The organism is Serratia sp. G204Y, assembly GCF_051172435.1.
In the GTDB taxonomy this organism is placed as follows: Bacteria; Pseudomonadota; Gammaproteobacteria; order Enterobacterales; family Enterobacteriaceae; genus Serratia; species Serratia sarumanii.
This window is the reverse complement of sequence record NZ_JBPIZA010000001.1, coordinates 1-55,954: the sequence shown is the minus strand read 5'-3', so window position 1 is coordinate 55,954 and position 55,954 is coordinate 1. Positions and strand designations below refer to the sequence as shown.

The window sequence follows — 55,954 nt, the reverse complement described above, 5'->3', positions numbered from 1 at the left end:
GTTAGGCGCCGCGCTCGGCATGAGCGGCGCCATCTTCCAGTCGATTATCCGCAACCCGCTCGGCAGCCCGGACGTGATTGGCTTTAACATGGGGGCTTACACCGGCGCGCTGATCGCCATCACCCTGTTCAACGGCGGCTATTACTACATCGCCGGCGGCGCGCTGGCCGGCGGCATTCTCGCCGCGCTGGCCATCTACCTGCTGGCCTGGCGGCAAGGCATCGCCGGCTTCCGGCTGATCATCGTCGGCATCGCCATCAGCGCGGTATTGGTCTCCACCAATACCTGGCTGATCATCACCGCCTCGCTGGAGCGCGCCATGGACGCCGCCATGTGGCAGGCCGGTTCGCTCAACGGCATGACCTGGCAGAAAGCCCAACCCGCCACGGCGTTCATCGTGCTGGCGGCCGCGGCCGCGCTGCTGATGGGCAAACGGCTGCAGCTGCTGGAAATGGGCGACGACACGGCGCGCGCGCTGGGCGTGAACGCCGAAGGCAGCCGGCTGTGGCTGATGCTGTTCGGCGTCACCCTCACCGCCGCCGTCACCGCCACCGCCGGGCCGATTTCCTTCATCGCGCTGGCGGCGCCGCAGATCGCCCGCCGCCTGGCCGGCCAATCCTCGGTCACCCTGACGTCCTCGGCGCTGATGGGCGCGGCGCTGCTGCTCGGCGCCGACGTAGTGTCCCAACATCTTTTCGCACCGATCCAACTGCCGGTCGGGGTCGTGACCGTCTGCATCGGCGGCCTGTACCTGATTTGGCTGCTCATCCGTGAGGCCCGCAGATAATGAAGAATGACAATGCCATGAGCCACCGCCTGCACGCCTCGCATCTGAAGCTGGGCTACGACAATAAAATCATCGCTGACGATCTGAGCGTGGCGATCCCCGACGGCGCCTTCACGGTGATCGTCGGGCCGAACGCCTGCGGCAAATCGACGCTGTTGCGCGCCCTGTGCCGCCTGCTGAAACCCAGCGCCGGCGAGGTGATGCTGGACGGCAAAAACATCAGCAACTTCGCCACCAAGGCGCTGGCGCGCGAGCTTGGGCTGCTGCCGCAAACCTCGATCGCACCGGACAGCATTACCGTGGCGGATCTGGTGTCGCGCGGCCGCTACCCGCACCAGAGCCTGCTGAAACAGTGGACGCAGGCCGACAAACAGGCGGTGGAAGCCGCCATGGCGGCCACCAACGTCAGCCAGCTGGCGGACCGCAGCGTCGACGAGCTGTCCGGCGGGCAGCGCCAGCGCGTCTGGGTGGCGATGGCGTTGGCGCAGCAAACGCCGCTGCTGCTGCTGGATGAACCGACCACCTATCTGGACATCGCGCATCAGATCGAGCTGCTGGATCTGTTCCGCCAGCTCAACCGCGAGCACGGCCAAACCCTCATCGCGGTGCTGCACGATCTCAACCACGCCTGCCGCTATGCCGATCACATCATCGCTATGCGCGACGGCAAGATCGTGGCGGAGGGGAAACCGGCGGAGATCATCACCGCCGAGCTGGTGGAACGGGTATTCGGCATGCCGTGCATGATCATCGACGATCCGCTGTCCCACACGCCGCTGGTGATCCCGCGCGGCCGCTACCACTGCGACACGCCGCAGGCATGAAAAAGGCCGGGTTAACCCGGCCTTCGTTTATCCATGACTAGGGAGCCAACAGCGCCCGCAATCCGTCGAGCAAACCGCCGCGCCAGCAGACGGCATCATGCCCACCGGCGAACACGCGATAATCGACCCGATGCCCCGCCTCCACCAGCGCCCGATGCATTTGGCGATTGACCTGATGAATATCCCTCTCCCCTTCACCGGCTTCCTGAAAGACGCGCAGCGGCGTCGCGGCGCACAAGCCCCGCCGCACCTGTTCAGTCAACCAGCCGACGTCGGCGTCATACTCCACAGCCGGGTTAATCATCGCTTCAATGTGCGGCCACCAGAAAGAACCCGACTGGGTCAATACACAGCCGAAACGCTGCGGCCAATGCAACCCGGCATACAACGCCGCCAACCCGCCGTAACTCTGCCCCGCCACCACCGTGCGCTGCGGATCGTCGCTGTAAGGCGCACGCGCCGCCACCTGCGGCAGCAGCTCCTCTTGCACCGCCCGCCAGAAAGCCGCATTGCAGGCCAATTCTTCCGCACGCCGCGCCATGTCTATCACGTCGATAAACAGATAAAGCGCCGACGGCAGCCTTCCGTTAAGCGTCTCGGCGTCCAGTGCGGAAAAAATCGGTATGCCATGCAGCCAAAATTGCCCGTCCAGCAGTACGACTAACGGGCGGTCTTCCCCTGCGCCGGTGGCGTACAGCCAGATGTTGCGTCGGTTAGCCAATCGTTCGCTGTGCCAAAAGAAGTGCTGCAAACGCCCAGACGCGGCGGGCAATGCTTGCCCGGCGTCCAACGCCCGCCACGCTGATTGATCCGGCGCCGCCGGCAAATGTATCGCAGACAACGGGAAGCCGCGGCTGCTGCAGTGTGGCGCCACCGGATTGAGCGGATCATGGCGCATCAACGGAAACAACGAACACCACCACTGACGCTGCTGCTGCCGACGCTGAGCCGCATCGCCGGTAAAAGCGGGCGGCAGTTGCGCCGTCTCAATGGGTATAAAACTGTAACTGCCTCGCCAATCTTCGCGAACAGTGAACTGCCACCACCAAATATCGCTACCCGGCCGGCGTTCCAGACTCTGTGGCGAAGGGCTGTGATGGTCGGTCACGCAGTTGATATCGACATACACCTTTTTAATCGGCGAGCGCCGTTCATCGCCCCACGGGTCGCGCCAGAAAAAGGTAACGCGCACCTGCGCTGCGGGCAGCGATTCGACGAGCGGCGTTCCCAACTCCGCGACCTGACGCCACCAATCTTCTCCGCCGAGATCGGGCCTTTGCAGCAGGTTGAGCACCAGGCCATCGGCATGAAGCGAATGCATTTTTCCTTTTTCCCCTGTTCACCGCACCCGGCGTTTTTTGTTTTCTTGAATAATGCAAATGGTATTGAGAATCATTTGTATTTTCAATAAAATGTAACCAATTATAAATCAACGCGCCTGAGGTCAACAAGGCCACTTCGAAGCGTGGCTCTGCAAAACGGTAAGCGATTCGTCCACCGTTCATTTATGGCAAGGAACTGCGCAGCCCTTCTCGGCGGCGCCAAATGAAAAAAGACAGCAATAGCTTGATATAAAATTGTTTTTTAAGGGATGAAAAATGTCAGAACACCCCCAAAATACCGCCAATCAACCTCTGCGTCACCCAGCCGCCAAGCTCTTGCTGACCTCAGCCATGCTGCTGGCGCCGGGCGTACAGGCCGGAACCGACAACGTTGAGCGTGATATCACCGTCGTCGCCGGCGCACAGGAAAACGTCACCGCGCCGCTGCAGGGCATCGTCGCCAAAGAAAGCGCGGCGGGAACCAAAAGCGCCGCGCCGTTGGTAAAAACGCCGCAGGCCATCACCGTCGTCACGCGCGATCAAATGGATCAGCAGGATGCGGCTTCCGTCGCTCAGGCGCTGCGATACTCCAGCGGCGTCGTGGCGGAATACCGCGGCACCTCTAACCGCAGCGACGAAGTGATCGTACGCGGCTTTCGTTACGCCCCAAAATATCTGGACGGCCTGAGCTATCAAAGCGGCCAGATCGACCCCTGGCTGCTTGAACGCGTTGAGGTGGTGCGCGGCCCGGCTTCTGTGCTGTACGGCCAGGCCAACCCGGGTGGGCTGGTGGCGATGACCAGCAAGCGGCCCGTCGCCCAGGCTATTCGCAAACTGCAATTGAGCGCGGGCAACCTGCATCAAGGAGAGGCCGCTTTCGACTTCGGCGGCGCATTGGACGAAGATGCCAAACTGCTGTATCGCCTTAACGGCATCGCCGGCACCAAAGAGACCGGCATCAAAGATCACAAGGAAAAACGCTTCGCCATCGCACCGGCGCTGACCTATATCGCCAATGAAGACACGACGTTCACCCTGTTGACCAGCTATCAAAAGGAACCGGAGAACGGCTACCGCAACTTCCTGCCGACCTCCGGCGTGGCGATCAAAAGCAGCGCCGGCTATCTGCCGTATGATTTCAACGTCAGCGATCCCGGTTTCAATCAGGCTCGCCGCGAACAAACCTCGTTCGGCTATATCTTCGAGCACTATATTAACGACGTTTTCTCTTTCCAGCAGAACATGCGTTACACCACGGTGGATGAACGTTACAAATATCTGGTGTTCATGTCGCAAGCCAAAAACAGCACGCTGCTGCAGCGCCGTCCGCAAAAAGATATCGTCAAATCCCATGAGCTGGGGTTGGATAACCAACTGAAAGCGCAATTCAGCACCGGCGACGTCGAGCACAGCGTGTTGACCGGCCTTGACTACAAGTGGAGCAAGGTCAATACCCAAAACTGGCGCGGCGACAGCGCGGGCTATTTCCTCGACTGGACTCGGCCGGTTTACGGCATGCCGGTCAACGAAAGCGCATTGCCGAAGGTCACCGATAACCGCAAGGTGCTGGACCAACTCGGCGTTTATCTGCAGGATCAGATGAGCTACGGCGGTTGGAATTTGTTGTTGTCGCTGCGCAACGACTGGACCGAGCTGCGCACTCAGGACATGTTGAGATCCAGCGACAGTCAGCAAAACGACACCAAGCTGACTGGCCGCAGCGGCCTGCTGTACGCCTTTGACAACGGCATTGCCCCGTACATCAGCTACAGCACATCGTTTGAACCCAACCTCGATACCGGCGCGCCGGGCACCGATCCGTTCAAGCCCACCACCGGTGAACAAACCGAAATCGGCGTGAAATTCCAGCCGAAGAACAGCAACACGCTGCTGACGCTGGCGTTGTTCGATCTGACGCAGAAAAACGTCAGCTCCACCAACCCGGTAACCAAATACAAGGAGCAGATCGGCAAAGTGCGCTCCAAGGGGCTGGAAGCCGAAGTGCATTCACAGCTCACCCCGGCCATCGCGCTCATGGCGGCCTACACCTATACCGACATCGTTACCAAAGAAACCTATGTCGACAATCAGCGCGGCAAGACGCTGGTGATGGTGCCGACGCACGCCGCCTCCGCCTGGGGAACCTACAGCTTCCTGCAAGGGCCGCTGAAAGGCTTCTCCACCGGCGCTGGGGTACGCTACAACGGCGCCAGCCAAGGCGATGCGACCAACACCTACAAAGTGCCGGCCTTTACGCTGTATGACTGGATGGCGCGCTACGAATTGGCAGAAGTGGCTCCGAGCCTGGCAGGCGCCGCGCTGCAGGTTAACGTCAACAACCTGACCGACAAGCATTACGTTTCGTCCTGCGGCGGCGTGGACGCCTGTTTCTACGGCAGCGGCCGCACCGTCACCGCCACGGTCAGCTACAGCTGGTAAAACCTTTGGGCGCCGCATTGCCGCGGCGCCCTGCTTTATTTCTCCAGCGACACCTGCTTGAAGATGTGTTTGCCGAACGGGTCAATCTCGTAGCCTTTCACTTCCTTGCGCACCGGTTCGAAGATGGTCGAGTGCGCGATCATCAGCGCCGGCATCTGATCGTGCATCATCACCTGCGCCTGCTGGTACATCGCCACCCGCTTGGCGTGATCGTTCTCTTCGCGCGCCTGCAGGATCAGCTGGTCGAACGGTTTATAGCACCATTTCGCCGAGTTCGAACCGCCGAGCGAAGCGCAGGTGAACAGCGGCCCGAAGAAGTTGTCCGGATCGCCGTTGGCGGTGGTCCAGCCCATCAGCGCGGTCTGATGCTCGCCGTTTTTAATCCGCTGCAAATATTCGCCCCACTCGAAGGTGACGATTTTGGCGCGTACGCCGATCTTGGCCCAGTCGGCCTGGATCATCTCCGCCATGCGCTTGGCGTTGGGATTGTAGGGCCGCTGCACCGGCATCGCCCACAGATCGATGTCGAACCCCTGCCCCAGCCCGGCCTCCTGCAACAGCTGCTTCGCCCGCTCCGGCGAATACGGGTAATCTTCAAGCTGCGCGTTGCTGCCCCACTGGGTCGGCGGCAGCAGATTCTTGGCCGGCTGGCCGGCGCCGTGGAACACCGCCTCGATGATCGCCGGCTTGTTGACCGCCAGCGCCAACGCCTGGCGCACCTTGACGTTATCCAACGGTTTCTTCTGGGTGTTGAACGCCAGGAAGCCGATATTCAAGCCGGATTTTTCCATCACCTGAAGGTTGCCGTCCTGCCGCATGCGCGCCAGATCCGCCGGATTGGGGAACGGCATCACCTGACACTCGTTCTTTTGCAGCTTGGCGTAACGCACCGTCGCATCCGGCGTGATCGAAAACACCAGCCGGTCGATCTTCGGTTTGCCTTCCCAGTAACGATCGAACGCCTTGTAGAGGATTTTCGCGTCTTTCTGATACTGCACCAGTTGGAACGGCCCGGTGCCGATCGGATCGTTGTCCACCCGCTGCGGCGTACCGGCCTTCAGCATCGCGTCGGCATATTCCGCCGAAAAAATGGTGGCGAAGTACATGCCCAGATCGGCGACGAACGGCGCCTCGGCGCGGGAGAGCTCAAAGCGCACGGTGTTGTCGTCCACCTTGACGATCCGGTCGATCAGCGTGCCGAACTCCATCGACTCGAAGTTGGTGTAGGCGCCGTTGGAGACCTTGTGATACGGGTTGTTGGCGTCCTTTTGCCGCATAAACGAGAAGATGACGTCATCGGCGTTGAAATCGCGGGTGGGCGTGAAATATTTATTGCTCTGGAATGCCACGCCCTTGCGCAGGTGGAAGGTATAGCGCTTGCCGTCCTCGCTCACCTCCCAGCTTTCCGCCAGGCTGGGTTGCAGCTCGACGGTGCCGGGTTTGAAGTCCACCAGCCGGTTGTAGATCGCCGCCGAACTGGCGTCCACCGTGGTGCCGGAGGTGAACAGCTGCGGGTTGAAGCCTTCCGGCGAGCCTTCGGAACAGTAGACCAGCGTATTGGCCCGCGCGCCGCCGGCAATCGCCAACGCCAGCAGCCCGATCGTTATTGCTTTTCTTTTCATTGCGCTATCCCCAGTGGTGAAAAAACAGCCCAACGGTTAGCAATAAATCATGCGGTTAGCGATGTAAAGGACAAATTCCGCGCATAAAAACGGGCAGGCGCGCATGCGGCCTGCCCGGTGAAACGGCGCGAGGATGATGAAATTAAATCATCTGGCTGAAGTTCATCTGCGCCATCAGCTTATAGTTGTCGGCGTAGTCGACCGGAATGGCCACCACCACCGGCCCCTGGATCGCCATCGCCTTGCGCAGCATCGGCCGCAGATCGTCCACCGACTGCACGGCGAAACCGACCGCGCCGCAGGATTCCGCGTAGGCTTTGAAGTCGATCGGCCCAAACTCCACGCCGGATTTGCGCTGGTATTTGTTCACTTCCTGCATCTCCACCATGTTGTAGGCGTTATCGACCCAGATGACGTGCACGATGTTGTTTTTCAGCCGCACCGCGGTCTCCAGCTCCATGCTCGACTGCATGAACCCGCCGTCGCCGGAGATAGACACCACTTTATCGCCAGGGCGCACCAGCGCCGCGCCGATGGCCCACGGCAACGCCACCCCCATGGTTTGCTGGCCGTTGGAGATCAACAGCTGACGGGCGCGGAAGCTGTACAGGTAGCGGGCGATCCAGATATGGAAGCTGCCCATGTCCACGCACAGGGTTACGTCGTCGCTGACGATGTCCTGCAGCTCCTTGACGATGCGCAGCGGGTGGATCGGCATGCCGCCGCGGCGCGCGGCGCGCTCCGCCAGTTCCGTGCGTTGGCGGCCGAGATCGGTGAGGATCAGCTCCACCTCCGGCGGCACGCAGACCGCCTCAGTGAACGTTTCGGTCATCATGTTCAGCGTGGCGCTGATGTTGCCCACCAGCTCGACGTCCGGCCGATAGCAGGTGTCGATATCCGCCGGCAGCACGTCGATGTGCACCAGTTTCAGCCGCCCGTGGCTGTTCCACATGCAGGGATCGTATTCGATCGGATCATAGCCGACGCTGACCACCAGATCGGCCTTCTGCAACAGCTGATCGGCCGGCTGGTTGTTGAACAGGCCGACGCGGCCGGCGAAACGGGCGAAGTGGTTGACGTCAATCACCCCCGCCGCCTGATAGGTGCCGACCACCGGCATATGGGTGCGGTACAGCAGATGGCGCACCGCTTCGCTGTTCTCCGGCCGGCTGGCCTGCAGGCCGAGCAGCAATACCGGGCATTTGGCCTGGCGGATCAGTTTCACCGCCGCCTGAATGTCGTCCGCCGCGGCGGCCCCCATGCGCGGCAAGCGGCAGCCGGCCAGCACCGGCGCGCTGACCGGTTCATTGACGATATCCATCGGCAGGCTGACGAACGATGCCCCCGGCCGGCCGAACTCGGCGCGGCGAAAGGCGTTGGCGATCACCTCGGAAATTGCCGAACCGGCATGCACTTCGGCGCAATACTTGGTCACCGGCCGGAACATGCTGACGGTATCCATGCTCTGGTGCGTCTGTTTCAGGCTGTCGGCGCGCTTCACCGCCCCGCCGAAGGCCACCACCGCGTCCCCTTCCGAAGTGGCGGTGGCCAGCCCGGTGATCAGGTTGGAGCTGCCCGGCCCGGAGGTGACCAGCGCCACCCCGGCCTTGCCGGTCAAGCGGCCGACCGCCGCCGCCATAAAGGCCGCGTTGGCCTCATGCCGCACCACCACCGTTTCAATCGATGGCGCGTCCTCCAGCGAGTCGAACACCCGGTCGATCTTGGCGCCCGGAATGCCGAAAACGTGTTTGACGCCCTGCGCTTCCAGGTTTTTCACCACCAAATCGGCGCCGCATTGCCAGTCATTGCCTGTTTTTTCCTGTGCCATGGTTCCACCTCCTAAGAAAACGATCGCCGGGGTTAGCCCTCGGCGGAACGAATCGCGCGATCCAAATCCTCTGGGCAGAGGTTGGCGCGCAAGAAATCCGCATCATGCGGTAACTGAAGATTGAGACGCGTGATGACGCCGAACTGCAGACGGCCATGATCGAGCTGGTAGTCCAGCACGTGGCCGCCGCCGCTGCGGTCGTCGGTAACGAAGTGTTCGTGATAGCCGGCCACGCCGATGCCCTGCATGTAATCCGGCGAGCGGAAACCAACCAGCGTGCCGCGCCGCTGATGGAACGAGAAGGTCGGCTGCTCTTCTATCGCCTCCAGCATCGGGCGGTAGGGCCGCTCCTGGCGCGGCACGGTGCGGGTTTCCACGTGGCTGAACTCGCCGTCGACCCGCACCGCGCAAAACAGGTTCGGCGAGGCGACCTGCTCGTCGATGCACTGGTGCAGCTGCGCCTTGGTGATCGGCCGGTCGAATTGCTGGCTGACGCTGGGCTGGAAAAAGGTGACGACGGCGAAGGGGGTTTGCTGTTGCAGGCCGGCCGGCCGGGCGCTGCCGTCGGCGCGCAGCTGGTGTATTTCCTGGTCGAAAGCGATCAGTTCGCCGTCCAGGTGATTGAAGGTGCCGAGGCCGAAATCGCCGTGCTTGAGCAGCTCGGCAATGGTGGTTTCACCCTCGTAGACCCCGTCGATGAGCGCGCTCATCAGCGAGATTTGATAGATTTCGCCCTCACCGGCGATGATCGACTGCCTGGCAAAACCCTGCGCCAAATGGCGCGCACAGGCACACCCGTGTTTTTCGTTCATGACTGACTCCTCCACCAGCGCGAAACCGCGGTTCCGCGCGTTCAAAAGACCCACCGACGGTGAGCCAAGATGCCCCCCAAGGCGCGTTCATCAGTTGGAACGATTCAGCCTGAGGCGACAAAAAAACCGGCACGGCTGGCCGGCCGATAACCAGGCATCAGATCAGAATGAGATAAAGTAAAGGCTTACTAATCATTAAGACTGAACCGGTTATCAAATTGAACGGTTAATCTGGTGTTGGAGCGACAATCAACTCCGCAGGCGGCTCACGCGGCCTGGGAAAAACATCTGCTATTTGGTGCTAAGCGCCGCGAGGTTTATGCGTTTTCTCTCTATGCGGCCGGGATGGGACGGCGCCGAAGCCCGTCGTCAACCCGCAGCCAGAGTAGCCGCCGCGCCGCCGGCAGAGAAGCGGGTATTCATAAGAAACGCTTTTGCATATAATGCAAAAATGAATGACGCCCGCTATGTAGAACATCTGCCAATTTTTCTCGACGTCGCCCGCCTGGGCAGCTTTTCCGCCGCTGCGCGCCGGCTGGGCATGGTGCCCTCCTCGCTGGTGCGCCACATCGATGCCCTGGAAAGCGCGCTCGGCGCCGCGCTGTTCGTGCGCTCCACCCGTGGCCTGCTGCTGACCGACGCCGGCGAGCTGCTGCTGACGCGCGCCGCCGCGCTGATGACGGACATCACCGGCCTTCGCGCCGAGCTGAGCGCGCTGAACGAAACGCCGCAGGGCACGCTGCGCATCAGCTGCCTGCCAACCTTCGGCAAAACCTATGTGCTGCCGCTGCTGCCGACGCTGGCGGAACGCTACCCGCAGCTGTCGGTCGACCTCGATCTGACCGAACGCCAGACCGATCCGACGCAGGAGCGGCTCGACGCCGCCCTCCGCATCGGCGAACAGAAGGACAGCGCGCTGTATGCCAGCCGCATCGCCACCCAACGCTGGGTGATGTGCGCCAGCCCCGCCTACGTCGCCCGCTATGGCCTGCCGGCCGATCTGGAAGCGCTGCCGCAGCATCGGCTGATCGCCCGCTACCACAAGCAGCAGCCGGCCTGCTGGGCGCAGATCCTCGACGCGGCGCTGATGAACCGCTGCACCATGGCGCTGCGCTGCGACGACTTCACCGCGCAGCGCCAGGCCGCGCTGCTCGGGCTCGGCATCGCCTTTCTGCCCAACTGGGTGGTGGGGCCTGACGTGCAGCACGGGCAACTGGTGCAGATGCTCGAAGATCCGCGCCATGAGCAGCAAGGCATCTATCTGCTGCGCCCGATGGCGAAGGTGTCCGCCCGGCTGGCGGCCTTCACCGCCCTGCTGCAGCAAACCCTCGGTCAGCCGCCCAACTGGGGGTAAAGCGGCGTTACCCGGCCGCGCAGCGCCGGGTTGTCACTCTCGTCTTTCAGTTCGACGCCGGTCAGCCGGCGCTGGAACGCCTGCTCCAGCAGCCAGGCCAATTTGAACGCCGCCTGCGGGTAATCCAGCCCCTCGGGGCGCACGTTGGAGATGCAATTGCGCTCGGCGTCCGTTCTGCGCGCGTTCGGCCCCCAGGTCATATAGACACCCAGGCTGTCCGGCGACGACAGCCCCGGCCGTTCGCCGATCAGCACCGCCACCGCCCGGGCCTGCAGGCATTCGCCGATCTCATCCCCCAGCGCCACCCGCGCCTGATGCGCCAGCACCACCGGCGCAACGGTCAGCCCCAGCGTATCGAGATAGGGCCGCAGCGCCTGCAGCAGCGGCAGCGCCTGGCGGTGCACCGCCTTGGAGGAGAGGCCGTCCGCCACTATCAGCAGCAGATCGACGCGGCGCGATGGCGAACCGAGCAGCAGGCTGCGGCTATCCGACGCCAACCGCCGCCCCAGATCCGGCCGGCGCAGATAGGCGGCGCGGTCGGCGGCCTGGCTGTGCACCGCCAGCGTGGGCCAACCGGCATCGTGCAGATCCGCCGCCAGCCGCTCGCTGTCGAAAGGCTGATGCACCGCGTCGCGCGCCTGGGCATGAGCCAGGCCGAAGCGCAGCAGTTCGTCAGTCGGCAGGCTGGCGCCGGTGCGCCCCAGCGCGATGCGCGCATCGGTAAAGGCGCGCAGCGCGTCCCAGCTGTTGGCGTGAACCGGTTTGCTCATGTGCGTTCTCCCTGCAGCGCCAGCAACAGCGGATGATTGGCGGCAGCATCGCGCAGCCGCCCGCGTTCGTCGGTGATGTTCATCGCCGCCAACCAGGCGGCGAACTCTGGCGCGTGCTTCAGCCCCAGCAGCTCGCGGATATAGAGCGCGTCATGGAACGACGTGCTTTGGTAGTTGAGCATGATGTCGTCCGCGCCCGGCACGCCGATCAGGAACGTCAACCCGGCGGCGGCCAACAGCGTCAGCAGCGTGTCCATGTCGTCCTGATCGGCTTCGGCATGGTTGGTGTAGCAGACGTCGCAGCCCAGCGGCAGCCCGAGCAGCTTGCCGCAGAAGTGGTCCTCCAGCCCGGCGCGGATAATTTGCTTGCCGTCATACAGGTATTCGGGGCCGATAAACCCTACCACGGTGTTGATCAGCAGCGGCGAGAAATGGCGCGCCACCGCATAGGCGCGCGCCTCGCAGGTTTGCTGATCGACGCCGTGATGGGCGTTGGCCGACAGGCAGCTGCCCTGCCCGGTTTCGAAATACATCACGTTGTCGCCCAGCGTGCCGCGCCTGAGGCTCAGCGCCGCCTGCTGCGCCTCCGCCAGCAGCGCCAGATTAATGCCGAAGCCGCGATTGGCCGCTTCGGTACCGGCGATCGACTGAAACACCAGATCCACCGGCGCGCCGCGCTCTATCAGCCGCAGCGTGTTGGTCACGTGGGTCAGCACGCAGGATTGGGTGGGAATGGCAAAGCGCTGGATCACGTCGTCCAGCATGTAGTTGAGCTTTTCCAGCAGCGGCAGGCTGTCGCTGGCCGGATTGATGCCGACCACCGCGTCGCCGCTGCCGTACAACAGGCCGTCCAGCATGCTGGCGGCGATGCCCTGCAGGCTGTCGGTCGGGTGATTGGGCTGCAGCCGCACGCTGAGGTGGCCCGGCAGGCCAATCGTATTGCGAAAGCGCGTCACCACCCGGCACTTCTTGGCCACCAAAATCAGATCCTGATTGCGCATGATCTTGCTCACCGCCGCCGCCATCTCCGGCGTGATGCCGGCCGCCACCTGCGCCAGCATGGCGCTGTCCGCTTGCTCGCTCAACAGCCAGTCGCGAAAATCGCCGACCGTGAGGTGCGAGATGGGCTCGAAGGCGGCGGCATCGTGGCCGTCGATAATCAGGCGCGTCACCTCGTCCTGTTCGTACGGCACCAGCGCCTGCTGCAGGAACGTCTTGAGCGGCAAGTCCGCCAGCGCGATGCGCGCCGCCATGCGCTCTTCGGCGCTGTGCGCCGCCACCTCCGCCAGATAATCGCCGGAACGCGCCGGCGAAGCCTTCGCCATCAGTTGACGCAGATCGCCGAAGCGATAGCCGCGTTGGCCCACCGTTGCCTGATACATAGCCCCCTCCCTTGCCCCGAGTGACGAGATAAAAGCCCTGCACCAAGTGTAGTCAGTGAGAGAAGAAAATTAATTTGCCTGCGATCGCCGTCATCGCGCTTCCCGCCATTTCACCCGCCGCCGCTTCGGGTTACAGTAGCCGCGAAAACAGGAGGGGTGATGGATCCGCAACGGCAAATTATCGACTGGCTGCAACAAGATGACGCGCGCATGGCCGCCCTGCGCACCGTGCGCCGGCTCGGCCTGAATGACTGGTGCCTCGGCGCCGGCTTCGTACGCAATCTGGTGTGGGATCGGCGCCACGGCTATGTGGAGCCCACGCCGCTCAACGATATCGACGTGATCCACTTCGATGCGGAGCGTGCGGACGCCGAGCGCGATCGCATGCTGGAGGCGCGGCTGCAGCAATGGCTGCCGCAGCCGTGGTCGGTCAAGAATCAGGCGCGCATGCATCTGCGCGGCGGCCGGGCGCCTTACCGCAACAGCGAAGAGGCCATCAGCTTCTGGACCGAAGTGGAAACGGCGATCGGCGCGCGCCTGAACGCCGACGACAGCCTCACGCTGGTGGCTCCCTTCGGGCTCGCGGCGCTGTTCGGCGACACCATCACCTTCAACGTGAAAAACGGCGATCGCGCTGCCTATGCCCAGCGCGTGCTCGACAAAGGCTGGCTGCAGCGCTGGCCGCGCCTGCGGCAGGTAAAGATTTAGCCGCCGCTGCCGATACCCTGAACAGCGATATACCGACTCAGGGAGAGCATCCATGTCGACCAGCATCACCATGATCGTACCGATCAAAAATACCGTTCCCGGCGTCAGCAACGTCTTCAGCGCGCCGGGCCATCAGGGCGAATTGCTGATGGCCAAACCGGTCAACAACCAGCCGGAAGGCGGCAAGGCGAAGAAAAGCGAAGGCGCCAACGGCAATGACGAACCGGCAAATCTCAACGAAAGCCGCGCCTCGGCGCGCATCAAGGCGCTGAACCGGCAGATTCAGGCTCTGCAGCAAAAGCTGGTGGAGCTGAAGGACTCCAGCGCCGATCCCAAAGAGATCGAGAAGCAGAAACAGCTGATCGAAGCGCAGATCAAGATGCTGCAGGCCGAGATCGCGCGCATCCAGAAAGAAGAAATGGAAAAGCAGCAGCAGGAGCAAATGGAAAAAGCCGCGGCGCAAGCCGGCGACGGCGTAAACCGCCCGACGCCGCTCAACGCGGTGGACGTCTATATCTGAGTCAATATTCCGCGTTTTCCTGCCGGCGCTGGTGCAGCAGCGCCGCCTGCTGACGCGCGACCTGCCAGATGGCCTCCGCCGCCGGCGTCAGCGAGCGATTTTTACGCCGCACCAGCATCAGCGCGCGATTGATCTCCGGCACCAGCCGCCGCACCCGGAGCCGCCCCCCTTCCGGCAGCGGCAGCGCCAACGCCGGGAAGATGCTGATGCCAATCCCTTCCGCCACCATCGGGAACAGCGTGGCCGGATGGCCGATTTCCTGCACCACCTGCGCCTCGACGCCCTGCTGCCTCAGCGCGCTGTCGATCAACGGCCGGCTGCCCGACGCGTAATCCTGCAACACCAGGCGGCAGCCGTTTAACGCCGACCAACGCACCTCTTGCTGCGCAGCAAACGGGTGGTCGTCGCGGCACAGCAGCAGGAACGGTTCATGCAGCACCGCTTCGCACTCCAGATCCACCGCCTGCACCGGATCGACCACGATGCCGAAATCCACCTCGGCGTTGCGCACGCTGTGCAGTACCTGCTGCTGCGCCTGATCGCGCAGCATGATGCGGATCTCCGGGTATTCGCGTTCGCCGGCGGCGATGCACTGCGGCATCAGATGGGCGGAAATGGTCTGGCTGGTCGCCACCCGCACCGTGCCGCTGCGCTGTACGCCAAAGCTGCGCGCATCCAGCAACGCGGCCTGCAGTTCGTCCAGCAGCCTTTCGACCCGGTTGGCCAGCCGCAGGCCGGCGTCGGTCAACACCACTTCACGCGTAGTGCGATCCAGCAGGCGCACGCCGACCTCCGCCTCCAGCTCTTTCACGCTGTGGCTGACCGCCGATTGCGTCAGGCCGATCGCCTCGCCGGCGCGGCTGAAGCTGCCGTGGCGGGTGACAGCGACGAACACCCGCAGCTGTTTGAGTGAGTAATTCATGTGTTTTATTCATATATAAATTAAATAAATCAATTTAATTATTATATGCTCACGCGGGAGAATAGCCCCATCGATTTTCTACCCGAGCGTATCGCCATGAGATTCCTGCCCGATCGTTTTACCCTGACGCTGATCGCCACCGTGCTGCTGGCTTCTTTCCTGCCGGCGCGCGGCGAGTTCGTCGGCTGGCTCAACGTCCTGACCATCGCCGCCATCGCCCTGCTGTTCTTCATGCACGGCGCCAAGCTGTCGCGCGAGGCCATCCTGGCCGGCAGCAATAACTGGCGGCTGCATCTGTGGGTGATGTTCAGCACCTTCATCATTTTTCCGGCGCTGGGGATGCTGTTCGCCTGGTGGGCGCCGATCGACGTCAGCCCCGAGCTGTACGCCGGTTTCATCTACCTGTGCATTCTGCCCGCCACCGTGCAGTCGGCCATCGCCTTCACCTCGCTGGCGGGCGGCAACGTGGCGGCGGCGGTGTGCAGCGCCTCCGCCTCCAGCCTGCTGGGGATCTTCGTGTCGCCGCTGCTGGTCGGCCTGCTGATGAACGTGCACGGCGATACCGGCAGCCTGCGGCAGGTGGGCTCGATCGTGCTGCAGCTGCTGGTGCCGTTCGTCGCCGGCCACCTGCTGCGGCCGCTGATCGGCGGCTGGATCGAGCGTCATCGCCCGCTGATCGGCAAAACCGACCAGACCTCGATTCTGCTGGTGGTGTACGCCGCCTTCAGCGAGGCGGTCACACACGGCATCTGGCATCAGGTGGGGATCGGTTCGCTGGCGTTTATCGTCGGCGGCAGCATCGTGCTGCTGACGATCGTGCTGGTGGTGAACACCTATATGGCGCGCTGGCTGGGATTCAGCAAGGCGGACGAGATCACCATCGTGTTCTGCGGTTCGAAGAAAAGCCTGGCAAACGGCATTCCGATGGCCAATATCCTGTTCCCGGCGGCGACGGTGGGGATCATGGTGCTGCCGCTGATGGTGTTCCATCAGGTGCAGCTGATGACCTGTGCGGTGCTGGCGAAAAGGTATCAGCGCAAGCAGCGGGCGCAACAGGCGGTACCCAACGCCAACGCGCAGGCGTCGCGCGGGTAAAAAAAGACGGGCCGGGGCCCGTCAGTTCAACTTTTCTTCAGCGGCTTGACCAGGTGGTCAAGCCCTTCGATTTTAATCGCCAGCGTCATCTCCATCAGCATGCCGAGCTTGCCTTTGGGGAATTCGCCCTTGCGGGCGAACCACAGCAGGTACTCTTCGGGCAGATCGATCAGCACCCGCCCCTGGTACTTGCCGAACGGCATCACGGTATTGGCGATCTCCAGCAGGTTTTCCTTTTCCATCAGTCACCCAGCAGGCGGATCATCTCCGCTTCGTCGATCACGGCGATACCCAGCTCCTGCGCCTTCGCCAGCTTGGAACCGGCCGCTTCGCCGGCGATCACCAAATCGGTTTTCTTCGACACGCTGCCGCTGACCTTGGCGCCCAGCGCCGTCAGGCGATCTTTGGCCTCGTCGCGCGACAGCTGGCTCAGCGAGCCGGTCAGCACCACGGTTTTGCCGGCGAACGGGCTGTCTATCTCTTCGGCGACCACCACCACCGGTGCCGGCCAGTGAATGCCGATCTCGGCGCCCACCAGCTCGTTGATCACCTGCTGATTGAGCGCTTCATCAAGGAAATTGCGGGTGTGTTTGGCCACCACTTCGCCGACGTCCGGCACCTCTTTCAGCGCCTCGATATCGGCGGCGAACAGCTTCTCGAGCGATCCGAAATGCGCCGCCAGATTGGCGGCGGTCGCTTCGCCGACCTCGCGAATGCCCAGCGCATACAGGAAACGGGCGAAGGTGGTCTGCTTGGATTTCTCCAGCGCATTGACCAGATTCTGCGCCGATTTCGGCCCCATGCGATCCAGGCCGGTCAGAATGCCGGCGGACAAGCGGAACAGATCGGCCGGATTCTTCACGTACTCTTTGTCCACCAGCTGCTCGATGATCTTGTCGCCCATGCCTTCAACGTCCAGCGCGCGGCGGGAAACGAAGTGCTTCAACGCCTCTTTGCGCTGCGCGCCGCAGATAAGACCACCGGTGCAGCGCGCTACCGCCTCGCCTTCCACGCGCTCAACGTCGGAGCCGCACACCGGGCAGTGCAGCGGGAACACCACTTCGCGCGCATCCTGTGGCCGGCGGTCTTCCAGCACCCCCACCACCTGCGGGATCACGTCGCCGGCGCGGCGCACGATCACCGTATCGCCGATGCGCAGCCCCAAACGCTCAATTTCATCGGCGTTGTGCAAGGTGGCGTTGCTGACGGTCACCCCGGCCACCAGCACCGGCTCAAGGCGCGCCACCGGCGTAATCGCGCCGGTGCGGCCAACCTGAAACTCCACTTCGCGCACTACGGTGATCTGCTCCTGCGCCGGGAATTTGAACGCCGTCGCCCAGCGCGGCGCACGCGCCACGAAGCCCAGCGTTTCCTGCAGATCGATGTCGTCAATCTTGATCACCACGCCGTCGATGTCGAAACCGAGCTGCGCGCGGTCCTGCTCGACCTGGCGATAAAACGCCAGCACTTCCTCGCTGCCGGTGCGGCGCTGGGCGCGATCGCTGACTGGCAGGCCCCAGGCCTTGAACTGCATCAGGCGCTCAAAGTGGCTGCGCGGCAGTTCGCCGCCTTCCAGCAGGCCGACGCCGTAGCAGAAGAAGGTCAGCGGGCGTTTGGCGGTAATGCGCGGATCGAGCTGGCGCAGCGAGCCGGCGGCGGCGTTGCGCGGGTTGGCGAACACCTTGCCGTCTTTGCGCCGGGCTTCTTCGTTCATCTGTTCAAAACCAGCCTGCGGCATGAACACTTCCCCGCGCACTTCCAGCCGGCGCGGGATGTTGTCGCCGGTCAGGCGCAGCGGAATGGCGCGAATGGTGCGCACGTTGGAGGTGATGTTTTCGCCGGTGGTGCCGTCGCCGCGCGTCGCCGCGCGCACCAGCTCACCGTCTTCGTACAGCAGGCTGACCGCCAGGCCGTCCAGCTTCAGCTCGCAGCAGAAGGTCAGCGGATCGCTGCTTTTGAGCCTGTCCTGCACGCGCTTGTAAAACGCCAGGAAGCTTTCTTCGTCGAACACGTTGTCCAGCGACAGCATCGGCACTTCGTGGCGCACCTGGTCAAACGCCGCCAGCGGCGCGGCGCCCACGCGCTGGGTCGGCGAATCGGCGGTGATCAACGCCGGATGCGCGCTCTCCAGCTCGCGCAGTTCGCGCATCAGGCGGTCATATTCCGCATCCGGCACTTCCGGCGCATCCAGCACATGATACTGGTATTCATGATGGCGCAATGTGGCTCGTAGTTGATTGATTTGTTGGATTATCGATTCCATGGCTCACCATCAAAGATAAAAAACCCCCGGCTAGCGGGGGCTTTGTTGTTACGGATGTTCTGTGCGCGCGGCAACCCGGTCAGGCGTTGTTTTCCAACACTTCACGGATGCGCGCTTTGTAGGTTTCCAGCTTCTGCGGCGTCATCATGCGGCGCTCGTCGTCCAGCACCACGCCGCCCACGTCGTCGGCGATGCGCTGTGCCGACTGCAGCATCAGCTTGAAGTTCTGATTGGCGTCGCCGTAAGACGGCACCATCATGAACATCGACACGCCCGGCGTGGAGAAGTCGGACATCATGTCAGGATCGAACGATCCCGGCTTGACCATGTTCGCCAGGCTGAACAGCACCGGGCCGCTGCCGGCCGGGCTGATATGGCGGTGGAAGATACCCATTTCGCCAAACTGGAAGCCGGCCTGCAACACGCTCTGCAGCAGCACTTCGCCGCCGATCACGCCGCCCTGGTGGGCCGCGACGTGCAGCACCAGCACGGTCTCTTTCAGTTTAGCCTGAATTGGCGCAGCCGCCGGCTGCGGTGCAGGTTCCGGCGCAGGCTTCACTTCCGGCGCTGGCTGCACAGAGGCCGGCTCGGCGTGGAATGCCGGTTCCGCCACCTGCGGCACCTCATGTTCATGCGGCAGATCGTCGACGCGCGGCTCACGGCGCGCGGCCGGTTGCGGTTGCTGCGGTTCGGCCGGTTCTTCGTCCGGCGCGTAGTTGTTCAGCAGGATGTCATCATACTCCGGCCGCTGAGACAGCGGAGGCGGCGTCTGATGGGCAGCCGGCTGAACGGCGCGGGGCGCCGGCGCAGCCGCCGGAGCGGGCTTCGGCGCGGCCACGGGTTCTTCGCGTGCGGCATCGAAATGGCCGAATGACGGCTCGTCTTGCGGGTGAGCGGCGCGTACGCGCACCTCACCGACGCCTTCTTCAAGATCGTCGATCGGAGTTTGTTCACGTTCCTTTTGGGAACGTTTGGCTGGGCGATCGCGGAAGAGCGCTGACCGTTCTTTGCGACTGGTCCACAGACCGTGCAATAACAGCGCTATTATGGCGATCGCGCCAACAACGATTAATATCAGACGCAAATCCTGCATCATTGCTATCTCTGTTGTTCCAATACATTGCCACCGCGGCAAACATTCACTCTTTAACTCTATTTGCCCGCGCACACAAGTGCAAGTCCGTGCTGAACTTTATGCCAATAAAGATGATTATACTGCCTTTTTCTGCTGGTTTTTCAGCCAACCCTACCCTAGCCAGTGGAAAATCATCCCTATATGATAATGATGCCTGTTCAGACAACGAGATAACTTAAGATATGTCCTATACGCAGCCCCCTTCCCGTTCGACCAGCGGCATTCACTATTTCGCCGAGGGTTGGCGCCTGATTTCGCGCCCGGGGATTAAACGCTATGTGGTCCTGCCGTTGCTGGTCAACGTGCTGCTGATGGGTTCCGCTTTCTGGTGGCTGTTCAGCCAACTCGGCGACTGGATCCCGGCGATGATGAGCCACGTTCCCGACTGGCTGCAATGGTTGAGCTACCTGCTGTGGCCGCTGGCGGTCATTTCGGTGCTGTTGGTGTTCAGCTATCTGTTCAGCACCATCACCAACCTGATCGCCGCGCCGTTCTGCGGCCTGCTGGCCGAGCAGCTCGAAGGCCGCCTGACCGGCAAACCGCTGCCGGACACCGGCCTGCTCGGCATCGCCAAAGATTTGCCGCGCATCATGGCGCGCGAATGGCGCAAGTTGATGTATTACCTGCCACGCGCGCTGCTGCTGCTGGCGCTGTACTTCGTGCCCGGCATCGGCCAGACGGTGGCGCCGGTGCTGTGGTTCCTGTTCAGCGCCTGGATGCTGGCGATCCAGTATTGTGACTATCCGTTCGACAACCACAAGGTGAGCTTTGCCGACATGCGCCGCGCCTTGCGCCAGCACAAACCCGCTAACCTGCAGTTCGGCGCGCTGGTCAGCCTGTTCACCATGATCCCGATCCTCAACCTGGTGATCCTGCCGGTCGCCGTCTGCGGCGCCACCGCCATGTGGGTCGATCGCTACCGCTCACAGTTCGTCCGATAACCGCCGCTTTTTACCGCCGATAGCGCGGGAATTTTCGACAGGGCGCGCATTTCGCGCCCTTATCATTGTGCTTAAAACTTATTTCCTAATAACATATAGATATACCAATTCTTTACTTCCCTGCCGGTACTGTTAGCGTATGCTTTCGATGTTCCCCACATTTTCATAGAGTTAAAGGACGGGCTATGAGCAAGATATATGAAGACAACTCATTAACAATCGGCCATACGCCGCTGGTTCGTCTGAACCGTATCGGCAACGGACGCATTCTGGCCAAGGTTGAATCACGCAACCCGAGCTTCAGCGTCAAATGCCGCATCGGTGCCAATATGATTTGGGATGCGGAACAACGCGGCGTGTTGACCGCCGGCAAAGAGCTGGTGGAGCCGACCAGCGGCAACACCGGCATCGCGCTGGCCTTCGTTGCCGCCGCACGCGGTTACAAGCTGACGCTGACCATGCCGGAAACCATGAGCATCGAGCGCCGCAAGCTGCTCAAGGCGCTGGGTGCCAATCTGGTACTGACCGAAGGGGCGAAAGGCATGAAAGGCGCCATCGCCAAAGCGGAAGAGATCGTCGCCACCGACCCGAATCGTTACCTGATCCTGCAACAGTTCAGCAACCCGGCCAACCCGGCGATCCATGAAAAAACCACCGGCCCGGAAATCTGGGAAGACACCGACGGCGACGTCGACGTATTCATCTCCGGCGTCGGCACCGGCGGCACGCTGACCGGCGTCAGCCGCTACATCAAGAACACCAAAGGCAAGGCCATCACCACCGTGGCGGTCGAGCCGACCGACTCGCCGGTCATCAGCCAGGCGCTGGCCGGTGAAGAGCTGAAACCGGGCCCGCACAAGATCCAGGGCATCGGCGCCGGCTTCATTCCGGGCAACCTCGATCTGGATCTGGTGGATCGCGTCGAGAAAGTCTCCAACGACGAGGCCATCAGCATGGCGCGCCGCCTGATGGACGAAGAAGGCATCCTGGCGGGCATTTCCTCAGGCGCAGCGGTCGCGGCGGCGGTGAAACTGGCCGAAGAACCGGCGTTCGCCGACAAGACCATCGTGGTGATCCTGCCCTCTTCCGGCGAACGTTACCTGAGCACCGCGCTGTTCGCCGATCTGTTCACCGAGCAGGAATTGCAGCAGTAATTCCGCCACTGCACAAATCGCTAAAAAAGCACCCTGCGGGGTGCTTTTTTGTGGACTGGATCAAACTTTATAGCAGTCCAAGATTGCTTTTGCCCGCCGGCTTTAGTATTTAACGGTGCATTATTTCGATGCGCAAAATTAATCCCCCCTGAGCCCGGTCAAGGCTGAATCGATTTACTCATCTGTCGCCGACGCGGCGAATCGGGCATAATGGGGAGCGGATTGGAACGACGTCTAAAGCCGAGTTTTTTGATCTGAAGTGCCTAACGCGTCGTTTTCTGTTGCATCAACGTTCGCCCCTGTCCATAGTCAGGCGCTATAACCAGACAAGCTAAAGTCAGGCCCCTGGGCTAAACTTTAGCTCCACAACATTAATCCAATAAGTTGGGGAAACATCAATGTTCCAGCAAGAAGTTACTATTACCGCTCCGAATGGTCTGCATACTCGCCCTGCCGCTCAGTTCGTTAAAGAAGCCAAAGGCTTCGCGTCTGACATCACCGTGACCTCCAACGGCAAAAGCGCCAGCGCTAAAAGCCTGTTCAAACTGCAAACTCTGGGGCTGACTCAAGGGACCGTAGTGACAATCTCCGCTGAAGGTGAAGACGAGCAGAAAGCCGTTGAGCACTTGGTAAAACTGATGGCAGAGCTTGAGTAATCGGCCCGTCTTTTTAGTTAACACCAGTCAAGAGTAAGGTAGGGTTATGATTTCAGGCATTTTAGTATCACCGGGCATCGCTTTTGGTAAGGCTCTCTTGCTGAAAGAAGACGACATCGTCATCAACCGGAAGAAAATCTCTGCTGATCAAGTAGAGCAGGAAGTCTCGCGTTTTCTGGCCGGCCGCGCGAAAGCGTCCGAACAGCTGGAAGCGATCAAGACCAAAGCTGGCGAAACCTTCGGCGAAGAGAAGGAAGCTATCTTCGAAGGCCACATCATGTTGCTGGAAGACGAAGAGCTTGAGCAGGAAATCATAGCCCTAATCAAAGACGATCTGGCCTCCGCAGACGCCGCCGCCTACACCGTGATCGAAGGTCAGGCGAAAGCGCTGGAAGAGCTGGACGACGAGTACCTGAAAGAACGCGCCGCCGACGTGCGCGACATCGGCAAGCGCCTGCTGCAGAACATTCTGGGCATGCCGATCGTCGATCTGGGCTCCATTCAGGACGAAGTGATCCTGGTGGCCACCGATCTGACCCCGTCCGAGACCGCGCAGCTGAACCTGGACAAAGTACTGGGCTTCATTACCGATCTCGGCGGCCGGACTTCCCACACCTCTATCATGGCGCGCTCCCTGGAGCTGCCGGCGATCGTCGGTACCAGCGACGTGACCAAGCAGGTGAAAAACGACGACTACCTGATTCTGGATGCGGTTAACAACCAGATTTACGTTAACCCGACCGCTGACGTTATCGATCAGCTGAAAGCCGCCCAGAACCAATACATCACCGAGAAAAACGATCTGGCCAAGCTGAAGGACCTGCCGGCGATTACGCTGGACGGCCATCAGGTTGAAGTCTGCGCCAACATCGGCACCGTGCGCGACGTCGCGGGTGCAGAGCGCAACGGCGCGGAAGGCGTCGGCCTGTATCGTACCGAGTTCCTGTTCATGGACCGCGACTCGCTGCCGACCGAAGACGAGCAGTTCCAGGCTTATAAAGCCGTGGCGGAAGCCATGGGCTCGCAGGCCGTGATCGTCCGTACCATGGACATCGGCGGCGACAAAGACCTGCCGTACATGAACCTGCCGAAGGAAGAGAACCCGTTCCTCGGCTGGCGCGCCATCCGCATCGCGATGGACCGCCGTGAAATCCTGCACGCCCAGCTGCGCGCCATCCTGCGCGCCTCGGCGTTCGGCAAACTGCGCATCATGTTCCCGATGATCATCTCCGTGGAAGAAGTGCGCGATCTGAAAGGCGAAATCGAGACGCTGAAAGCGCAGCTGCGCGAAGAAGGCAAGGCGTTTGACGAGAGCATCGAAGTGGGCGTGATGGTGGAAACACCGGCTGCGGCGGTCATCGCTCACCACCTGGCGAAAGAAGTCGACTTCTTTAGTATTGGGACAAACGATCTAACCCAGTATACTCTGGCGGTAGATCGCGGCAACGAGCTGATTTCTCATCTCTATAACCCGATGTCCCCATCAGTGCTAGGCCTGATCAAACAGGTTATTGATGCATCTCACGCGGAAGGCAAGTGGACCGGCATGTGCGGCGAACTGGCTGGCGATGAGCGTGCTACACTGTTGTTATTGGGCATGGGGCTGGATGAGTTCAGCATGAGTGCGATTTCAATCCCGCGCATCAAGAAAATTATTCGTAACACGAATTTCGAAGATGTGAAGGCGTTGGCAGCGCAGGCCTTGGCACAGCCAACGGCACAAGACCTGATGAATTGCGTCAATAAATTCATCGAAGAAAAAACGCTCTGCTAAACTTCCACGACACTGGAACGCCGCCCAATTTAATGCTTAGGAGAAGATCATGGGTTTGTTCGATAAACTGAAATCTCTGGTTTCTGATGACAAGAAAGACACGGGCACTATCGAGATCGTCGCTCCCCTTTCTGGCGAAATCGTCAATATCGAAGATGTGCCGGACGTAGTGTTCGCTGAAAAAATCGTTGGCGACGGTATCGCCATCAAACCGGCCGGCAACAAAATGGTTGCTCCGGTTGACGGCACCATCGGCAAGATTTTCGAAACCAACCATGCATTCTCTATCGAATCCGACAGCGGCATTGAGCTGTTCGTCCACTTCGGCATCGATACCGTAGAACTGAAAGGCGAAGGCTTCAAACGCATCGCCGAAGAAGGCCAGCGCGTCAAGAAAGGTGACGTCGTTATCGAGTTCAACCTGCCACTGCTGGAAGAGAAAGCCAAGTCTACCCTGACGCCGGTCGTTATCTCCAACATGGACGAGATCAAAGAGCTGATCAAACTGTCCGGCAGCGTGACCGTTGGCGAAACCCCGATTATCCGCATCAAGAAGTAAGCGCGGATGAGCAAGAAAAACGGCGCCCTCGGCGCCGTTTTTTTATCCCCTTCGTCGTATCCCGATTTCGCTACGTTATGACGGCCAGCGCGGGATGCGCAGGGTAATGACAAGCCCCTCTTTATCGCCGTTGCGCGCCTCAACCTGGCCGCCGTGCGCCAGCACCACTTTGCGGGTAATCGCCAGCCCCAGGCCGTAGCCCTTGCCCGACAGCGCCGACTTCACGCGCACGAACGGATCGAAGATGCTCGACAGCTTCGCCTCCTCGACCCCCGGCCCCTGATCGCTGACCGCGATCTGAAACTGGTTATCGACGCGCGTGAGCGCCACCGTCACCCGCTGGCCGTGGCTGGAAAAGCGCAGCGCATTACGCACGATGTTGTCCACCGCTCGCCGCATCAGCTCCGCATTGCCCTTGACGGTGTACTCCACGTCCGACTCGGCCTGCAGCACGATATCCACGCCGGGCACCTGCGCCTCGTAGCGCGCATCGCTCACCACCGCATCCACCAGGCCGTACAGATCGAAATACTCCTCGTCCGGCAGGCTGCTGTGTTCGGTACGCGACAGCGCCAGCAGCTCGCCGATCATTTTGTCCAGCCGCCCCGATTCGTGTTCGATGCGCTTGAGCGAGGTTTCAACGTTGCCGGCATTCTGCCGCGCCAGGCCGATCGCCAGCTGCAGGCGCGCCAGCGGCGAACGCAGCTCGTGCGAAACGTCGTGCAACAGCTGCTCGCGGGCGCTGACCAGCAGTTCCAGCCGCTCGGCCATGGTGTCGAAATCGCGCGCCACGTCGGACAGCTCGTCATGGCGGCGCCGCATCTTCGGGAACAGCCGCACCGACAGATCGCCCTGCGCCACCCGATCCAGACCGCCGCGCAGCTGACGCATCGGCCGGGTCAGGTTCCAGGCCAGCACGGCGCTGAACAGCAAACCGCCCAGCCCGCCGACCCACAGCATCGGCGCAGGAATGTTGAAGAAGTGGGAACGCCGCTCCGGCCGATACTCTTCCCGCAGCCCGCGCACGTTATAACTCAGCCAGTATCCCTGCCCTTCCCCGGTCTGCACCCAGGCAGAGATCTCTTTCGGCATCCGCCGCCCTTCAAACGCCGGTTCTTCCGGCGCGGGCGGCGGCGGTTGGGTCATCGGCGTCACCGACAGCAAACGCCTGTCGTCCTCGGGCCAGTCGCGCATCAGGGCTTCCAGCGCCGACATGCCACCGCTGCGCAACTGGGTGGCGGCCGAGGCCAGCTGCAGGCCGATCACCCGCCGCGCCATGGCGTTCTCCGGCGGCACATAGCGATCGCCATAGAGAGAAAACGCCACCCACAGCGCCTGCGTCATGATGAGGAAAGTCAGCCAAAAGCCGAGCAAAATTTTCCAGAACAGTCTTCCGCGCATATCAGGTTACCGAATGCGATAGCCGATGCTGCGCACCGTCTCGATAATGAGCTTACTGCCAGCCAACGCGCTCAGCTTCTGGCGGATATTGCTGATGTGCACGTCCACGCTGCGGTCATAGGCCTCGCGCGGGCGCCCCAGCCCCTTCTCGGACAGTTCGTCCTTCGACACCACGCGATCCGGCGCGCGCAGCAACAGCTCCAGCAGATTGAATTCCGAAGCGGTCAAATCAAACGCCTTGCCGCGCCATTCGCTGCTACGGGTTGAAGGGTTCAGCGTCAGCTCGCCGAAGCTGATGGCGGCCTCGTCGTCCGCCTCTTGCGGCCGCTCTTCGAAACGGCGCAGCACCGCGCGCAGACGCGCCACCAGTTCGCGCGGGTAGCACGGCTTGGGCATGTAATCGTCGGCGCCCATCTCCAGACCAATCACCCGATCGATGTTGTCGCCTTTGGCGGTCAGCATGATGATTGGCAACCGGCTCTTTTTACGCACGTCGCGCAGCACGTCGATGCCGCTCATGTCCGGCAGCATGATATCGAGGATCATCGCGGTATAGTCGCCCGACAGCGCGCCCTCTACTCCCGCCTTGCCGGTCAGCACCAGCGTGGCGTCGAAGCCTTCGCCCGTCAGGTATTCGCTCAGCATGGTGCCGAGCTCCAGGTCATCGTCGACCAGTAAAATTTTCATGCCTTGCTCCTTCACCGATTTTCGTTATTTTCCCGCCAATTCCGCCGGCCCGCAGCCGGTTTTACTCAATCCTTACACATCGCCGTTCGCGTCTCGCCACCGTTAGTGTGGCTGCTGTCGCGCGATTTCTCTACTTCAGTCAGGGCATTGGCATGCAGACAGGCGCCAGCCGCCATGCTGGCGGGGCGGCTATGCCGTCGGTCAAAAGGGAAGTGAGAGGGGGTTTCCCGGCGGAACGCGCCGCCGGGAGGGCACATTCAGTCGAACACGCCGGTGGAGAGGTAACGGTCACCGCGATCGCAGACGATCGCCACCACGACGCTGCCGGGATGGGCCGCCGCGACGCGCAGGGCGCCGGCCACCGCGCCGCCGGAGCTGACGCCGCAGAAGATGCCTTCACGCTGCGCCAGCTGGCGCATGGTCTGCTCGGCATCGCGCTGCTCGATATCCAGCACCTGATCCACCAGCTCCGGGCGGAAAATGCCCGGCAGGTAAGCGGGCGCCCAACGGCGAATGCCGGGAATGCTGCTGCCTTCCGCCGGCTGCAGGCCGATGATCTGCACCTGCGGATTCTGGCTCTTCAGGTAACCGCCCACGCCGGTAATGGTACCGGTGGTGCCCATGCTGGAAACGAAGTGCGTGATGCGCCCTTCGGTCTGGCGCCAGATCTCCGGGCCGGTGGTGGTGAAGTGGGCGTAGGGGTTGTCGAGGTTGTTGAACTGGTCCAGCACCTTGCCCTGCCCCTGGCGCTGCATCTCCAGCGCCAGATCGCGCGCCCCTTCCATTCCCTGCTCACGGCTGACCAGGATCAGCTCGGCGCCGTAGGCGCGCATCGCCGCCTGCCGCTCCAGGCTCATATTCTCCGGCATCAGCAGCTTCAGCGTATAGCCTTTGAACGCGGCGATCATCGCCAGCGCAATGCCGGTGTTGCCGCTGGTGGCCTCGATCAGCACGTCGCCGGGCTTGATCTCGCCGCGCAGCTCCGCCTGCTGGATCATCGCCAACGCAGCGCGATCCTTCACCGAGCCCGCCGGGTTATTGCCTTCCAGTTTGACCCATACCTCGCTGCCCGCCTGGGCGGCCAGCCGTTGCAGTTGTACCAGCGGGGTATTCCCGATGCATTGTTCGAGCGTTGTCACGATCTTTGCCTGTGTGTTGGTGTGCGTAAAGTAAAAAGGCAACCCGGGGGTTGCCTTGAATAAAAGGGCAGCTAAAACCTATCAGGCGCTTTTGGCTAACGCAACAGGTTGCAGCAGTTGATCGCCGGCATACAGCCGCGCATTGAGGCTGCCGACGTAATAACGGCCGCCGCGCACCGGGGTTGGGTTGCCTTCCGGCAACACCACGCCGATCGGCTCCTGATGCCAGCCGATTGGCTGCACCGTCAACTGCCAGAAGTGGCCACGCGGGCTGACTTCCAGCACCTGCACCGGCAGCGGGCAGCGCTCGCTGCTTTCGGTCGCCACTTCCATTTCCCACGGGCGCAGGAACAGATCGACGCTGCCCTGGTGCATCGGCTGGAACGACAGCGGCCACTGGTGCGCGCCGACGAACAGCTGGGAGCCGCGGATCTCGCCGTTCAGGCGGTTCACTTCCCCCATGAACTCCAGCACGAAGCGGCTGGCCGGTTCGCGCATGATCTCTTCCGGCGAGCCTACCTGTTCGATATTGCCCTGGCTCATCACCACGATGCGGTCGGCCACTTCCATCGCCTCTTCCTGATCGTGGGTGACGAACACGCTGGTGAACTTCAGCTCTTCGTGCAGCTGACGCAGCCAGCGGCGCAGCTCTTTGCGCACCTGCGCATCCAGCGCGCCGAACGGTTCGTCCAGCAGCAGAATTTGCGGTTCCACCGCCAGGGCGCGCGCCAACGCCACGCGCTGTTTCTGGCCGCCGGACAGCTGCGACGGATAGCGGTTGGCCAGGTGGGCCAGCTGCACCATTTCCAGCAGCTGGGTGACTTTCTGTTTGATCGCCGCAGCGTTCGGGCGCTCGCGACGCGGCAGCACGGTCAGGCCGAAGGCGATGTTGTCGAACACCATCATGTGGCGGAACAGCGCATAGTGCTGAAATACGAAGCCCACGCGCCTGTCGCGCGCGTGCATGTGGCTGACGTCGGTGCCGTGGAAGCCCAGCTTGCCGCCGCTCTGGCTTTCCAGCCCGGCGATAATGCGCAGCAGCGTGGTCTTGCCGGAACCGGACGGCCCGAGCAGCGCCACCATCTCACCGGAAGCAATATCGAGCGAGATATCGTTCAATACCTTGGTGCGACCGAAGTACTTGTTGATGCCGTTAATCTCAATGCTCATGATTTTCCTCCCGCTCGAGACGCGCATTTTGACGTTCCAGACGCCACTGCAGCGCGCTCTTCAAAAATAGGGTAACGATCGCCATCAGGGTCAACAGGGCGGCGGCGGTAAAGGAGCCGACGGTGTTGTAATCCTGCTGCAACAGCTCGACCTGCAGCGGCAAGCTGTAGGTTTCGCCGCGAATCGAACCGGACACCACCGACACCGCGCCGAACTCGCCGATGGCGCGCGCGTTGGTCAGCACCACGCCATACAGCAGCGCCCAGCGAATGTTGGGCAGCGTCACGCGGCGGAACATTTGCCAGCCGGACGCCCCCAGCAGAATGGCGGCCTCGTCTTCCTGGCTGCCCTGGCTGAGCATCATCGGCACCAGCTCGCGCACCACGAAGGGGCAGGTGACGAAAATGGTCACCAGCACCATGCCCGGCCAGGAGAACATGATCTGGATGTTATGCGCATCCAGCCAGCCGCCCAGCAGGCCGTTGCTGCCATAAAACAGCAGGTAAATCAGCCCCGCCACCACCGGTGAAACGGCGAACGGGATATCGATCAGCGTCAGCAGCAGCTGGCGGCCGGGGAAAGTGAAGCGCGTCACCAGCCACGCCAGCAACGTGCCGAACACCAGGTTGAACGGCACGGTGATCAGCGCGATCAACACCGTCAGCCAAATGGCGTGCAGCATGTCCGGATCGAGCAAGTTGCTCCACATCGCGCCGAATCCTTTGGAAAAGGCCTCGGCGAAAATCGATATCATCGGCACCACCAGCAGCAGCACCGAGAACAGCGCGCCGATGGCGATCAGCGTCCACTTGCCCCAGTTGACGCGCGGGCGCTCGGCGCCGTTGAAGGCGGAAACATCAGCCATCAGTGCCCTCCTCCCAAGCGTCTGCCGAAGCGGCTTTGCAAGACGTTAATGCTGAACAGCAGCAGCAGCGACGCCGCCAGGATCACCGAGGCGATGGCGCTGGCCGCCGGATAATCGAACTCCTGTAAACGCACAAAAATCATCAGCGAGGTGACTTCCGTCTTCCAGGCGATATTGCCGGCGATGAAAATCACCGCGCCAAACTCGCCCAGGCTGCGGGTAAAGGAGATGGCGGTGCCGGCCAACAATGCCGGCGCCACCTCGGGCAGCACCACGCGGCGGAAGCTCTGCCAGCGCGTGGCGCCCAGCGTCTCGGCCGCCTCTTCGTATTCCGGCCCCAGCTCTTCCAGAACCGGCTGCACGGTGCGCACCACAAACGGCAGGCTGGTGAACGCCATCGCTACCGCGATCCCAAGCCAGGTAAAGGTGACCTTGATGTCGAAGTGCGCCAGCCACTGACCGTACCAGCCGGTGGTGGAAAACAGGCCGGCCAGCGTCAGGCCGGCCACCGCGGTCGGCAGCGCGAACGGCAGATCGATCAGGCCGTCCAGCAGCGAACGGCCGGGAAAACGGTAGCGCGTCAGGATCCAGGCCATCAGCATGCCGAACACCGCATTGAACAGGCTGGCGACGCCGGCCGCCAGCAGCGTCACTTTATACGCCGCCACCACCTGCGGGTTGGAAATCACTTCCCAGTATTGCGCCAGGCTCATCTGCGCCAGTTGCATCACCAGCGCGGTGAGCGGCAGCAGCAGGATCAAACAGGTATAAAACAGGCTGCTGCCGAGGCTGAGGCCAAATCCGGGCAGCACCCGCTTACTGGACGACAACGCCAACATTTACTTGCGCCCTGCCGCTAACAGCTGATCCAGCTCGCCGCCGGTGGCGAAGTGGGTTTTCATCACCTGCGGCCAGCCGCCGAATTGATCTTCCACGCGGAACAGTTGGGTGTCCGGGAATTGCCCCTTCGCCGCCGCCATCGCTTTCTGGTCATACACGCGATAGTAGAAACTGGTGATCACCTGCTGCGCCGCCGGGCTGTAGAGATAGTTCAGATAGGCTTTAGCCGCCTGTTCGGTGCCGTTGCGCTCGACGTTTTTGTCGATCCAGGCCACCGGGAACTCCGCCAGAATATCGACCGGCGGCACGATCACTTCGTACTTGTCTTCACCGTATTGCTTGCGGATGTTGTTCACTTCGGACTCGAAGCTGATCAGCACGTCGCCCAAGCCGCGCTCAACGAAGGTGGTGGTCGCGCCGCGGCCGCCGGTATCGAACACCAGCACGTTTTTCAGGAATCGGGTCATGAAGGCGCGGGTCTTGGCCGCGTCGTTGCCGTCGGCCTGGCTGGCGGCGCCCCAGGCGGCCAGATAGGTGTAACGGCCGTTGCCGGATGTTTTCGGGTTCGGGAACACCAGCTTCACGTCGTCGCGCACCAGATCGTTCCAGGTGTGGATACCCTTCGGGTTGTCCTTGCGCACCAGAAACGCCATGGTGGAATAGAACGGCGAACTGTTGTTCGGCAGGCGCGCCTGCCAGTCCGCCGGGATCAGCTGCCCGCGATCGTGCAGGATTTGCACGTCGGTGACCTGGTTGTACGTCACCACGTCGGCGCGCAGGCCCTGCAGGATCGCCAGCGCCTGCTTGGAGGAACCGGCATGCGATTGTTTGATGGTCAGCTTGTCGTTCGGATGCTGTTGATTCCACTGCTGTTCAAAGCCGGGATTCAACGCGACGAACAATTCACGGGAAACGTCATAAGAGCTGTTCAGCAATTCCGCCGCCGACGCGGCGCCGCTCGCCAACAGCGCAGCCGCCAGCCAACCTTTCAGCACGAGATTTTTAACCCGGTTTTGTTTCATTCTGCACCTTATCACTGAGTCATTCCTTCAGGCTTTCGCCTTATTGACGACCAGTGTATTTATAACTCGGTGCGGAGCTGTAACGCTTTTATATACCGTTTAGTGATTTACAAGCATCAAACGCTATAAGGCAGGGAATGCGAGGTGTTTTCGGGGCGGGAAAACGGGCCGAAGCCGGGCGTGCCGGCTTCGGCAACGGCGTCAAAGTGACAGCAGGCGAGTCAGCGATGGCGCGAAGTAGTAGCTGCCGGTCACCGCACGGCTGAAACGCAGCATCGCGTCGCGTTTGCCGTCCAGATCGCCGAACATGCTCAGCAGCTGCTGCTCAATATTGTGCAGGCGTGCGCAATAGGCGATGAAGAACAGGCCATGCTTGCCGCTGGCGGTGCCGTAAGGCAGGCTCTGGCGCAAAATTTTCAGGCCTTTGCCATCCTCTTTCAGATCGACGCGGCTGACGTGCGAGGTATCCGGGCGCTGGTCGGCCGGCAGCTCTTCGCTGTCGTGCTTGGTGCGGCCGATAATCTGTTCCTGCTGTTCGGTGGTAAAGCGCTGCCACTGGCGCAGGTTGTGCTCGTAACGTTGCACCAGCACGTAGCTACCGCCTGCGTCCTCTTCGCCTTCGGCGATCGTCGCCACTGCCGGGCGCTGCTCGCCCTGCGGATTTTCGGTGCCGTCGATAAAGCCGCTCAAATCGCGCTCTTCCACCCAGCGGAAACCGTGGGTTTCTTCTTCAATCTTGATGGCGTTGCCGAACGCCGCCAACGCGGCCTGCGCCAGCGTGAAGTTGACGTCATGGCGCAGCGACTGGATGTGGATCAGCATATCGCGCTGGGTGGCTGGCGCCAGCCCTTTGCCGAGCGGCGTGAACGGCTTCAGCTCTTGCGCGCCCTGGCCGCTGGAGAGATCGTGCCAAACATCGTAGCCGAAAGCGATCACCGCGCCGAGGCGCGCATCGGGGAACTGCTGCTGCAGCTCGCTCAGCGTCTGACAAAACTGCTTGCAGCCCTGGCGCAAGTCGGCGAACTCGCCCTGTACGCTGGCTTCCATAAAAATGGCGAAACGGCAGTGCTCCAGCAGAATGCCGCTCTGAACCTGTGTCATGTTGTTATCCTCAATACCAGAATCCGGCAACAGGTAAGGTATGGCGGTTGACGCGCGGGTTCCCTGTTACAAACGCGCGCTATCATACCGCAAGCACGGGCGATTGCCTTGCAGCAGCGCAAAGAAAATAGGGGTAATGGCTTGAAAAGACAGGCGCCGCGAACCGACGCCCGTTGAACGCGTTACTGCTGCGGCTTGGCGTGCCAGATGATTTTGCTGACCGTCCAGCTTTTCAGGGTGTCGTCCGGCGGGATGATATCCTGCGCCCCGGCCCACTTGCCGCTGAAGATGTAGGTGACGTACTTGCTCTGCTCCGCCACGCACTCCACTTTACCGGCGTCTTCGCCGCTGCCCGGTTTACAGGAACCGAACGCCTTGCTGTACATGTCGCCGAACGGCGTGCCGAGCTTGTTGCCCCACTCCGTCGCCACTTGCGGATCCAGCACGTCTACCCGCTGCAGGCGCCCTTTCGGTTCGCCGGTGATCACCAGCTTCACCTCGTCGCCGGACAGCGCCTGGTAATAAGAGACGATCTGGCCGTTGCTGGTCGCCATGCCGCCGCGCAGGCGGTAGTTGCCGTCCAGCCCGTCGTTGATGGCGCTTTCCGACATCGGCGTGCCGGCGTTGAGCTTGCCGACGCCCTTGGCGCCGACCTCCAGGCTGCTGCCGAACCAGTTGAACGGCGACAGGCTGGACCAGGAAAAATTGGACATGCTCGAACAGCCGGTCAGTAACAGCGGAAGCCCTAACAGCAGGGGGCGAATATTCATCTCTAGCTCCTTAAACATCAATGGCACGGGGCGGTAACCCGCCCCCGCCGCACTCGGCATTTTGCTGCGTGCCAGCCTCTCACAACGGCCCGCACTACGCCAACGGTTGCCAGCTTGGAGTGCGGAAAATGCGAAAAGTGCCGCACTTCTCGGCAATTAGTCGGCGTGCTCCGCCGGCGCAAAGCAGGCTTTCAGGCGCGCATTCAGCAACAGATAGCTTAGCGCCAGCGCATCGAGCAGCGCCAACGCCAGCTCCAGCCCCGGCGCATCGCCGTCCTGGTGCCACAGGCTGAACAACGAGCCGCCGAGCGACGCCAGCAGGGAGACAGCCAGCCCCCAGCGCCAGCCGCGCCACAGCCGCGGCCATTGGTGGCGGCGGCCGCTTAGCAAAAACGCCAGCGCCGCCGGCAGGCCGAGCAGCATGCCGTACCAAAAACGTTGGGTATCCGGATAAAATAGCGCCAGCAAGCTTTCGCCCTGCTCGCGCGAAGCGCCGGCCATCACGAACAGCAGCCAGGTGCGCGCCTGCAAAATCAACACGGCCCAAAATCCCAGCGGCAGCCGCAGCGCGCCGTGCTGGTCGTAATCGTCCGGGGAAAACCGGGGTGAGAATGGCTTCAACGATCGTTCCTTGCCAACAGAATAAAGACTATGGCTACAGATGGGCGCCGGCGGCGAGAATTTCAATGCGTCGGCTTAAGAAGCTCTTAAGATCGGTGTGTTTTAATCGTTAGCACTTAACAAGCAGCCCGATATCAGCGGGATGTGATTTTCGATAACGATGATAAGGAAGCGCAACATGAAAAAACTGACTCTGGCCGCTCTGATCGCGCTGTGCAGCGCACCGGTACTGGCGCAGCAAGGCGGGTTCCTCGATCCGGCCGCGCCGCAGGCTCAAACGCAAACCACCGCACAAGGCGGTTTCTCCGGCCCCAGCGCGGCGCTGACCACCGTGGACAAGGTGAAATCGCTGAGCGACGACACTTGGGTGATGCTGCAGGGCAATATCGAGCAGCGCATCGGCGACGACACCTATACCTTCCGCGATGCCACCGGCACGCTGACGGTCGAAATCGATCGCAAGCGCTGGAACGGCCAAACCGTTACGCCGAAAGACAAGGTGCAGTTGGAAGGCAAAGTGGATAAAGACTGGAGCAGCGTCGAAGTGGACGTGAAAACCGTCAAAAAGCTGCCGTAATGCACTGCGGCGGGCGGTGCAACGCCGCCGCCCGCCGCCCGCTCAATATTCCTGATCTTCGATCAGCCGCTTGCCCAGGCTGGTGATGCCCTGGATCTCGTAGCCGAGCTTCTCGTACATCTCGACCACCGTGTCGTTGTCTTCGCGCACCATAATCTGGATCTTCGGGCAGCCACGGGCGATCAATTTCTTCTCCAGACGGTTGATCAACGCATTGGCGATGCCGCGCCCGCGATAGTCGGGATGCACCCCGAGGTAATACGCCGAGCCGCGGTGGCCGTCATAGCCGCCCATCACCGAACCGACCACTTCGCCGCCGACTTCCGCCACCAGGAACAGCTCCGGATCGTGGTTCAGCTTGCGCTCGATGTCCATTTCCGGATCGTTCCAGGGCCGCAGCAGATCGCAGCGCTCCCACAGGGTAATGACTTCTTCAAAGTCGTCTTGTCGAAATACGCGAATTTCCATCGATGTTGGCCGCTGTTAATTAAGGTGTTTATCTGATTATCGCGTGATTATTCACTTACGCAATATCAAACTGCGATTTACCGCGCTATTTGCCCAGAAATCGCCGGTAACAGGCGTAATAAATGGAAATAGTTATCGGGTCGATTAATGATTATCAATACGATATAACGTCGCAAAATAGAAACGTCGACGGAGCGTTGCGTAATGAAAAAGCAAGGTAAACCCTTCCTCAATTTTAAACCGCTTGCCGTTTCCCCGACGCGACGCCAACTTTTGCTTTCCGGCCTAGCGGTGGCGCTGCTCGGCGTGAAAAGCCAACGCGCCAGGGCGGAAGGCCTGCTGCGCAATCAACACAGCAAGCCGGCGGCGAAACCGGCCGGTGCCAAGAAGCTGGTGATGATCGATCCCGGCCACGGCGGCATCGACTCCGGCGCGGTCGGCCACGAAGGCTCGCAGGAAAAACACATCGTGCTGGAAATCGCCAACCACGTGCGCCGTTTTCTGCATGAGCGCGATCACGTCGAGGCGCGCCTGACGCGCGAAGAAGACGAATTCATTCCGCTGTTCCAGCGGGTGGAGATCGCCCACCAGCACCAGGCCGACCTGTTCATTTCGATTCACGCCGACGGCTTTACCAGCCCATCGGCCTCCGGCGCTTCGGTGTTCGCCCTGTCCAACCGCGGCGCCAGCAGCGCCATGGCGCGCTACCTGTCCAACCGTGAAAACGCCGCCGACGACGTGGCGGGCGGTAAATACAAGGATCAGGACAACTACCTGCAGCAGGTGCTGTTCGATCTGGTGCAAACCGACACCATCAACAACAGCCTGACACTCGGCCGCCACGTGCTCGGCCAAATTCGCCCAGTACACCATCTGCACAGCGACAGCACTGAACAGGCGGCGTTTGCGGTGTTGAAATCGCCGTCCATTCCCTCGGTGCTGGTGGAAACCTCGTTCATCACCAACCCGAACGAAGAGCGGCTGCTGGGCACCACCGCGTTTCGCGAGAAGATTGCCCGCGCCATCGCGGACGGCATCGTTAACTTCTTCGACTATTTCGACGCCCACCAACGCAAACCCCGCTGATGCCGCGGGCGGCGAATAAGAGTATACTCAGCGCCTTGTTCAGCCAGACGCTATAAAGACCCCGCATGAGTTTACCTAACATCGCTGAAGTAAAATCCTTCCTGCTGGCGCTGCAGGATCACATCTGCGCGCAGCTCGCCCAGGCCGACGGCGGCGCCGCGTTCACCGAAGACCAATGGACGCGTGAAGAAGGCGGCGGTGGCCGCAGCCGCGTGTTGACCAACGGCGCGGTGTTCGAACAGGCAGGGGTCAACTTCTCGCACGTCTCCGGCGCCACCCTGCCGGCCTCGGCGACCGCGCACCGGCCGGAGCTGGCCGGGCGCAGCTTCCAGGCGATGGGCGTCTCATTGGTTATCCACCCGCTCAGCCCCTACGTGCCCACCAGCCACGCCAACGTGCGCTTCTTCATCGCCGAAAAGCCGGGCGAGGCGCCGGTGTGGTGGTTCGGCGGCGGCTTTGATCTGACGCCGTTCTACGGTTTCGCAGAGGATGCCGTGCATTGGCACCGCACCGCGGCCGAGCTGTGCGCGCCGTTCGGCGACAAGGTCTACCCCAAATACAAACAGTGGTGCGACGATTACTTCTTCATCAAGCACCGCAACGAAGCGCGCGGCATCGGCGGCCTGTTCTATGACGATCTGAACACCCCGGACTTCGACCACTGCTTCGCCTTCACCCGCGCGGTGGGCCAGGGCTTCCTCGACGCCTATCTGCCGATCGTGGAAAAACGCAAGGCTTTGACCTGGGGCGAGCGCGAGCGTCAGTTCCAGCTGTATCGCCGCGGCCGCTACGTGGAGTTCAACCTGGTATGGGATCGCGGCACGCTGTTCGGGCTGCAAACCGGCGGGCGCACCGAGTCCATTCTGATGTCGATGCCGCCGTTGGTGCGTTGGGAATATAACTACCAGCCGGACACAGGCAGCCCGGAAGCGGCGCTGGCGCGCGATTTTCTGCCGGTGCGCGACTGGCTGCAGGAGCCGAAATGATGCAGATTTGGGTCGATGCAGACGCCTGTCCGAACGTGATCAAAGAGGTGCTGTTCCGCGCCGCCGATCGTACCGCCATCACCGTAACGCTGGTGGCGAACCAGCCGCTGCGCACGCCGCCGTCGAAGTACATCCGTTCGCTGCAGGTGGCGGCCGGCTTCGACGTGGCCGACAACGAGATCGTGCGCCGCTGCGAAGCGGGCGATCTGGTGATCACCGCCGACATTCCGCTGGCGGCGGAGGTGATAGAGAAAGGCGCGGTAGCGCTGAACCCGCGCGGCGAACGCTATACGCCGGACACCATCCGCGAGCGCCTCAACATGCGCGATTTTATGGATACCCTGCGCGCCAGCGGCATCCAGACCGGCGGCCCGAACGCGCTGAACCAGCGCGATCGCCAGCAGTTCGCCAACGAGCTGGACAAATGGCTGCTGCAGGCAAAGCGGGCGCAGTGACTGCACCCTGCTCTGCTGCGGTTTAGAAGCGCACCTCCCCACCGAAGATATAGGTGCGCCCACGGGCGGTGTTGGCGGCCGTCGCGTCATCCCCCTGGATCGGCAACATATTCAGTTTGTTCAACGCCTCGGAATAGCTCTTGTTCATCACGTTTTGCACGCTGAATTTCAGCATGACGTTGCGGTTGATCTGATAAGTGCTGTACAGGTCGATAACGGTAGGAATATTCGGCATTTCCTGCTTGAGGATTTCACCGGTCGATTCACTCTGCTCATAATCCGGCGACAGGCGACGCGTCTTGCCCGTATATTTCACGATGCTGCCGACGGTTAGCGATTCATCAAGAAAACGCACCCCGGTATCCAACGTAAAGTACATGTCCGGCAGTTCATTGATATCCCCGGCGCCGAAATAGGTGCTGGCGATGGAGGTCGGCTGCTCGGTGTGCTGCTTGCTGAAAGAGACGCGCGCGAAGGCTCGGCCGGCATCATAGTTGGCTTCAACCTCAACACCATGCATACGCACCGGCGTCAGAGAGTTGACGTAGATATACATATTGTCCGAGTAATCTTCGCTCGCATCGGCCCAATCGTTTTCCAGATTTTCGCGATAGCTGCATTTCCGTCCATTGCGGCACACCATGTAAGATTCACTGAAGATGTAATTGCGCACTTTACTGGTATAGCCCACGACCTTGAGGCGTAAAGAGTCTTCCTTAACCAGCAGATCGTGCCCGTTGGCGTTGAAGCCGGCCTGCCAGGTTTCCGCTCGTTCACCTTTGAGGAACGGGTTCATCGATGCGCCACCCGAGTTGGAATAGAACATTTCTTGAATGTTCGGCGCACGCATCGACTTGCTGTAGCTGACGAATGGCTGCAACCACGGCGTCACCTGCGCCGATAGCATTACCGAAGGATTGAACCCTTGCTCTTTCAAATTGATGCTCGCGGCCCCTTGCGGGAAGCACTCCACGCGATAATCGCATTCAGGCTTATAGCCGGTCAGCTTGTTGCTGGTGTAGTTCAGGTTGAGATCGAGCTGATAGATATCCCGGTTAAGCTGCAGGCCGGTATATAAACTGCCGATTCGCTGCTCGCCGGATGGCGCGAAGGTATTATTTTCTATTGCTTCCTGCGCCGTCTGCGAATTCTCTATAGCCGATTCTACATGCTTACGGTATTGGTTGCGCATCAGTTTGCCGCCATAGCTGAAGGCTACATCGGTATCCAGCAGGCTGAATCGGCTGGTGTTATTGATATCCAGCGCATCGGAGCGGTTTTCCGCGTTGGTGTTAAAGAAGGTGAACAGCGAACCGCCGTCGTATTTCTGATTGCCTTTACTGGTGCTGACGGTGAGGTTTAAATCCACCAACTCCGAAAACGGCGCATAGTGATATTTGAGATAAAGGTCATGGCTATCGATATCGCGCCGAGAAAAGCGGTTTTGGTAGTTCCTGGCGGAAAACTCAATGCTATTGAACTCGTTCGGTTTGATATCCAGTTTGAACAGCTGTGACTTGGGATTTTGCTTCATAAATTCATCGTACCCAAAATCTTCGCTGCTGATACCGTCGCCATTGTTGAAGTTCGAGTAAATGGAGCTCCCACTGATCGCGGCCATCGCGCCAATGCTGCCGGTATCGGTAAACGCCTGCCCCTTACCGGCGACGGCGATCATGCCGCTGCGGCCAATGCCGTTGCTGCCGACAGAGAATTTGGTTCTCACCCCGAAAGGATTGCCAGAAAAGATCACATCATCGACACCGATTGTGCGGAAGTTAGCACTGCCTGCCAACGCATTTACGCCGCTGCCGCCACTGTTCTCACCGCGCGCCACGTCCACTCCGACGATAAAATTGGGATCTATCAAGACCCCCGCCTGGTTATTGGTCGAACCGTGTGACATCACACCAGACGTGGAAGTACCGTAATAGTTCTGGGTAATGCCATCGACCATGGTATTGACCCGGCCAAAACCGCTCAGACCGCGGATATTGACGCTGACGGCCCCCTGACTGGGATCGATCTGGGTATAGGTGCCCGGCATGCTGCGCAGAATGCTGTCCACCGACTCGAGATTCTTGTTTTCGTCGCGCGAGCTGAACGCGCCCGGCCGGGCCAGCGCGTCTTTTTCGCTGCTTTTGCCGCTGTCGGCGGCCGAGACGTTCAGCGGGCTGAACGCCACGCTGCCTTTATTATTTTCCGCCTGTTCCTGCGCGGCCGCAGCCTGCCCGTACAGCGCCAGTCCCGCGCCGATCAGGCTCGCTATCATTTTGATTTTCATATATCCCCAGAAATAGCCAATAAGGTTTGATGGCCGACAATGCCCAGCAAAAAGCCCGCCGAAAGCGCGGCTAAAGGTTTTTATTGTTTTATTGCGCCGCAGCGTGCTGCGGCGCTAAAGGTTATTTCTGCGCCTGCCGGTCCGCCGCCAAAATAAAGGCGTACTCCAGCGCGCCGTTTTCCAGCCGCGCCAGGCGGCCCGACTTGCCGCCGTGGCCGGCGGTCATGTCGGTGGAGAGCAGCAGCAGCGAATCGCCCTGCTTGAAGCGCCGCAGCTTCGCCACCCATTTGGCCGGCTCCCAATACTGCACCTGGGAGTCGTACAAGCCGCTGGTAACCAGCAGGTTCGGGTAACGCTGCTTGCGCACGTTGTCGTACGGGCTGTAGGACTTCATCAGCGCATAGGCGGCCGGCTGGTGCGGGTTGCCCCACTCCTCGTATTCCCCGGTGGTGAGCGGAATGCTGTCGTCCAGCATGGTGGTCACCACGTCGACGAACGGCACCTGCGCCACCACCGCGTTGTACAGCTGCGGCGCCTGATTGATCACCGCCCCCATCAGCAAGCCGCCAGCGCTGCCGCCCATGGCATAGATGCGCCCCGGTTGGCCGTAGCCGTCTTTGATCAGCGCCTGGGTAGCGTCGATGAAGTCGTTGAAGCTGTTCGGTTTGTGCGTCAGCTTGCCCTGCTTGTACCAGCTCTGCCCCAGCTCGCCGCCGCCGCGCACGTGGATCAACGCATAGACGAAGCCGCGATCCAGCAGGCTGATGCGGTTGGCGCTGAACGCCGGATCCATGCTCATGCCGTAAGCGCCGTAGCCGTACACCAGCAGCGGGTTATGCCCGTTTTTGAACAGCGATGTGCGGTACACCAGCGAGACAGGCACCTTCACGCCGTCACGCGCCGTTACCCAGATGCGCTCGCTGTGATACAGGCTCGGATCGACGCCTTTCACCTCCTGCTGCTTCAACAGGGTGCGCTCGCCCTTGTTCAGATCCCACTCATAGGTGCGGGTCGGCGTGGTCATCGCCGAATAGCCGTAGCGCAACCGATCGCTGTCCGGCTCCGGGTTATAGCCCAGCCAGGCCATGTAGCTGGCGTCATCGAACGGGATGGCGCGCTCGGTTTTGCCGTCCCAGCTGATTTGCCGCAGCTGCACCAGCCCGTTGGCGCGCTCCTGCACCACCAGCCAGTCGCGGAACAGGCTGAAGTTCTCCACCTCGTGCTGCGCCTGCGGCGCGATCAGCGTCTGCCAGGGATTGCCCGCCGCCGCCGTGCGGTACAGGCCAAAGTTCGGATCCTGATGGTTGGAACGCAGATAGAACTCGCCGCGGTAGTGATCGAGATAGTACTCGCGGCCGTTCTGCCGGGCGGCGAACAGCTGCTGCTCGCGCTGCGGCTGGTTGGCGTCGATCAGGCGCACTTCGGAGGTGGTGTTGCCGCTGATGGTCAGAATCAGGTAATCACGCGAGGACGAGCGGCCGAGGCTGAGGTAGAACGCCGGATCGTTTTCCTGGTACACCAGCTTATCTTCCGCCGTCGGCGTACCGTACTGATGGCGATAAACCTGGTATGGCAACAGCGTTTGCGGGTGGTTGCGCACGTAGAACAGGGTTTGGTTGTCGTTGGCCCACACCATGTTGCCGGAGGTGTTTTCCAGCGTTTCCGGCGACCAGCGTTCGCTGCCTATCTCGCGCAGGGAAATGCGGTATTGGCGGCGGCCCTGCAGATCTTCGGCCACCGCCAGGCGGCGGTTGTCCTGGCTGACGTCCATCGCCCCCAGGCGATAGTAGGCGTGGCCGGCCGCGCGCTGATTGGCGTCCAGCAAGGTTTGCCACGGCGCGTCGGCGGTCAGTGCCTGGCGCTGATACCGCGCGAAATCTTTACCGGCGGCGTAGCTTTCCTGATAGCGATAGCCGTTGAGCTGATACGGCACCGAACGATCGTCAGGGTTCATGCGGCCCAGCATCTCCTGATACAGCGTGGCGCGCAGCTTCTGGTACGGCGCCATCATCTGCTCGGTGTAGCGGTTCTCCGCCTTCAGGTAGTCCAGCACCTTCTGCTCTTTTCGGCTGTCGTCGCGCAGCCAGTAGTAATCGTCGGTGCGCGTCTCGCCGTGGGCGGTCAGCGCTTTCGGCGCGCGTTCCGCCAACGGCGGCTGCGGTTGCGCCAGCGCGGCGCCGGCGACGCCTAAAGAAAACCAGAGCGCGACCGCGATGCGACGGCGCGGGGTGGATAACAGCGGATTCATAATCCCTCACGAAGTTTGAAAAGGCGGACGACGGCGATACGGCGCCTACGGGCATTAACGGCGGGCATTCAGCTCCGCCAGATTGAAATCGATCGGCATCGTCACCCTGACGGCCCCCTGCTGCAGCATCTCCGGCGGCGGCGGCGGCAACGGCTGAGCGCGCGACACCACCGCTACCGCTTCCCGATCCAGCGACGCAGTGCCGGAGCGCACCAGCAGCGTAACGTTCGAGACCCGCCCCTGCGCGTCGACGCTGAAACTGACCTGCGGCATGCCGCTGCGCCGGCGGCTGCGGGCATCCAAAGGGTAATCCTTGATGCGGTTCAGTTTGCCTTTCACCAGGCTCTCCCACGACAGTTTGGCCTGTGCGTTGCTGTTGGCGTCGCTGTTGATCGGTGCGGCGGTCTGGTGGGAGATCGTCTGCGCCTGCGGCGCGGCGGCGCTGGACGCGGCGGCGTTGCGCGTCTCTTTGGCCTGTTCCTGCGGCTTCGGCTGCGGCTGCGTTTTTTGCGGGGGGCGGCGTTCGGCGCGCTTCTTCTGCGCCGTCACGATTTTCGCTTTCTCGGCGCGCGCCAGCTTGGGCAGATCCGGCTGTTGCTGCTGCTCCGCCGGCTGCGCCGCAGCGGATTCCGCCTGCTGCACGCCCAGCGGCAGCGGCTTGCTTTCCGGCGCTTCAATCTGCGCCGCCCAGCTCATCATCACCGCCGGCGGTGGCAACACCACCGGCTCCAGCGCCGTCTGCGGCCAGTAAAACAGCAGCACCAACGCCGCGTGCGCCGCCAGAGCGAGCAGCAGGCCGCGCGCCCAGCGCGGCTGCGGCAGTTCAAAGGCCGGGAGGGAGTAAGACTGACTTAACATAGGGGCATTAGCTTGCTTAATTGCGAATGATTGCAGATCACATTTACTAATGATAATCATTTGCAACTATAATTAACACCCCTTTTCACTCTCTTAACGTATTCATTTCACTGATGGTGTGATCCACAGGTAGTCTGCGGTGTTCGCATCGACCTGTACGCCCGGCTCCGCCAGCATCAGCACCGTCAGCACCGTCAGCGCCGCCGCCGGTTGCAGATCCCGCACGTGCAGCGGCACCCCCACCGATTTGGCGGCGTGATAGCCACCGGCGATCAACAGCGCGGGCGTGGGCGCCGCCAGCAGGCGCTCAGCCATGCGCCGGTCGCGTTGCTGCTGGATCGCCAGCATCGCACGCAACTGGTCGGCCTCAATCTTGCCGCCGTGCGAAGTGCGGATGGTCTCTTCCAGCGCCTTGCGCACCGCCGGCTGCGCCGATAGCTGCCCCGCCGGGAATTGCGGCTGCTGATAGAACGCCATAATCTCGCTACGATCCAGGTTGGCCGACCACAGCGGGTAAGGCGCGCGCATCGCCGCCATCGTCACCCCGCCATACAGCGCCCACTTCCAGCCCGGCTGCCAGGCGATCAGCTCCGCTACGCGGCCGTCACGCACCGTGGGATCGCTCTGCAACCACTGCTTGACCTTGTCGACCTGCGCCTGTTGGTTCGGGTTGATCATCTCCATCAGCACGCTGCCCTGCGGCCGCCGCAGCGGCAGCTGCTGCACCAGCCATTGCTCAATCTGATGGTGGTAAGGATTGTCATGTTTCTCACCCAGGATCACCCGCGGCTGCTGCGCCAGTCGCGTCAACAGCTGCTCCGGCGTCAGGCTCGCGCCGCTGTGCAAATCGGTGATGCTCCCCAGACTCGCGACGTCGTTGGCCGGCGTCTTAACCGGCGTTTGGCTGCAGGCGCCGAGCGCCAACGCCGCCAATAAAATCAGGTATCTCATCATGTTGCCCCATTATCGAAAATGGCGACATTATAGATAATAATTATCATTTGCATATAGATCCGGCTTAACGATTTTTTTACGCGCCGATCGCCGGCTGCGCATTGCGTTGAAAAAGCATTGCGGGTATAACCAATAGCCATTCAGATATTTAGACGTCTATACGGATAGATTATTATGCAACCATCGGCACCCGCCGCAGGACAGTTCAAACGCAGCATGAAGGCCCGGCACCTGGTGATGCTGTCGCTGGGCGGCGTGATCGGCACCGGGCTGTTTTTCAACACCGGCTACATCATCTCCACCACCGGGGCGCTCGGCACGCTGCTGGCCTACCTGATCGGTGCTCTGGTGGTGTATCTGGTGATGCTGTGCCTGGGCGAGCTGTCGGTGGCGATGCCGGAAACCGGCGCTTTTCACGTCTATGCTTCCCGCTATCTGGGGCCGGCCACCGGCTATACCGTCGCCTGGCTGTATTGGCTCACCTGGACGGTGGCGCTCGGCTCCAGCCTGACCGCCGCCGGATTCTGCATGCAGTACTGGTTCCCGCAGTCGCCGGTGTGGCTGTGGTGTTTGATCTTCTGCGTGGCCATTTTCCTGCTTAACGTGGTGACCACCCGCTTTTTCGCCGAAAGCGAATTCTGGTTTTCGCTGATCAAAGTGGTGACCATTCTGGCGTTTATCATTCTGGGCGGCGCCGCCATGTTCGGCCTGCTGCCGATGAAAGACGGTACCCCGGCGCCGTTCCTGCATAACCTGACCGCTTCCGGCTGGCTGCCGCACGGCACGCTGCCGATCCTGATGACCATGGTGGCGGTGAACTTCGCCTTCTCCGGCACGGAACTGATCGGCATCGCCGCCGGCGAAACCGAGAACCCGGAAAAAGTCGTGCCGCTGGCGATCCGCACTACGGTGATCCGCCTGATGCTGTTCTTTATCGGCACGGTCTTCGTGCTGGCAGCGTTGATCCCGATGGATCAGGCGGGGATCGTCAAAAGCCCGTTCGTGCTGGTGTTTGAACGCATCGGCGTGCCTTACGCCGCCGATATCTTCAACTTCGTGATCCTGACCGCCATCCTGTCGGCGGCCAACTCCGGCCTGTACGCCTCGGGGCGCATGCTGTGGTCGCTGGCCCACCAGCGCACCCTGCCGGCCTACTTTGCGCGCGTCAATGCGCGCGGCATTCCGATCAACGCCCTGACCTTCAGCATGCTCGGCGGCGTGCTGGCGCTGCTGACCAGCGTGATCGCGCCGGACACGGTGTTTGTCGCCCTGTCGGCGATCTCCGGTTTTGCGGTGGTGGCGGTGTGGCTGAGCATCTGCGCGGCCCACTATGCTTTCCGCCGCGCCTACCTGCGCAGCGGCCAGCCGATAAGCGGCCTGAAATACCGCGCGCCCGGCTACCCATTGACGCCGATCCTCGGCTTTGCGCTGTGCCTGCTGGCCTGCATCGGGCTGGCGTTCGATCCGGAGCAGCGCATTGCGCTCTACTGTGGGCTGCCGTTCGTCGCCCTGTGCTACCTCACCTATTTCCTGACCCGGCGCGCCGGGCAAAAAACCGCTTTGGGAGAACAACATGTCGGTTAACAACCCCGTCGCCCGCCTGCTGGCCGAACATCCCACGCTGATCCTGGACGGCGCGCTGGCCACCGAGCTGGAAGCGCGCGGCTGCGATCTGACCGATCCGCTGTGGTCGGCCAAGGTGCTGCTTGAAAATCCCGAGCTTATCTATCAGGTGCATCTTGATTATTTCAACGCCGGCGCCCAATGCGCCATCACCGCCAGCTATCAGGCCACGCCGCAGGGCTTCTTGCGCCGCGGCCTGGATCAGGAGCAATCGCTGGCGCTGATCGCCAAAAGCGTGCAGCTGGCGCAGCGGGCGCGCCGCGATTATCTGGCCGCGCACCCGCAGGTCGCGCCGCTGCTGATCGCCGGTTCGGTGGGCCCGTACGGCGCCTATCTGGCCGACGGCTCGGAATACCGCGGCGATTACCGGCTGGCGCAGGATGACATGATGGCCTTCCACCGCCCGCGCATCGCCGCCCTGGCGGCCGCCGGCGTCGATCTGCTGGCCTGCGAAACGCTGCCGTCGTTCGCCGAACTGCAGGCGCTGCTGACGCTGCTGCAGGAATTCCCGACGCTCGGCGCCTGGTTCGCCTTTACCCTGCGCGGCAGTCAACATCTCAGCGACGGTACGCCGCTGACGGAGGTCCTGTCCGCGCTGCGCGGCAACCCGCAGGTGTTGGCCATCGGCATCAACTGCATCGCGCTGGACAAGGTCGCCCCGGCGCTGCGCCAACTGGGCGCGCTGGCCGACAAACCGCTGCTGGTTTACCCGAACTCCGGCGAGCACTACGATGCGGTGAGCAAAACCTGGCACGCCTGCGGCGGCGAGCACGGCAGCCTGGCCGATCAGGCGACGAAGTGGCGCGCGCTCGGCGCACAATTGATCGGCGGCTGTTGCCGCACCACCCCGCAGGATATCCGCGCCATCGCTGCGCGCTGCAAGGCATAAAAAAAGCCCCCGGCGCCAGCGGCGCAGGGGGCCAGTCACTCAACCCGGGCTTACAGCGGTTCGGTCTGGGCTTCCACCACCGCCAGCGCCACCATGTTGACGATGCGGCGCACCGAAGCGATCGGCGTCAGGATGTGCACCGGCTTGGCGACCCCCATCAGCACCGGCCCGACGGTCACCCCTTCCGAGCAGGAGACGCGCAGCAGGTTGTAGCTGATGCGCGCCGCTTCCATGTTCGGCATGATCAGCAGGTTGGCCGAGCCTTTCAGCGGGCTGTCCGGCATCAGATCGTGACGGATGCTTTCCACCAATGCGGCGTCGCCGTGCATTTCGCCGTCGATCTCCAGCTCCGGCGCCAGCTCGTTCACCAACTCCAGCGTTTTGCGCATCTTGCGCGCCGCCGGGCAGTCGGAAGAGCCGAAGCTGGAGTGAGACAGCAGCGCCACCTTCGGCTCGATGCCGAAGCGGCGCACGGTTTCCGCCGCCATCAGGGTGATCTCCGCCAGCTGTTCCGGGGTCGGATCGTCGTTGACGTAGGTGTCGGCGATAAAGGTGTTGCCGCTCGGCAGCAGCAGCGCGTTCATCGCGCCGGCGACGTGCGCGCCTTCACGGAAGCCGAACACGTTCTTCACCACGTCGTAATGCTCGTGGTAGCTGCCGATGGTGCCGCAGATCATCGCGTCCGCTTCGCCGCGGTGCAGCATGATGGCGGCGATCAGCGTCGGGTTGCCGATCACCGCACGGCGCGCCTGCTCTTGCGAGACGCCGCGGCGTTTCATGATCTGGTAGTACTCGCCCCAGTATTCGTTAAAGCGCGGATCCGACTCGTTGTTTACCACTTCGAAATCCTTGCCCGGCGTCAGCTGCAGACCCAGCTTTTTCAGGCGCATCTCGATCACGCTCGGGCGGCCGACCAGGATCGGGAAGGCCAGCCCCTGTGACACCAGTTCCTGCGTGGCGTGCAGCACGCGCTCTTCCTCGCCTTCCGCCAGCACCACCCGCTTCACCTCTTTGCGCGCCTGCGAGAAGATCGGCTTCATGAACAGGTTGGTTTTGTAGACGAACTCCGCCAGCTTCTCGACGTAAGCGTCGAAGTCTTCGATCGGGCGCGTCGCCACGCCGGAGTCCATCGCCGCCTTGGCTACCGCCGGCGCGATCTTGACGATCAGGCGCGGATCGAACGGTTTCGGGATGATGTATTCCGGCCCGAAGGAGAGATCCTGATCGTCATAGGCGGAAGCCACCACGTCGCTCTGCTCCGCCAGCGCCAGATCGGCGATGGCGTGCACGCAGGCCAGCTTCATCTCTTCGTTGATGGTGGTCGCGCCCACGTCCAGCGCGCCGCGGAAGATGAACGGGAAGCACAGGACGTTGTTCACCTGGTTCGGGTAATCGGAACGGCCGGTACAGATGATGGCGTCCGGGCGCACCGCTTTGGCCAGCGGCGGCAGAATTTCCGGTTCCGGGTTGGCCAGCGCCATGATCAGCGGATCGCGCGCCATGGTTTTCACCATATCCTGCGTCAAGACGCCCGGGCCGGAGCAGCCGAGGAAGATGTCGGCGTTCGGGATGGCGTCGCCCAGCGTGCGCTGGCCGTTATCCTCGATGGCGTAGGCGGCTTTGGTCTGCTCCATATTGGCGTCGCGGCCTTTATAGATGACGCCCTTGGAGTCGCAAACGGTGATGTTCTGTTGCCGCAGCCCCAGCGCCACCAGCAGGTTCAGGCAGGCGATGGAGGCCGCGCCGGCGCCGGACACCACCAGGCGTACGTCGGAGATATTCTTCTTCACCACGCGCAGGCCGTTAAGCACCGCCGCAGTGGTGATGATCGCCGTGCCGTGCTGGTCGTCGTGGAACACCGGGATCTTCATGCGCTCGCGCAGTTTCTGTTCGATGTAGAAACACTCCGGCGCCTTGATGTCTTCCAGGTTGATGCCGCCGAAGGTCGGTTCCAGCGCGGCGATAATGTCGATCAATTTGTCAGGGTTATGCTCATCCACTTCGATATCAAACACATCGATACCGGAAAACTTCTTGAACAAAACGCCCTTGCCTTCCATCACCGGCTTACCGGCCAACGCGCCGATATTGCCCAGACCCAGTACCGCCGTGCCGTTGGAAATCACCGCCACCAGGTTGCCGCGCGCGGTGTATTTGTAGGCTGCCAACGGATCTTCGGCGATCTCGAGGCAAGGCGCGGCGACGCCCGGCGAATAGGCCAACGCCAGATCGCGTTGGGTCGCCAACGGTTTGGTGGGGGAAACCTGGATCTTCCCTGGGACAGGAAACTGATGGAAATCAAGGGCACTCTGTTTGAGCTGTTCGTCCATTATGGATTCCTTTGTTTTTTGCTTTTATGTTGAGGTAAGGCTTTGAGGCTGCGCCCTGCCGTGGGCCGTGGCGCCCAAGTACAATGACAGGGCGCAGCCTTGAAGTATAGTGAGAGAAACATCACAAACTTTGAAGCGCGCCATAACCTTGGCCGAAAGACCGTTTTAAAAGTAAAAAAAGGATCGCGAGACGAGTCGAAGAAGCGCCGCCGTCAGCGTGGCGGCAGCGTGGCGCGCCAAGCGTTGAGCGTCTCCACCTGGCCGGCGCAAATGTGTAACGAGGTTTGTAACGCCAGGGTATAGCTTACCGCATCGCCCCAGGTCTCCCCTCGCAGCCGCGGTTGCTCACAGGGCGCGAACACCGATTCAGGGGGCAACAGCGGCACGGCCTGCGGCGCCGGCGGCCGGGCGCAGGAGCTCAAGCACAGCGCCAGGCAGAGGCTGAGCGGCGCAGGGATCGTTTTTAATCGCTTCACGGTATTTCCTCTGATAAGCCTCGTGTTGTTGGCGCAACTGCCGTTCCTGCCGCTGCTGCGCCGCCATCAGCGCACGGTTTTGCGCATCCTGGGTCTGCAGGGTGGCGATCAGCCCGGCCTGCTGCGCCAGGCTTTTCTGTAGCTCCGCCGCCAGTTGGCGCGCGGACGCCAACTGGTGCGACAGCAGCGAGCTGTAGCCGCCGAGGCAGATGGCCACCAGCAACAGCAGCAGCAACCCGCCCTGCATCAGTTTTTGCAGCCAGCCGCTCATGCCGGATAGTCCCGGAACGCCAGCTGGAAGTGCGGGCCATCCTTGAGGGTTTTCCACTCGCCGCCCCATTCGACGTTGATCCCGCATTCACGCGCCGCGCGCCGCACCGCCACCGCAATCTGCGCGTAGTAATCCCACTCCCAGGAGACCACACCCGCCGGCATCGCCACCACGTCCACCGCGTGGCCGGTCAGATGGCGGCTGCGCAGCGTTTGGCTGCTGCCGGCGCGCACCATTTCCCGTTGGCGCGCCATGCTGCGCAGCCCCTCGCTGACGGAAAACGGCACCAGCGAATAACGCAGCGCCAGACGAATAACGCGCACCAGATCCGGGTGCACGCCGCGCAGGTTCTCTTCGCTGCGGGCGGTAAAACGAATCTCTTCGATGTCATTTAACATTTTTAAACCCCGTCTTTTTGCCGATGAACTTTTTAATTAAGGCGTTGATGTAATCTGCCCCCATAAAGCCAATCAGTACGCTGGCCAAATTCGCCCACTTTAATTCCAGGCCCATCAGCGCCAGCGCATCGCGCACCGTCCAGGCCAATAACGCGCACATCGCCGCATTCAATAAACGGCGCCGAATGCCCACGTTGCGGTAAGCGCCGTGCAATAGCGCCATGACGCCGGCCAAAATGGCGTTTAATACCGGCTGAAGATATTCACATACTCGCTGGACTATTAAGCCAACAGCGTCAGGCTCTATGCTGGACATAGCTCATCTCCTTTTTTATTTTTAATTAAATGCCAATCACGGCCGGTGGGACATCGGATAATCAGAATCTAGTTAAGGATGCTATTACAAAGCAAATGAATAAATACAGGCCCTATGGTCGAATTCATTCATGCTGAGCGTTGGCACAACGCATAAGCGCCAATGTTGACGGCGATGAATAAAATTTCATTGTTATCGTGATTTATTTCGACTTTCGTTTTCACGAAAAATAAACATTAATGGCTGCGGGAAATATGTCCCATCTTAAAAACATCCACTCTGGAGAAATACCATGTCCACACGCAAAGCCGTTATTGGGTATTATTTTATTCCGACCAACCAAATCAATAATTACACCGAGTCCGATACGTCCGTCGTGCCGTTCCCGGTTTCCAACATCACGCCGGCCAAAGCCAAACAGCTGACGCACATCAACTTCTCGTTCCTGGATATCAACAGCAACCTGGAATGCGCCTGGGATCCGGCCACCAACGATGCCAAGGCGCGCGATGTGGTCAACCGCCTGACCGCGCTCAAGGCGCACAATCCCAGCCTGCGCATCATGTTCTCCATCGGCGGTTGGTACTACTCCAACGATCTGGGCGTGTCGCACGCCAACTACGTCAACGCGGTGAAAACCCCGGCCTCGCGCACCAAGTTTGCCCAATCCTGCGTGCGCATCATGAAGGATTACGGCTTCGACGGCGTGGACATCGACTGGGAGTACCCGCAAGCATCAGAAGTGGACGGTTTCATCGCCGCGCTGCAAGAGATCCGCACCCTGCTGAATCAGCAAACCGTCGCCGACGGCCGCCAGGCGCTGCCGTATCAGTTGACTATCGCCGGCGCCGGCGGCGCCTTCTTCCTGTCGCGCTATTACAGCAAGCTGGCGCAGATCGTCGCGCCGCTCGATTACATCAACCTGATGACCTACGATCTGGCCGGCCCCTGGGAGAAGATCACCAACCACCAGGCGGCGCTGTTCGGCGACGCGGCCGGGCCGACCTTCTACAACGCGCTGCGCGAAGCCAATCTGGGCTGGAGCTGGGAAGAGCTGACCCGCGCCTTCCCCAGCCCGTTCAGCCTGACGGTCGACGCCGCGGTGCAGCAACACCTGATGATGGAAGGCGTGCCGAGCGCCAAGATCGTGATGGGCGTCCCCTTCTACGGCCGCGCCTTCAGGGGCGTCAGCGGCAGCAACGGCGGCCAGTACAGCAGCCACAGCACGCCGGGCGAAGATCCGTATCCGAGCACCGATTACTGGCTGGTGGGCTGCGAAGAGTGCGTGCGCGACAAGGATCCGCGCATCGCCTCCTATCGCCAGCTGGAGCAGATGCTGCAGGGTAACTACGGCTATCAGCGGTTGTGGAACGACAAGACCAAAACCCCTTACCTGTATCATGCGCAGAACGGGCTGTTCGTCACCTATGACGATGCCGAAAGCTTCAAATACAAAGCGAAGTACATCAAGCAGCAGCAGCTGGGCGGCGTGATGTTCTGGCATCTGGGGCAAGACAACCGCAACGGCGATCTGCTGGCCGCGCTGGATCGCTATTTCAACGCCGCGGACTACGACGACAGCCAACTGGATATGGGCACCGGCCTGCGTTACACCGGCGTCGGCCCCGGCAACCTGCCGATCATGACCGCGCCGGCCTACGTGCCAGGCACCACTTACGCGCAGGGCGCGCTGGTGTCCTATCAGGGTTACGTCTGGCAGACCAAATGGGGTTACATCACCTCGGCGCCCGGCTCCGACAGCGCCTGGCTGAAGGTGGGCCGCGTGGCGTAAGCCATAAAAAAAACCCCGTAGCCGAGCGCTGCGGGGTTTTCATTGAGTTAACCGTTTGATTTTCGCGTCCCTTCGTCTCTATTCCTTCAGTTGTGGCACCAAGGATAGCCGCCATCCCGCACCACTTCGCGGCCCATCAGGCTGTAAACATCGCTTTTGCGCGTCAGCCGCTCATGCCACCAGTTAAACCCGGCGCCCTTGCTGGCCGGATGCCACGCCAGCCAAATCATTTCGTCGCCCTTTTGCATCTCCACCGGCACCGTCACCAGTTCGCCGCTGGCCAGTTCCTTTTCGATGAGCGACGGCGGCAGAAAAGCGTGGCCAATGCCGCGTTTGAGCAACGCCAGGTTGCTTTCCACGTCGCACACCACCAGTTGGCGCTGCAAAGGCAACGTGCCGTGATTGCGTTTGGGCAGTTCATGGCTGCTGTCGGCGATCGCAACCACGATGTCGTTCAAGCGCTGCTTCTTGCACACCGGCTTTTTCTGCGCCGCGAACGGATGCGAGGGCGACACGCACAGCACAAAGTTGAGCTTGCCAAGCATCAGGGTTTTGGCCTGTACGCTGTCGGGGATTTGGCCGATGGCGATGATCAGATCCGCCCGGTTGTTCTTCAGCGCATCCCAGGTGCCGTTCAGCGCTTCTCGCTGCACCGAGATATTGGCGTTCGGGCAATGCTGAATATAGTCGCGGATATCCTGCGTCAGGGTCTCCAACGGGAAGAAGGTGTCCACCGCCAGGCGGATATTATTGTCCAGCTTGGGGATGTTTCTTACCCGGCTTTCCAGATCCTGCACCGCATTTAATATCCAGCTGCCCTCCTGCAGGAGAAATTCCCCTTCATCCGTCAGGGTAATCATGGGGCCATTGCGATGAAAAAGTTTCACGCAGAGTTTGCTTTCAATATTGGAAACCCGATAAGAGATTGCCGAAGGCGTTTTATGCAGCGCCTCCGCCGCCATAGAGAAAGAGCCGGTGCTCTTAATGGTGCTGATTATTTTAATCGCGTCCAGGGATAATCTAGTCATACAAATTCCTCTTTAAAATAAAACAAGAAAAATGACACTAAATTCCCAAGGTGGTGGCGCACAAAAATCGATCAAATCGAACAAGGATACTCAAGGCAACAAGCAATATACTTCATAAATGAGAGCGCTATCTTAAATACTATTCATCACGACCTGATATAAAATTCATCATAGCGCTCTATTTTTGCATTGTGACAGTTAAATAAATTCAGCCTAACGATCAAAGATCGTCATCATAATATTTTTCGTTAATAGCCGTTAAAACATTCCGCTCTGTCGCACGACCAGAATGATAAAAATAAAACAAGCCGACAAGAAGGGTTATTTCCAATTACGTTATTAGCCTCTCATTTTGTCGGTGAAATACGCTCAACTTACAACATAATTTCAGTCAGGAGTGACTTATGAACAAAACTTCCCGTACCCTATTCTCTCTGGGCCTGCTGAGCGCAGCCATGTTCGGCGTTTCGCAACAGGCGAATGCTCACGGTTATGTCGAATCGCCGGCCAGCCGCGCTTATCAGTGCAAACTGCAGCTCAACACCCAGTGCGGCAGCGTGCAGTATGAACCGCAGAGCGTCGAAGGCCTGAAAGGCTTCCCGCAGGCCGGCCCGGCTGACGGCCACATCGCCAGCGCCGACAAGTCCACCTTCTTCGAACTGGATCAGCAAACGCCGACGCGCTGGAACAAGCTCAACCTGAAAACCGGCCCGAACTCCTTTACCTGGAAGCTGACCGCGCGTCACAGCACCACCAGCTGGCGCTATTTCATCACCAAGCCGAACTGGGACGCTTCGCAGCCGCTGACCCGCGCCTCCTTTGATCTGACGCCGTTCTGCCAGTTCAACGACGGCGGCGCCATCCCTGCCGCACAGGTTACCCACCAATGCAATATACCGGCAGATCGCAGCGGTTCGCACGTGATCCTTGCCGTGTGGGATATAGCCGACACCGCCAACGCCTTCTATCAGGCGATCGACGTCAACCTGAGCAAATAATCGGCCAAATGAGGCCATCTTTGAGGGTTCAGCCTGGCGCTGAACCCTTCTTTTTTTGGCTCTCGCGCCACCGCCCCCCTCGCCTCTCCCGCCGTAAACCGCGCCCCGCCTGGGTTTACTCGGCATTCATTGTTATTATCCATCGCAACAATCAGAAAAAGCGCATTTTCATTCCCGACCCGATGATGCAGTGTGTTCCCCCTATGATGAAAAAGGTTCTCATTTCCCTACGTTGAGCTTGGTCAAGGAGCTTATCAATGAATCAATTAGACGCACTCAAGCAGCTGACCACGGTGGTCGCCGACAGCGGCGATATCGAATCCATCCGCCAGTTCGAACCCCAGGACGCTACCACCAACCCTTCGCTGATCCTGAAAGCCGCCGCGCTGCCGCAGTACAAGGCGCTGATCACCGAAGCACTGGACTATGCCCGCCGCCAGGGCGGCAGCAAGGAAACCCAGCTGATCAACGCCAGCGATAAGCTGGCGGTCAATATCGGCGTCGAGATCCTCAAAAGCGTGCCGGGCCGCATCTCCACCGAAGTGGACGCCCGCCTGTCGTTCGATCGCGGCATGTGCGTCGCCAAAGCGCGCAAGCTGATCGCCATGTATCAAGAACAGGGCATCGACAAATCGCGCATCCTGATCAAACTGGCTTCCACCTGGGAAGGCATCAAAGCCGCCGAGGAGCTGGAAAAAGAAGGCATCAACACCAACCTGACGCTGCTGTTCTCCTTCGCCCAGGCCCGCGCCTGCGCCGAAGCCGGCGTGTATCTGATCTCGCCGTTCGTCGGCCGCATCTATGACTGGTATCAGGCCAAACAGCCTGCCGCCAACTACGACGCCGAGCAGGATCCGGGCGTGAAATCGGTGCGCACCATCTATGAATACTACAAGCGTCATCGTTACCAGACGGTGATCATGGGCGCCAGCTTCCGCAAGGTTGAGCAGATCCTGGCGCTGGCCGGCTGCGATCGCCTGACCATCGCGCCGAACCTTTTGGAACAGCTGAAAAACAGTGACCGGCCGGTCGAGCGCAAGCTGACCCCGTCCACCGAGGGCTTCCACCAACCGGCCCCGCTGGCCGAAGCGGAGTTCCGCTGGCTGCACAACCAGGACGCCATGGCGGTGGAAAAACTCGCCGAAGGCATTCGCCTGTTCGCCGTCGACCAGCAGAAGCTGGAAGACATGTTGGCCGCTCAACTGTAACCGCACTGGAGTTTCGTTATGTCTTCTCGTAAAGAGCTTGCCAACGCCATCCGCGCACTCAGCATGGACGCCGTACAAAAAGCCAATTCCGGCCACCCGGGTGCCCCTATGGGCATGGCGGACATCGCCGAAGTCCTGTGGCGTGACTACCTCAACCACAACCCGACTAACCCGCACTGGGCTGACCGCGACCGTTTCGTGCTCTCCAACGGCCACGGCTCCATGT

General features: G+C 61.2%; 52 protein-coding genes and 1 pseudogene (1 of these 53 cut by a window edge). 22 read left to right on the top strand and 31 right to left on the bottom strand.

What is annotated here, in order from left to right:
• On the top strand, positions 1-787 hold the 3' portion of the coding sequence (fepG, locus tag ACSBQQ_RS00265; RefSeq protein ID WP_033635436.1) for an iron-enterobactin ABC transporter permease. The gene continues 251 nt to the left of window position 1, outside the view; the window shows 787 of its 1,038 coding nt (coding positions 252-1,038); its start codon lies beyond the left edge, outside the window; it ends in the stop codon at positions 785-787.
• A gap of 17 nt (positions 788-804) precedes the next feature.
• The gene (locus ACSBQQ_RS00260; RefSeq protein WP_033649861.1) at positions 805-1,611 is read left to right on the top strand and encodes an ABC transporter ATP-binding protein; all 807 of its coding nucleotides are present in this window, start codon (positions 805-807) and stop codon (positions 1,609-1,611) included.
• Positions 1,612-1,648: 37 nt separating this feature from the next.
• Here ACSBQQ_RS00260 and fes read toward each other — a convergent pair whose 3' ends face one another.
• Positions 1,649-2,932, bottom strand: coding sequence for an enterochelin esterase (fes, locus tag ACSBQQ_RS00255; protein WP_060427688.1), 1,284 nt, complete (start codon positions 2,930-2,932; stop codon positions 1,649-1,651).
• Positions 2,933-3,209: 277 nt separating this feature from the next.
• Here fes and ACSBQQ_RS00250 point away from each other — a divergent pair, with 277 nt between their 5' ends.
• Positions 3,210-5,372, top strand: a complete 2,163-nt coding sequence (locus ACSBQQ_RS00250; protein ID WP_060427686.1) for a TonB-dependent siderophore receptor — start codon at positions 3,210-3,212, stop codon at positions 5,370-5,372.
• A 35-nt stretch (positions 5,373-5,407) separates the two neighbouring features.
• Here ACSBQQ_RS00250 and ACSBQQ_RS00245 read toward each other — a convergent pair whose 3' ends face one another.
• The 3 genes from ACSBQQ_RS00245 to budA form a co-directional block, all read right to left on the bottom strand.
• Positions 5,408-6,994, bottom strand: a complete 1,587-nt coding sequence (locus tag ACSBQQ_RS00245; RefSeq protein ID WP_041036166.1) for an ABC transporter substrate-binding protein — start codon at positions 6,992-6,994, stop codon at positions 5,408-5,410.
• 142 nt (positions 6,995-7,136) lie between these two features.
• Entirely contained in the window at positions 7,137-8,822 is a 1,686-nt protein-coding gene (gene alsS / locus ACSBQQ_RS00240) for an acetolactate synthase AlsS (protein WP_033635442.1), read from the bottom strand.
• Between the two features lie 32 nt (positions 8,823-8,854).
• Positions 8,855-9,634 carry an acetolactate decarboxylase gene (gene budA, locus ACSBQQ_RS00235; RefSeq protein WP_060427684.1) on the bottom strand — a complete coding sequence of 260 codons (780 nt, stop codon included), beginning with the start codon at positions 9,632-9,634 and terminating at the stop codon, positions 8,855-8,857.
• Positions 9,635-10,085: 451 nt separating this feature from the next.
• On the opposite strand from budA, the gene ACSBQQ_RS00230 reads away from it, so the two are divergent.
• On the top strand, positions 10,086-10,988 hold the full coding sequence (locus ACSBQQ_RS00230) for a LysR family transcriptional regulator (RefSeq protein WP_033635445.1): 903 nt from the start codon (positions 10,086-10,088) through the stop codon (positions 10,986-10,988).
• Here the strand turns inward: ACSBQQ_RS00230 and eutC are convergent.
• On the bottom strand, positions 10,967-11,758 hold the full coding sequence (gene eutC / locus ACSBQQ_RS00225; protein WP_033649832.1) for an ethanolamine ammonia-lyase subunit EutC: 792 nt from the start codon (positions 11,756-11,758) through the stop codon (positions 10,967-10,969). The genes ACSBQQ_RS00230 and eutC overlap by 22 nt on opposite strands.
• Entirely contained in the window at positions 11,755-13,140 is a 1,386-nt protein-coding gene (locus ACSBQQ_RS00220) for an ethanolamine ammonia-lyase subunit EutB (protein WP_033649833.1), read from the bottom strand. Before ACSBQQ_RS00220 ends, eutC begins: the two co-directional genes overlap by 4 nt.
• Positions 13,141-13,299: 159 nt before the next feature.
• Here ACSBQQ_RS00220 and ACSBQQ_RS00215 point away from each other — a divergent pair, with 159 nt between their 5' ends.
• Together ACSBQQ_RS00215 and ACSBQQ_RS00210 are read left to right on the top strand one after the other, a co-directional pair.
• Positions 13,300-13,848, top strand: a complete 549-nt coding sequence (locus ACSBQQ_RS00215; RefSeq protein ID WP_033649834.1) for a nucleotidyltransferase family protein — start codon at positions 13,300-13,302, stop codon at positions 13,846-13,848.
• Between the two features lie 52 nt (positions 13,849-13,900).
• Positions 13,901-14,368, top strand: a complete 468-nt coding sequence (locus ACSBQQ_RS00210) for a FlxA-like family protein (protein ID WP_033649835.1) — start codon at positions 13,901-13,903, stop codon at positions 14,366-14,368.
• A gap of 1 nt (position 14,369) precedes the next feature.
• On the opposite strand, the gene ACSBQQ_RS00205 is transcribed toward ACSBQQ_RS00210, so the two are convergent.
• On the bottom strand, positions 14,370-15,290 hold the full coding sequence (locus ACSBQQ_RS00205) for a LysR family transcriptional regulator (RefSeq protein ID WP_043147791.1): 921 nt from the start codon (positions 15,288-15,290) through the stop codon (positions 14,370-14,372).
• A 96-nt stretch (positions 15,291-15,386) separates the two neighbouring features.
• Between ACSBQQ_RS00205 and ACSBQQ_RS00200 the strand changes: the two genes are divergently transcribed.
• Entirely contained in the window at positions 15,387-16,385 is a 999-nt protein-coding gene (locus ACSBQQ_RS00200; protein WP_039564848.1) for a bile acid:sodium symporter family protein, read from the top strand.
• A 26-nt stretch (positions 16,386-16,411) separates the two neighbouring features.
• Here ACSBQQ_RS00200 and ACSBQQ_RS00195 read toward each other — a convergent pair whose 3' ends face one another.
• The 3 genes from ACSBQQ_RS00195 to zipA all read right to left on the bottom strand — a co-directional run bounded on the left by ACSBQQ_RS00195 (position 16,412) and on the right by zipA (position 19,744).
• A complete protein-coding gene (locus ACSBQQ_RS00195; RefSeq protein ID WP_004936441.1) occupies positions 16,412-16,627 on the bottom strand; it encodes a DUF3820 family protein in 216 nt (71 codons plus the stop codon).
• Positions 16,627-18,648, bottom strand: coding sequence for an NAD-dependent DNA ligase LigA (gene ligA / locus ACSBQQ_RS00190; protein ID WP_033654989.1), 2,022 nt, complete (start codon positions 18,646-18,648; stop codon positions 16,627-16,629). Before ligA ends, ACSBQQ_RS00195 begins: the two co-directional genes overlap by 1 nt.
• A gap of 79 nt (positions 18,649-18,727) precedes the next feature.
• The gene (gene zipA, locus ACSBQQ_RS00185) at positions 18,728-19,744 is read right to left on the bottom strand and encodes a cell division protein ZipA (protein WP_060427682.1); all 1,017 of its coding nucleotides are present in this window, start codon (positions 19,742-19,744) and stop codon (positions 18,728-18,730) included.
• Between the two features lie 221 nt (positions 19,745-19,965).
• On the opposite strand from zipA, the gene cysZ reads away from it, so the two are divergent.
• The 5 genes from cysZ to crr all read left to right on the top strand — a co-directional run bounded on the left by cysZ (position 19,966) and on the right by crr (position 24,867).
• Entirely contained in the window at positions 19,966-20,724 is a 759-nt protein-coding gene (gene cysZ, locus ACSBQQ_RS00180; RefSeq protein WP_060427680.1) for a sulfate transporter CysZ, read from the top strand.
• A gap of 185 nt (positions 20,725-20,909) precedes the next feature.
• A complete protein-coding gene (cysK, locus tag ACSBQQ_RS00175) occupies positions 20,910-21,878 on the top strand; it encodes a cysteine synthase A (protein WP_033635454.1) in 969 nt (322 codons plus the stop codon).
• Positions 21,879-22,276: 398 nt separating this feature from the next.
• Complete coding sequence (ptsH, locus tag ACSBQQ_RS00170; protein ID WP_033635455.1) at positions 22,277-22,534, top strand: phosphocarrier protein Hpr; 258 nt, start codon at positions 22,277-22,279, stop codon at positions 22,532-22,534.
• A gap of 46 nt (positions 22,535-22,580) precedes the next feature.
• The gene (gene ptsI / locus ACSBQQ_RS00165; protein WP_004936461.1) at positions 22,581-24,308 is read left to right on the top strand and encodes a phosphoenolpyruvate-protein phosphotransferase PtsI; all 1,728 of its coding nucleotides are present in this window, start codon (positions 22,581-22,583) and stop codon (positions 24,306-24,308) included.
• A gap of 49 nt (positions 24,309-24,357) precedes the next feature.
• Complete coding sequence (gene crr / locus ACSBQQ_RS00160) at positions 24,358-24,867, top strand: PTS glucose transporter subunit IIA (protein ID WP_004936467.1); 510 nt, start codon at positions 24,358-24,360, stop codon at positions 24,865-24,867.
• A gap of 75 nt (positions 24,868-24,942) precedes the next feature.
• Here the strand turns inward: crr and ACSBQQ_RS00155 are convergent, their stop codons facing one another.
• The 10 genes from ACSBQQ_RS00155 to ACSBQQ_RS00110 all read right to left on the bottom strand — a co-directional run bounded on the left by ACSBQQ_RS00155 (position 24,943) and on the right by ACSBQQ_RS00110 (position 34,483).
• The gene (locus ACSBQQ_RS00155) at positions 24,943-26,268 is read right to left on the bottom strand and encodes an ATP-binding protein (RefSeq protein WP_039564844.1); all 1,326 of its coding nucleotides are present in this window, start codon (positions 26,266-26,268) and stop codon (positions 24,943-24,945) included.
• A 6-nt stretch (positions 26,269-26,274) separates the two neighbouring features.
• Entirely contained in the window at positions 26,275-26,955 is a 681-nt protein-coding gene (locus ACSBQQ_RS00150) for a response regulator transcription factor (protein WP_033635459.1), read from the bottom strand.
• A 257-nt stretch (positions 26,956-27,212) separates the two neighbouring features.
• On the bottom strand, positions 27,213-28,094 hold the full coding sequence (cysM, locus tag ACSBQQ_RS00145; RefSeq protein ID WP_039567071.1) for a cysteine synthase CysM: 882 nt from the start codon (positions 28,092-28,094) through the stop codon (positions 27,213-27,215).
• A gap of 81 nt (positions 28,095-28,175) precedes the next feature.
• The gene (gene cysA / locus ACSBQQ_RS00140; RefSeq protein ID WP_060427678.1) at positions 28,176-29,264 is read right to left on the bottom strand and encodes a sulfate/thiosulfate ABC transporter ATP-binding protein CysA; all 1,089 of its coding nucleotides are present in this window, start codon (positions 29,262-29,264) and stop codon (positions 28,176-28,178) included.
• Entirely contained in the window at positions 29,254-30,129 is an 876-nt protein-coding gene (gene cysW / locus ACSBQQ_RS00135; RefSeq protein WP_033635461.1) for a sulfate/thiosulfate ABC transporter permease CysW, read from the bottom strand. Before cysW ends, cysA begins: the two co-directional genes overlap by 11 nt.
• Positions 30,129-30,968 carry a sulfate/thiosulfate ABC transporter permease CysT gene (gene cysT, locus ACSBQQ_RS00130; RefSeq protein ID WP_019453852.1) on the bottom strand — a complete coding sequence of 280 codons (840 nt, stop codon included), beginning with the start codon at positions 30,966-30,968 and terminating at the stop codon, positions 30,129-30,131. The genes cysW and cysT overlap by 1 nt, the downstream gene beginning before the upstream one ends.
• Positions 30,969-31,991: a sulfate ABC transporter substrate-binding protein gene (locus ACSBQQ_RS00125; RefSeq protein WP_033635463.1), complete on the bottom strand. Its 1,023-nt coding sequence runs from the start codon at positions 31,989-31,991 to the stop codon at positions 30,969-30,971.
• Between the two features lie 201 nt (positions 31,992-32,192).
• Positions 32,193-33,092: a Dyp-type peroxidase gene (locus ACSBQQ_RS00120; protein ID WP_033635464.1), complete on the bottom strand. Its 900-nt coding sequence runs from the start codon at positions 33,090-33,092 to the stop codon at positions 32,193-32,195.
• Positions 33,093-33,274: 182 nt separating this feature from the next.
• Positions 33,275-33,862: an RpoE-regulated lipoprotein gene (locus ACSBQQ_RS00115; RefSeq protein ID WP_033635465.1), complete on the bottom strand. Its 588-nt coding sequence runs from the start codon at positions 33,860-33,862 to the stop codon at positions 33,275-33,277.
• Between the two features lie 156 nt (positions 33,863-34,018).
• On the bottom strand, positions 34,019-34,483 hold the full coding sequence (locus ACSBQQ_RS00110) for a DUF2919 domain-containing protein (protein WP_033649848.1): 465 nt from the start codon (positions 34,481-34,483) through the stop codon (positions 34,019-34,021).
• A gap of 178 nt (positions 34,484-34,661) precedes the next feature.
• Between ACSBQQ_RS00110 and ACSBQQ_RS00105 the strand changes: the two genes are divergently transcribed.
• Entirely contained in the window at positions 34,662-35,060 is a 399-nt protein-coding gene (locus ACSBQQ_RS00105; RefSeq protein ID WP_016926776.1) for a YgiW/YdeI family stress tolerance OB fold protein, read from the top strand.
• A gap of 42 nt (positions 35,061-35,102) precedes the next feature.
• Here the strand turns inward: ACSBQQ_RS00105 and ACSBQQ_RS00100 are convergent, their stop codons facing one another.
• Complete coding sequence (locus ACSBQQ_RS00100) at positions 35,103-35,528, bottom strand: GNAT family acetyltransferase (protein ID WP_004936504.1); 426 nt, start codon at positions 35,526-35,528, stop codon at positions 35,103-35,105.
• Positions 35,529-35,732: 204 nt separating this feature from the next.
• On the opposite strand from ACSBQQ_RS00100, the gene amiA reads away from it, so the two are divergent.
• The 3 genes from amiA (at position 35,733) to ACSBQQ_RS00085 (ending at position 38,055) form a co-directional block, all read left to right on the top strand.
• Positions 35,733-36,614 carry an N-acetylmuramoyl-L-alanine amidase AmiA gene (amiA, locus tag ACSBQQ_RS00095; protein WP_033654993.1) on the top strand — a complete coding sequence of 294 codons (882 nt, stop codon included), beginning with the start codon at positions 35,733-35,735 and terminating at the stop codon, positions 36,612-36,614.
• 65 nt (positions 36,615-36,679) lie between these two features.
• Positions 36,680-37,600: an oxygen-dependent coproporphyrinogen oxidase gene (gene hemF / locus ACSBQQ_RS00090; RefSeq protein WP_060427676.1), complete on the top strand. Its 921-nt coding sequence runs from the start codon at positions 36,680-36,682 to the stop codon at positions 37,598-37,600.
• Positions 37,600-38,055, top strand: a complete 456-nt coding sequence (locus ACSBQQ_RS00085; RefSeq protein ID WP_004936514.1) for a YaiI/YqxD family protein — start codon at positions 37,600-37,602, stop codon at positions 38,053-38,055. The genes hemF and ACSBQQ_RS00085 overlap by 1 nt, the downstream gene beginning before the upstream one ends.
• A 22-nt stretch (positions 38,056-38,077) precedes the next feature.
• Here the strand turns inward: ACSBQQ_RS00085 and ACSBQQ_RS00080 are convergent, their stop codons facing one another.
• From ACSBQQ_RS00080 to ACSBQQ_RS00065, 4 genes are all read right to left on the bottom strand, one after another.
• Positions 38,078-40,339 carry a TonB-dependent receptor domain-containing protein gene (locus ACSBQQ_RS00080; RefSeq protein WP_060427675.1) on the bottom strand — a complete coding sequence of 754 codons (2,262 nt, stop codon included), beginning with the start codon at positions 40,337-40,339 and terminating at the stop codon, positions 38,078-38,080.
• A gap of 121 nt (positions 40,340-40,460) precedes the next feature.
• Positions 40,461-42,587, bottom strand: a complete 2,127-nt coding sequence (locus tag ACSBQQ_RS00075; protein ID WP_080431113.1) for a S9 family peptidase — start codon at positions 42,585-42,587, stop codon at positions 40,461-40,463.
• A 54-nt stretch (positions 42,588-42,641) separates the two neighbouring features.
• Positions 42,642-43,445, bottom strand: coding sequence for a TonB family protein (locus ACSBQQ_RS00070; protein ID WP_039564823.1), 804 nt, complete (start codon positions 43,443-43,445; stop codon positions 42,642-42,644).
• Between the two features lie 102 nt (positions 43,446-43,547).
• Positions 43,548-44,396, bottom strand: coding sequence for a ChaN family lipoprotein (locus tag ACSBQQ_RS00065; RefSeq protein WP_435013192.1), 849 nt, complete (start codon positions 44,394-44,396; stop codon positions 43,548-43,550).
• A gap of 177 nt (positions 44,397-44,573) precedes the next feature.
• On the opposite strand from ACSBQQ_RS00065, the gene mmuP reads away from it, so the two are divergent.
• Positions 44,574-45,983, top strand: coding sequence for an S-methylmethionine permease (mmuP, locus tag ACSBQQ_RS00060; protein ID WP_033635472.1), 1,410 nt, complete (start codon positions 44,574-44,576; stop codon positions 45,981-45,983).
• Entirely contained in the window at positions 45,973-46,911 is a 939-nt protein-coding gene (gene mmuM / locus ACSBQQ_RS00055) for a homocysteine S-methyltransferase (RefSeq protein WP_060427670.1), read from the top strand. Before mmuP ends, mmuM begins: the two co-directional genes overlap by 11 nt.
• Positions 46,912-46,961: 50 nt before the next feature.
• On the opposite strand, the gene maeB is transcribed toward mmuM, so the two are convergent.
• The 5 genes from maeB to ACSBQQ_RS00030 form a co-directional block, all read right to left on the bottom strand.
• Positions 46,962-49,241, bottom strand: a complete 2,280-nt coding sequence (gene maeB, locus ACSBQQ_RS00050) for an NADP-dependent oxaloacetate-decarboxylating malate dehydrogenase (RefSeq protein WP_016926766.1) — start codon at positions 49,239-49,241, stop codon at positions 46,962-46,964.
• 212 nt (positions 49,242-49,453) lie between these two features.
• Positions 49,454-49,627: an Rz1-like lysis system protein LysC gene (lysC, locus tag ACSBQQ_RS00045; protein ID WP_428847970.1), complete on the bottom strand. Its 174-nt coding sequence runs from the start codon at positions 49,625-49,627 to the stop codon at positions 49,454-49,456.
• Complete coding sequence (locus tag ACSBQQ_RS00040) at positions 49,608-49,988, bottom strand: DUF2570 family protein (RefSeq protein WP_060388097.1); 381 nt, start codon at positions 49,986-49,988, stop codon at positions 49,608-49,610. Before ACSBQQ_RS00040 ends, lysC begins: the two co-directional genes overlap by 20 nt.
• Positions 49,985-50,386, bottom strand: a complete 402-nt coding sequence (locus ACSBQQ_RS00035) for a M15 family metallopeptidase (protein WP_021505638.1) — start codon at positions 50,384-50,386, stop codon at positions 49,985-49,987. Before ACSBQQ_RS00035 ends, ACSBQQ_RS00040 begins: the two co-directional genes overlap by 4 nt.
• A complete protein-coding gene (locus tag ACSBQQ_RS00030; protein ID WP_004936551.1) occupies positions 50,376-50,702 on the bottom strand; it encodes a phage holin, lambda family in 327 nt (108 codons plus the stop codon). Before ACSBQQ_RS00030 ends, ACSBQQ_RS00035 begins: the two co-directional genes overlap by 11 nt.
• 292 nt (positions 50,703-50,994) lie before the next feature.
• Between ACSBQQ_RS00030 and ACSBQQ_RS00025 the strand changes: the two genes are divergently transcribed.
• Positions 50,995-52,494, top strand: a complete 1,500-nt coding sequence (locus ACSBQQ_RS00025) for a glycosyl hydrolase family 18 protein (protein ID WP_060422079.1) — start codon at positions 50,995-50,997, stop codon at positions 52,492-52,494.
• A gap of 86 nt (positions 52,495-52,580) precedes the next feature.
• Here ACSBQQ_RS00025 and ACSBQQ_RS00020 read toward each other — a convergent pair whose 3' ends face one another.
• The gene (locus ACSBQQ_RS00020; protein ID WP_033635481.1) at positions 52,581-53,522 is read right to left on the bottom strand and encodes a LysR family transcriptional regulator; all 942 of its coding nucleotides are present in this window, start codon (positions 53,520-53,522) and stop codon (positions 52,581-52,583) included.
• Between the two features lie 404 nt (positions 53,523-53,926).
• Between ACSBQQ_RS00020 and ACSBQQ_RS00015 the strand changes: the two genes are divergently transcribed.
• From ACSBQQ_RS00015 to ACSBQQ_RS00005, 3 genes and pseudogenes are all read left to right on the top strand, one after another.
• On the top strand, positions 53,927-54,520 hold the full coding sequence (locus ACSBQQ_RS00015; protein ID WP_033635482.1) for a lytic polysaccharide monooxygenase: 594 nt from the start codon (positions 53,927-53,929) through the stop codon (positions 54,518-54,520).
• A gap of 257 nt (positions 54,521-54,777) precedes the next feature.
• Positions 54,778-55,728 carry a transaldolase gene (gene tal, locus ACSBQQ_RS00010; RefSeq protein ID WP_049195466.1) on the top strand — a complete coding sequence of 317 codons (951 nt, stop codon included), beginning with the start codon at positions 54,778-54,780 and terminating at the stop codon, positions 55,726-55,728.
• Between the two features lie 18 nt (positions 55,729-55,746).
• Positions 55,747-55,954: pseudogene (locus tag ACSBQQ_RS00005) on the top strand (transketolase); the annotation flags it as partial.

Bases quoted from the DNA above. Each gene is read 5' to 3' on its own strand.
- ACSBQQ_RS00260 (WP_033649861.1), top strand. From the start codon at position 805: ATGAGCCACCGCCTGCACGCCTCGCATCTGAAGCTGGGCTACGACAAT.
- fes (WP_060427688.1), bottom strand. From the start codon at position 2,932: ATGCATTCGCTTCATGCCGATGGCCTGGTGCTCAACCTGCTGCAAAGG.
- ACSBQQ_RS00250 (WP_060427686.1), top strand. From the start codon at position 3,210: ATGTCAGAACACCCCCAAAATACCGCCAATCAACCTCTGCGTCACCCA.
- ACSBQQ_RS00245 (WP_041036166.1), bottom strand. From the start codon at position 6,994: ATGAAAAGAAAAGCAATAACGATCGGGCTGCTGGCGTTGGCGATTGCC.
- alsS (WP_033635442.1), bottom strand. From the start codon at position 8,822: ATGGCACAGGAAAAAACAGGCAATGACTGGCAATGCGGCGCCGATTTG.
- budA (WP_060427684.1), bottom strand. From the start codon at position 9,634: ATGAACGAAAAACACGGGTGTGCCTGTGCGCGCCATTTGGCGCAGGGT.
- ACSBQQ_RS00230 (WP_033635445.1), top strand. From the start codon at position 10,086: ATGAATGACGCCCGCTATGTAGAACATCTGCCAATTTTTCTCGACGTC.
- eutC (WP_033649832.1), bottom strand. From the start codon at position 11,758: ATGAGCAAACCGGTTCACGCCAACAGCTGGGACGCGCTGCGCGCCTTT.
- ACSBQQ_RS00220 (WP_033649833.1), bottom strand. From the start codon at position 13,140: ATGTATCAGGCAACGGTGGGCCAACGCGGCTATCGCTTCGGCGATCTG.
- ACSBQQ_RS00215 (WP_033649834.1), top strand. From the start codon at position 13,300: ATGGATCCGCAACGGCAAATTATCGACTGGCTGCAACAAGATGACGCG.
- ACSBQQ_RS00210 (WP_033649835.1), top strand. From the start codon at position 13,901: ATGTCGACCAGCATCACCATGATCGTACCGATCAAAAATACCGTTCCC.
- ACSBQQ_RS00205 (WP_043147791.1), bottom strand. From the start codon at position 15,290: ATGAATTACTCACTCAAACAGCTGCGGGTGTTCGTCGCTGTCACCCGC.
- ACSBQQ_RS00200 (WP_039564848.1), top strand. From the start codon at position 15,387: ATGAGATTCCTGCCCGATCGTTTTACCCTGACGCTGATCGCCACCGTG.
- ACSBQQ_RS00195 (WP_004936441.1), bottom strand. From the start codon at position 16,627: ATGGAAAAGGAAAACCTGCTGGAGATCGCCAATACCGTGATGCCGTTC.
- ligA (WP_033654989.1), bottom strand. From the start codon at position 18,648: ATGGAATCGATAATCCAACAAATCAATCAACTACGAGCCACATTGCGC.
- zipA (WP_060427682.1), bottom strand. From the start codon at position 19,744: ATGATGCAGGATTTGCGTCTGATATTAATCGTTGTTGGCGCGATCGCC.
- cysZ (WP_060427680.1), top strand. From the start codon at position 19,966: ATGTCCTATACGCAGCCCCCTTCCCGTTCGACCAGCGGCATTCACTAT.
- cysK (WP_033635454.1), top strand. From the start codon at position 20,910: ATGAGCAAGATATATGAAGACAACTCATTAACAATCGGCCATACGCCG.
- ptsH (WP_033635455.1), top strand. From the start codon at position 22,277: ATGTTCCAGCAAGAAGTTACTATTACCGCTCCGAATGGTCTGCATACT.
- ptsI (WP_004936461.1), top strand. From the start codon at position 22,581: ATGATTTCAGGCATTTTAGTATCACCGGGCATCGCTTTTGGTAAGGCT.
- crr (WP_004936467.1), top strand. From the start codon at position 24,358: ATGGGTTTGTTCGATAAACTGAAATCTCTGGTTTCTGATGACAAGAAA.
- ACSBQQ_RS00155 (WP_039564844.1), bottom strand. From the start codon at position 26,268: ATGCGCGGAAGACTGTTCTGGAAAATTTTGCTCGGCTTTTGGCTGACT.
- ACSBQQ_RS00150 (WP_033635459.1), bottom strand. From the start codon at position 26,955: ATGAAAATTTTACTGGTCGACGATGACCTGGAGCTCGGCACCATGCTG.
- cysA (WP_060427678.1), bottom strand. From the start codon at position 29,264: ATGAGCATTGAGATTAACGGCATCAACAAGTACTTCGGTCGCACCAAG.
- cysW (WP_033635461.1), bottom strand. From the start codon at position 30,129: ATGGCTGATGTTTCCGCCTTCAACGGCGCCGAGCGCCCGCGCGTCAAC.
- cysT (WP_019453852.1), bottom strand. From the start codon at position 30,968: ATGTTGGCGTTGTCGTCCAGTAAGCGGGTGCTGCCCGGATTTGGCCTC.
- ACSBQQ_RS00125 (WP_033635463.1), bottom strand. From the start codon at position 31,991: ATGAAACAAAACCGGGTTAAAAATCTCGTGCTGAAAGGTTGGCTGGCG.
- ACSBQQ_RS00120 (WP_033635464.1), bottom strand. From the start codon at position 33,092: ATGACACAGGTTCAGAGCGGCATTCTGCTGGAGCACTGCCGTTTCGCC.
- ACSBQQ_RS00115 (WP_033635465.1), bottom strand. From the start codon at position 33,862: ATGAATATTCGCCCCCTGCTGTTAGGGCTTCCGCTGTTACTGACCGGC.
- ACSBQQ_RS00105 (WP_016926776.1), top strand. From the start codon at position 34,662: ATGAAAAAACTGACTCTGGCCGCTCTGATCGCGCTGTGCAGCGCACCG.
- ACSBQQ_RS00100 (WP_004936504.1), bottom strand. From the start codon at position 35,528: ATGGAAATTCGCGTATTTCGACAAGACGACTTTGAAGAAGTCATTACC.
- amiA (WP_033654993.1), top strand. From the start codon at position 35,733: ATGAAAAAGCAAGGTAAACCCTTCCTCAATTTTAAACCGCTTGCCGTT.
- hemF (WP_060427676.1), top strand. From the start codon at position 36,680: ATGAGTTTACCTAACATCGCTGAAGTAAAATCCTTCCTGCTGGCGCTG.
- ACSBQQ_RS00085 (WP_004936514.1), top strand. From the start codon at position 37,600: ATGCAGATTTGGGTCGATGCAGACGCCTGTCCGAACGTGATCAAAGAG.
- ACSBQQ_RS00080 (WP_060427675.1), bottom strand. From the start codon at position 40,339: ATGAAAATCAAAATGATAGCGAGCCTGATCGGCGCGGGACTGGCGCTG.
- ACSBQQ_RS00075 (WP_080431113.1), bottom strand. From the start codon at position 42,587: ATGAATCCGCTGTTATCCACCCCGCGCCGTCGCATCGCGGTCGCGCTC.
- ACSBQQ_RS00070 (WP_039564823.1), bottom strand. From the start codon at position 43,445: ATGTTAAGTCAGTCTTACTCCCTCCCGGCCTTTGAACTGCCGCAGCCG.
- ACSBQQ_RS00065 (WP_435013192.1), bottom strand. From the start codon at position 44,396: ATGAGATACCTGATTTTATTGGCGGCGTTGGCGCTCGGCGCCTGCAGC.
- mmuP (WP_033635472.1), top strand. From the start codon at position 44,574: ATGCAACCATCGGCACCCGCCGCAGGACAGTTCAAACGCAGCATGAAG.
- mmuM (WP_060427670.1), top strand. From the start codon at position 45,973: ATGTCGGTTAACAACCCCGTCGCCCGCCTGCTGGCCGAACATCCCACG.
- maeB (WP_016926766.1), bottom strand. From the start codon at position 49,241: ATGGACGAACAGCTCAAACAGAGTGCCCTTGATTTCCATCAGTTTCCT.
- ACSBQQ_RS00040 (WP_060388097.1), bottom strand. From the start codon at position 49,988: ATGAGCGGCTGGCTGCAAAAACTGATGCAGGGCGGGTTGCTGCTGCTG.
- ACSBQQ_RS00035 (WP_021505638.1), bottom strand. From the start codon at position 50,386: ATGTTAAATGACATCGAAGAGATTCGTTTTACCGCCCGCAGCGAAGAG.
- ACSBQQ_RS00030 (WP_004936551.1), bottom strand. From the start codon at position 50,702: ATGTCCAGCATAGAGCCTGACGCTGTTGGCTTAATAGTCCAGCGAGTA.
- ACSBQQ_RS00025 (WP_060422079.1), top strand. From the start codon at position 50,995: ATGTCCACACGCAAAGCCGTTATTGGGTATTATTTTATTCCGACCAAC.
- ACSBQQ_RS00020 (WP_033635481.1), bottom strand. From the start codon at position 53,522: ATGACTAGATTATCCCTGGACGCGATTAAAATAATCAGCACCATTAAG.
- ACSBQQ_RS00015 (WP_033635482.1), top strand. From the start codon at position 53,927: ATGAACAAAACTTCCCGTACCCTATTCTCTCTGGGCCTGCTGAGCGCA.
- tal (WP_049195466.1), top strand. From the start codon at position 54,778: ATGAATCAATTAGACGCACTCAAGCAGCTGACCACGGTGGTCGCCGAC.